This window comes from Mycobacterium sp. 1164966.3, assembly GCF_001665395.1.
GTDB lineage: Bacteria > Actinomycetota > Actinomycetes > Mycobacteriales > Mycobacteriaceae > Mycobacterium.
In genome coordinates, this window is the sequence record NZ_LZSG01000029.1 from 57,672 (window position 1) to 113,866 (window position 56,195).

The 56,195-nt window shown below is 66.3% G+C and carries 53 protein-coding genes, 1 tRNA gene and 2 pseudogenes (2 of these 56 cut by a window edge); 26 read left to right on the top strand and 30 right to left on the bottom strand.

Annotated elements, in window-relative coordinates:
• Positions 1-404, top strand: the 3' portion of a protein-coding gene (locus A9W99_RS10125; RefSeq protein ID WP_067376566.1) for a peptidylprolyl isomerase. The gene continues 145 nt to the left of window position 1, outside the view; only the last 404 of its 549 coding nucleotides appear in the window; its start codon lies beyond the left edge, outside the window; the stop codon is at positions 402-404.
• 91 nt (positions 405-495) lie between these two features.
• On the opposite strand, the gene A9W99_RS10130 is transcribed toward A9W99_RS10125, so the two are convergent.
• Positions 496-909, bottom strand: a complete 414-nt coding sequence (locus tag A9W99_RS10130; RefSeq protein WP_067376409.1) for a PH domain-containing protein — start codon at positions 907-909, stop codon at positions 496-498.
• Between the two features lie 155 nt (positions 910-1,064).
• A complete protein-coding gene (gene crgA / locus A9W99_RS10135) occupies positions 1,065-1,346 on the bottom strand; it encodes a cell division protein CrgA (RefSeq protein WP_067229704.1) in 282 nt (93 codons plus the stop codon).
• A gap of 126 nt (positions 1,347-1,472) precedes the next feature.
• On the opposite strand from crgA, the gene A9W99_RS10140 reads away from it, so the two are divergent.
• Together A9W99_RS10140 and A9W99_RS10145 are read left to right on the top strand one after the other, a co-directional pair.
• Positions 1,473-2,234, top strand: a complete 762-nt coding sequence (locus tag A9W99_RS10140) for a DUF881 domain-containing protein (RefSeq protein WP_067376412.1) — start codon at positions 1,473-1,475, stop codon at positions 2,232-2,234.
• A gap of 15 nt (positions 2,235-2,249) precedes the next feature.
• Positions 2,250-2,930 (top strand): aminodeoxychorismate/anthranilate synthase component II, encoded by a 681-nt coding sequence (locus A9W99_RS10145; RefSeq protein ID WP_067376414.1) that lies wholly within the window; start codon positions 2,250-2,252, stop codon positions 2,928-2,930.
• On the opposite strand, the gene pknB is transcribed toward A9W99_RS10145, so the two are convergent.
• The 7 genes from pknB to A9W99_RS10180 form a co-directional block, all read right to left on the bottom strand.
• The gene (pknB, locus tag A9W99_RS10150; protein ID WP_067376417.1) at positions 2,908-4,785 is read right to left on the bottom strand and encodes a Stk1 family PASTA domain-containing Ser/Thr kinase; all 1,878 of its coding nucleotides are present in this window, start codon (positions 4,783-4,785) and stop codon (positions 2,908-2,910) included. The genes A9W99_RS10145 and pknB overlap by 23 nt on opposite strands.
• Positions 4,782-6,083, bottom strand: coding sequence for a serine/threonine-protein kinase (locus A9W99_RS10155; RefSeq protein WP_067376419.1), 1,302 nt, complete (start codon positions 6,081-6,083; stop codon positions 4,782-4,784). Before A9W99_RS10155 ends, pknB begins: the two co-directional genes overlap by 4 nt.
• Positions 6,080-7,555 (bottom strand): D,D-transpeptidase PbpA, encoded by a 1,476-nt coding sequence (gene pbpA / locus A9W99_RS10160; protein ID WP_067376422.1) that lies wholly within the window; start codon positions 7,553-7,555, stop codon positions 6,080-6,082. Before pbpA ends, A9W99_RS10155 begins: the two co-directional genes overlap by 4 nt.
• Positions 7,552-8,967: an FtsW/RodA/SpoVE family cell cycle protein gene (locus A9W99_RS10165; protein ID WP_067376425.1), complete on the bottom strand. Its 1,416-nt coding sequence runs from the start codon at positions 8,965-8,967 to the stop codon at positions 7,552-7,554. Before A9W99_RS10165 ends, pbpA begins: the two co-directional genes overlap by 4 nt.
• Complete coding sequence (locus tag A9W99_RS10170) at positions 8,964-10,463, bottom strand: PP2C family serine/threonine-protein phosphatase (protein ID WP_067376429.1); 1,500 nt, start codon at positions 10,461-10,463, stop codon at positions 8,964-8,966. Before A9W99_RS10170 ends, A9W99_RS10165 begins: the two co-directional genes overlap by 4 nt.
• Positions 10,460-10,927, bottom strand: coding sequence for an FHA domain-containing protein (locus tag A9W99_RS10175; protein WP_067235225.1), 468 nt, complete (start codon positions 10,925-10,927; stop codon positions 10,460-10,462). Before A9W99_RS10175 ends, A9W99_RS10170 begins: the two co-directional genes overlap by 4 nt.
• Positions 10,928-11,050: 123 nt before the next feature.
• Positions 11,051-12,835, bottom strand: a complete 1,785-nt coding sequence (locus A9W99_RS10180) for a DUF3662 and FHA domain-containing protein (RefSeq protein WP_067376431.1) — start codon at positions 12,833-12,835, stop codon at positions 11,051-11,053.
• A gap of 238 nt (positions 12,836-13,073) precedes the next feature.
• On the opposite strand from A9W99_RS10180, the gene A9W99_RS10185 reads away from it, so the two are divergent.
• The 3 genes from A9W99_RS10185 to A9W99_RS10195 all read left to right on the top strand — a co-directional run bounded on the left by A9W99_RS10185 (position 13,074) and on the right by A9W99_RS10195 (position 14,057).
• Positions 13,074-13,156 (top strand) — tRNA-Leu (locus A9W99_RS10185).
• 317 nt (positions 13,157-13,473) lie between these two features.
• The gene (locus tag A9W99_RS10190; protein ID WP_067376434.1) at positions 13,474-13,674 is read left to right on the top strand and encodes a ribbon-helix-helix protein, CopG family; all 201 of its coding nucleotides are present in this window, start codon (positions 13,474-13,476) and stop codon (positions 13,672-13,674) included.
• Entirely contained in the window at positions 13,671-14,057 is a 387-nt protein-coding gene (locus A9W99_RS10195) for a type II toxin-antitoxin system death-on-curing family toxin (RefSeq protein WP_067376436.1), read from the top strand. The genes A9W99_RS10190 and A9W99_RS10195 overlap by 4 nt, the downstream gene beginning before the upstream one ends.
• Before the next feature lies 1 nt (position 14,058).
• Here A9W99_RS10195 and A9W99_RS10200 read toward each other — a convergent pair whose 3' ends face one another.
• Entirely contained in the window at positions 14,059-14,499 is a 441-nt protein-coding gene (locus A9W99_RS10200; RefSeq protein WP_067376439.1) for a nuclear transport factor 2 family protein, read from the bottom strand.
• A 117-nt stretch (positions 14,500-14,616) separates the two neighbouring features.
• On the opposite strand from A9W99_RS10200, the gene A9W99_RS10205 reads away from it, so the two are divergent.
• The 3 genes from A9W99_RS10205 to A9W99_RS10220 all read left to right on the top strand — a co-directional run bounded on the left by A9W99_RS10205 (position 14,617) and on the right by A9W99_RS10220 (position 17,842).
• Positions 14,617-14,988 (top strand): YciI family protein, encoded by a 372-nt coding sequence (locus A9W99_RS10205; protein WP_067376442.1) that lies wholly within the window; start codon positions 14,617-14,619, stop codon positions 14,986-14,988.
• Positions 14,976-16,193, top strand: a complete 1,218-nt coding sequence (locus A9W99_RS10210) for an RNA polymerase sigma factor (RefSeq protein WP_067376445.1) — start codon at positions 14,976-14,978, stop codon at positions 16,191-16,193. The genes A9W99_RS10205 and A9W99_RS10210 overlap by 13 nt, the downstream gene beginning before the upstream one ends.
• A gap of 341 nt (positions 16,194-16,534) precedes the next feature.
• Positions 16,535-17,842: an ammonium transporter gene (locus A9W99_RS10220; protein ID WP_067376569.1), complete on the top strand. Its 1,308-nt coding sequence runs from the start codon at positions 16,535-16,537 to the stop codon at positions 17,840-17,842.
• A 12-nt stretch (positions 17,843-17,854) separates the two neighbouring features.
• Here A9W99_RS10220 and A9W99_RS10225 read toward each other — a convergent pair whose 3' ends face one another.
• Genes A9W99_RS10225 through A9W99_RS10240 form a run of 4 tightly spaced genes read right to left on the bottom strand, consistent with a single transcriptional unit; the run spans position 17,855 to position 21,060 of the window.
• The gene (locus tag A9W99_RS10225; RefSeq protein ID WP_067376451.1) at positions 17,855-18,190 is read right to left on the bottom strand and encodes a GNAT family N-acetyltransferase; all 336 of its coding nucleotides are present in this window, start codon (positions 18,188-18,190) and stop codon (positions 17,855-17,857) included.
• A gap of 13 nt (positions 18,191-18,203) precedes the next feature.
• Positions 18,204-19,166, bottom strand: a complete 963-nt coding sequence (locus A9W99_RS10230) for a pirin family protein (RefSeq protein ID WP_067376454.1) — start codon at positions 19,164-19,166, stop codon at positions 18,204-18,206.
• 39 nt (positions 19,167-19,205) lie between these two features.
• Positions 19,206-20,588 carry an acyl-CoA dehydrogenase family protein gene (locus A9W99_RS10235; protein WP_067376457.1) on the bottom strand — a complete coding sequence of 461 codons (1,383 nt, stop codon included), beginning with the start codon at positions 20,586-20,588 and terminating at the stop codon, positions 19,206-19,208.
• Positions 20,589-20,643: 55 nt separating this feature from the next.
• Complete coding sequence (locus A9W99_RS10240) at positions 20,644-21,060, bottom strand: WhiB family transcriptional regulator (RefSeq protein ID WP_067376460.1); 417 nt, start codon at positions 21,058-21,060, stop codon at positions 20,644-20,646.
• Between the two features lie 143 nt (positions 21,061-21,203).
• Between A9W99_RS10240 and A9W99_RS10245 the strand changes: the two genes are divergently transcribed.
• Genes A9W99_RS10245 through A9W99_RS10255 form a run of 3 tightly spaced genes read left to right on the top strand, consistent with a single transcriptional unit; the run spans position 21,204 to position 23,151 of the window.
• Positions 21,204-21,968, top strand: coding sequence for a helix-turn-helix domain-containing protein (locus tag A9W99_RS10245; protein WP_067376462.1), 765 nt, complete (start codon positions 21,204-21,206; stop codon positions 21,966-21,968).
• Positions 21,955-22,779: a C40 family peptidase gene (locus A9W99_RS10250; protein ID WP_067376465.1), complete on the top strand. Its 825-nt coding sequence runs from the start codon at positions 21,955-21,957 to the stop codon at positions 22,777-22,779. The genes A9W99_RS10245 and A9W99_RS10250 overlap by 14 nt, the downstream gene beginning before the upstream one ends.
• Positions 22,780-22,791: 12 nt before the next feature.
• Positions 22,792-23,151 carry a DUF4226 domain-containing protein gene (locus A9W99_RS10255; RefSeq protein ID WP_067376469.1) on the top strand — a complete coding sequence of 120 codons (360 nt, stop codon included), beginning with the start codon at positions 22,792-22,794 and terminating at the stop codon, positions 23,149-23,151.
• A gap of 27 nt (positions 23,152-23,178) precedes the next feature.
• Here the strand turns inward: A9W99_RS10255 and A9W99_RS10260 are convergent, their stop codons facing one another.
• Positions 23,179-23,580: a hypothetical protein gene (locus A9W99_RS10260; RefSeq protein WP_067376471.1), complete on the bottom strand. Its 402-nt coding sequence runs from the start codon at positions 23,578-23,580 to the stop codon at positions 23,179-23,181.
• A 171-nt stretch (positions 23,581-23,751) separates the two neighbouring features.
• Here A9W99_RS10260 and A9W99_RS10265 point away from each other — a divergent pair, with 171 nt between their 5' ends.
• The 3 genes from A9W99_RS10265 to A9W99_RS10275 are packed head-to-tail and all read left to right on the top strand — an operon-like array spanning position 23,752 to position 25,850.
• Complete coding sequence (locus A9W99_RS10265; protein WP_067376474.1) at positions 23,752-25,185, top strand: DUF4226 domain-containing protein; 1,434 nt, start codon at positions 23,752-23,754, stop codon at positions 25,183-25,185.
• A 45-nt stretch (positions 25,186-25,230) separates the two neighbouring features.
• The gene (locus tag A9W99_RS10270; protein ID WP_067376477.1) at positions 25,231-25,548 is read left to right on the top strand and encodes an ESX-1 secretion-associated protein; all 318 of its coding nucleotides are present in this window, start codon (positions 25,231-25,233) and stop codon (positions 25,546-25,548) included.
• Positions 25,545-25,850 carry a DUF2694 family protein gene (locus tag A9W99_RS10275; protein ID WP_067376480.1) on the top strand — a complete coding sequence of 102 codons (306 nt, stop codon included), beginning with the start codon at positions 25,545-25,547 and terminating at the stop codon, positions 25,848-25,850. The genes A9W99_RS10270 and A9W99_RS10275 overlap by 4 nt, the downstream gene beginning before the upstream one ends.
• Before the next feature lie 3 nt (positions 25,851-25,853).
• Here A9W99_RS10275 and A9W99_RS26805 read toward each other — a convergent pair whose 3' ends face one another.
• The gene (locus A9W99_RS26805; RefSeq protein ID WP_172828844.1) at positions 25,854-25,997 is read right to left on the bottom strand and encodes a hypothetical protein; all 144 of its coding nucleotides are present in this window, start codon (positions 25,995-25,997) and stop codon (positions 25,854-25,856) included.
• 81 nt (positions 25,998-26,078) lie between these two features.
• On the opposite strand from A9W99_RS26805, the gene A9W99_RS10280 reads away from it, so the two are divergent.
• The 8 genes from A9W99_RS10280 (at position 26,079) to A9W99_RS10315 (ending at position 38,789) form a co-directional block, all read left to right on the top strand.
• A complete protein-coding gene (locus A9W99_RS10280; protein ID WP_067376482.1) occupies positions 26,079-27,359 on the top strand; it encodes a DUF5631 domain-containing protein in 1,281 nt (426 codons plus the stop codon).
• 59 nt (positions 27,360-27,418) lie between these two features.
• Positions 27,419-27,751 (top strand): DUF2710 family protein, encoded by a 333-nt coding sequence (locus tag A9W99_RS10285; protein WP_156623041.1) that lies wholly within the window; start codon positions 27,419-27,421, stop codon positions 27,749-27,751.
• 78 nt (positions 27,752-27,829) lie between these two features.
• Complete coding sequence (gene eccB / locus A9W99_RS10290; RefSeq protein WP_067376488.1) at positions 27,830-29,335, top strand: type VII secretion protein EccB; 1,506 nt, start codon at positions 27,830-27,832, stop codon at positions 29,333-29,335.
• Positions 29,336-29,337: 2 nt separating this feature from the next.
• Entirely contained in the window at positions 29,338-33,423 is a 4,086-nt protein-coding gene (gene eccCa, locus A9W99_RS10295) for a type VII secretion protein EccCa (RefSeq protein ID WP_067376491.1), read from the top strand.
• A 98-nt stretch (positions 33,424-33,521) separates the two neighbouring features.
• Positions 33,522-33,821, top strand: coding sequence for a PE domain-containing protein (locus A9W99_RS10300; protein WP_067376494.1), 300 nt, complete (start codon positions 33,522-33,524; stop codon positions 33,819-33,821).
• Positions 33,822-33,830: 9 nt separating this feature from the next.
• Positions 33,831-35,009, top strand: a complete 1,179-nt coding sequence (locus A9W99_RS10305; protein ID WP_067376497.1) for a PPE domain-containing protein — start codon at positions 33,831-33,833, stop codon at positions 35,007-35,009.
• 105 nt (positions 35,010-35,114) lie between these two features.
• Complete coding sequence (locus A9W99_RS26810) at positions 35,115-36,914, top strand: sensor domain-containing protein (protein WP_067376500.1); 1,800 nt, start codon at positions 35,115-35,117, stop codon at positions 36,912-36,914.
• A gap of 78 nt (positions 36,915-36,992) precedes the next feature.
• A complete protein-coding gene (locus tag A9W99_RS10315; RefSeq protein WP_156623042.1) occupies positions 36,993-38,789 on the top strand; it encodes a serine/threonine-protein kinase PknH/PknJ in 1,797 nt (598 codons plus the stop codon).
• A 147-nt stretch (positions 38,790-38,936) separates the two neighbouring features.
• On the opposite strand, the gene A9W99_RS10320 is transcribed toward A9W99_RS10315, so the two are convergent.
• Entirely contained in the window at positions 38,937-39,710 is a 774-nt protein-coding gene (locus A9W99_RS10320) for a TIGR03084 family metal-binding protein (protein WP_067376506.1), read from the bottom strand.
• Entirely contained in the window at positions 39,710-41,017 is a 1,308-nt protein-coding gene (locus tag A9W99_RS10325) for an MFS transporter (protein ID WP_067376572.1), read from the bottom strand. The genes A9W99_RS10320 and A9W99_RS10325 overlap by 1 nt, the downstream gene beginning before the upstream one ends.
• Before the next feature lie 140 nt (positions 41,018-41,157).
• Here A9W99_RS10325 and A9W99_RS10330 point away from each other — a divergent pair, with 140 nt between their 5' ends.
• Positions 41,158-41,766 (top strand): YqgE/AlgH family protein, encoded by a 609-nt coding sequence (locus A9W99_RS10330; RefSeq protein ID WP_156623043.1) that lies wholly within the window; start codon positions 41,158-41,160, stop codon positions 41,764-41,766.
• 52 nt (positions 41,767-41,818) lie between these two features.
• On the opposite strand, the gene A9W99_RS10335 is transcribed toward A9W99_RS10330, so the two are convergent.
• Positions 41,819-42,166 carry a hypothetical protein gene (locus tag A9W99_RS10335; protein ID WP_067376509.1) on the bottom strand — a complete coding sequence of 116 codons (348 nt, stop codon included), beginning with the start codon at positions 42,164-42,166 and terminating at the stop codon, positions 41,819-41,821.
• Positions 42,167-42,254: 88 nt separating this feature from the next.
• Positions 42,255-43,514 (bottom strand): LpqN/LpqT family lipoprotein, encoded by a 1,260-nt coding sequence (locus A9W99_RS10340; RefSeq protein ID WP_067376512.1) that lies wholly within the window; start codon positions 43,512-43,514, stop codon positions 42,255-42,257.
• Positions 43,515-43,693: 179 nt separating this feature from the next.
• On the opposite strand from A9W99_RS10340, the gene leuS reads away from it, so the two are divergent.
• On the top strand, positions 43,694-46,594 hold the full coding sequence (gene leuS / locus A9W99_RS10345) for a leucine--tRNA ligase (protein WP_067376516.1): 2,901 nt from the start codon (positions 43,694-43,696) through the stop codon (positions 46,592-46,594).
• A 5-nt stretch (positions 46,595-46,599) separates the two neighbouring features.
• On the opposite strand, the gene A9W99_RS10350 is transcribed toward leuS, so the two are convergent.
• The 7 genes and pseudogenes from A9W99_RS10350 to A9W99_RS10380 all read right to left on the bottom strand — a co-directional run bounded on the left by A9W99_RS10350 (position 46,600) and on the right by A9W99_RS10380 (position 53,352).
• On the bottom strand, positions 46,600-47,271 hold the full coding sequence (locus tag A9W99_RS10350; protein ID WP_067376519.1) for an SDR family oxidoreductase: 672 nt from the start codon (positions 47,269-47,271) through the stop codon (positions 46,600-46,602).
• Between the two features lie 61 nt (positions 47,272-47,332).
• Positions 47,333-47,827, bottom strand: coding sequence for a MarR family winged helix-turn-helix transcriptional regulator (locus tag A9W99_RS10355; protein WP_067376521.1), 495 nt, complete (start codon positions 47,825-47,827; stop codon positions 47,333-47,335).
• Positions 47,828-47,891: 64 nt separating this feature from the next.
• A complete protein-coding gene (locus tag A9W99_RS10360) occupies positions 47,892-48,641 on the bottom strand; it encodes an amino acid ABC transporter ATP-binding protein (protein WP_067376524.1) in 750 nt (249 codons plus the stop codon).
• Complete coding sequence (locus tag A9W99_RS10365) at positions 48,638-50,443, bottom strand: ABC transporter substrate-binding protein/permease (RefSeq protein WP_067376579.1); 1,806 nt, start codon at positions 50,441-50,443, stop codon at positions 48,638-48,640. The genes A9W99_RS10360 and A9W99_RS10365 overlap by 4 nt, the downstream gene beginning before the upstream one ends.
• 33 nt (positions 50,444-50,476) lie before the next feature.
• A complete protein-coding gene (locus A9W99_RS10370; RefSeq protein WP_067376527.1) occupies positions 50,477-51,214 on the bottom strand; it encodes a GntR family transcriptional regulator in 738 nt (245 codons plus the stop codon).
• A 102-nt stretch (positions 51,215-51,316) separates the two neighbouring features.
• Complete coding sequence (locus A9W99_RS10375) at positions 51,317-52,129, bottom strand: LLM class F420-dependent oxidoreductase (protein ID WP_067376530.1); 813 nt, start codon at positions 52,127-52,129, stop codon at positions 51,317-51,319.
• Positions 52,130-52,163: 34 nt separating this feature from the next.
• Positions 52,164-53,352: pseudogene (locus tag A9W99_RS10380) on the bottom strand (NADH:flavin oxidoreductase).
• 52 nt (positions 53,353-53,404) lie between these two features.
• Here A9W99_RS10380 and A9W99_RS10385 point away from each other — a divergent pair.
• Positions 53,405-54,414 (top strand): annotated as a pseudogene (locus tag A9W99_RS10385) (NAD-dependent epimerase/dehydratase family protein).
• On the opposite strand, the gene A9W99_RS10390 reads toward A9W99_RS10385, so the two are convergent.
• The 3 genes from A9W99_RS10390 to A9W99_RS10400 all read right to left on the bottom strand — a co-directional run.
• On the bottom strand, positions 54,358-54,954 hold the full coding sequence (locus A9W99_RS10390; RefSeq protein WP_067376533.1) for a TetR/AcrR family transcriptional regulator: 597 nt from the start codon (positions 54,952-54,954) through the stop codon (positions 54,358-54,360). The pseudogene A9W99_RS10385 and the gene A9W99_RS10390 overlap by 57 nt on opposite strands.
• Before the next feature lie 12 nt (positions 54,955-54,966).
• Entirely contained in the window at positions 54,967-55,866 is a 900-nt protein-coding gene (locus A9W99_RS10395; RefSeq protein WP_067376536.1) for an alpha/beta fold hydrolase, read from the bottom strand.
• Between the two features lie 90 nt (positions 55,867-55,956).
• Positions 55,957-56,195: the 3' portion of an inositol-3-phosphate synthase gene (locus tag A9W99_RS10400; protein ID WP_067376539.1), read on the bottom strand. It continues 874 nt past the right edge of the window; the window shows 239 of its 1,113 coding nt (coding positions 875-1,113); its start codon lies beyond the right edge, outside the window; it ends in the stop codon at positions 55,957-55,959.

The window sequence follows — 56,195 nt, forward strand, 5'->3', positions numbered from 1 at the left end:
CCAAGGAGTACTCGACCCAGAACGCATCGGGCGGGCCTTCCGGTCCGTTCTACGATGGCGCGGTCTTTCACCGGGTGATCAAGGGTTTCATGATCCAGGGCGGCGACCCGACCGGAACCGGCCGCGGCGGCCCGGGCTACAAGTTCGCCGACGAGTTCCACCCCGAGCTGCAATTCGACAAGCCCTATCTGCTGGCGATGGCCAACGCGGGTCCGGGCACCAACGGCTCACAGTTCTTCATCACCGTCGGGCAGACGCCTCACCTCAACCGGCGGCACACGATCTTCGGCGAAGTGACCGATCCCGAGTCGCAGCGGGTTGTCGACACCATTGCCACCACCCCCACCGACGGCAACGACCGGCCCACCGAGCCGGTTGTCATCGAGTCGATCACGATCTCGTAAGCGGCACGGCCCAGGCGCCGCGAGGGTGCGCAAAATGCCGTCCGCGACGGCGTGTCGGTGTACATACTGCGCACGCTCGCCGGGAAGCGCACTAACCGGCGTAGCCGGCGTCGGTGAGCGCGTCGAGCACGTCCACCGGATCGGTTCCGAGGTCCCAGCGGGACAGCACGGTCAGCCCGCCGTTGGCCGTTTCGATCTCGAGCAACCGCACTGTGCGGGCCCAGCGGCGGAACTCGGTGATCCGGATGATCTTGATGTCGGAGGGTTGCAATAGCTGCGTGCGGAACCACCCTCGCACGGCCAGGCGAGCGGAGGTAATTGCCAGCTTTGGACGCGCGCGCCACGAGAAGCCCGCAAACAAGATCAAACCCAGTGCGGCAATGCCCGCCATAACGCGCCCCGGCGCGTCTGTGACCACGGTCACACCGGCGATAGCCATCATGACACCCACAACGCCGCAACCTGCGATTCCAGCGGCGGGAGGCTCCCATTGAGTTTGCTGCATGCGGGTTCTACACCCTCCCACCACTGGCGATGCAGTTATCCACAAGCGCTATCAACAGTGGGGATAAATCACACGCGTGTGATTGAGGGGCGGGTAAGTTGCTGGCTCAGTAAAGAATTGCCACCAAAATGAATTCATCACATGTCTAAGGTTGCTCAGTGCCAGCGCATCGTGAGCAACAATCCAGTGATCATGAAAGCGAACGCGATGGCGTAGTTCCACGGCCCCAGTTCCGCCATCCAGTGCAGGGCGGCCGGGGCCTGGCTGCCCACCGCCGCCAACTGGAACACCATCAGCCAGACCAGGCCGATCAGCATCAGACCGACGAACAACGCGACGAACCACACGCTCGACGGTCCGACCTTGACTTTCACCGGTGTGCGGCTCACCGCGCTGACGGTGAAGTCGTTCTTCTTGCGGACCTTGGACTTGGGCATGATTTCCTCGGGCTACCTCGGGAACACACTGGGCGGGACGGATGCAACGATAACGAAGCATGCCCAGGCTATGGCTCGGCTACGAGACTAACCCACCTGGGACCGCGACCGAGGAACGGAACTCCGATGAAACGTGCGCAGGACGCGACGGATGCGCGCCGCTCATCGTGGCGTTTCGGTGTGCCGTTGGTGTGCCTGCTGGCCGGTCTGCTGCTGGCCGCGACGCACGGGGTATCCGGCGGCGCCGAAATCCGTCGCAGTGACGCACCACGGCTGGTCGACCTGGTCCGCGAGACACGGTCATCGGTGAGCCGTCTGGACGCCGAGCGCAACGAACTGGCCGGCAAGATCGACGCGGCGCACGGCAGGTCTTCGGACACCGCGCTCGCGGCGATGCTGCGGCGGTCCGCCGAGCTGGCCGGTGAGGCAGGCATGAACCCGGTCCACGGGCCGGGTTTGGTGGTCACCCTCGACGATGCGCAGCGCGACGCCAATGGCCGTTTTCCGCGCGACGCCTCCCCTGACGACCTGGTGGTGCATCAGCAAGATATCGAGGCCGTCCTCAACGCGTTGTGGAGCGCGGACGCCGAGGCGATCCAGATGCAGGACCAGCGAATCATTGCGACCTCGATGCCCCGCTGTGTGGGCAACACGTTGCTGCTCAACGGCCGCACCTACAGCCCGCCGTACACGATCACCGCGATCGGCAATGCCTCGGCCATGCAGGCCGCCCTCGCCGCCGCTCCCCTGGTGACCCTCTACAAGCAGTACGTGGTCCGATTCGGTCTGGGCTACCGCGAAGAGGTCAAGCCGGACGTGCAGATCGTCGGGCGCACCGAGCCGGTCCGGATGCACTTCGCCCAGCCCGCCGGGCCTATCGGCTACTGAAGGTAGCCTGGCACGATGCGGATCCTGGTCGTCGACAACTACGACAGCTTCGTCTTCAACCTGGTGCAATACCTCGGACAGCTCGGTGTCGAGGCCCAGGTGTGGCGCAACGACGACGCCCGGTTGTCCGACAAGACCGTTGAGCAGTTCGACGGCGTGCTGCTGAGCCCGGGTCCGGGCACCCCGGAACGGGCCGGCGCGTCGATCAATCTGGTGCGTGCGTGCGCTGCGGCGCGGACCCCGCTGCTGGGGGTCTGCCTGGGACACCAAGCCATCGGCGTCGCGTTCGGGGCCACCGTCGACCGCGCCCCAGAGCTGCTGCACGGCAAGACCAGCCACGTATTCCATACGAATTCCGGTGTGCTGCAAGGCCTTCCGGATCCATTTACGGCAACCCGGTACCATTCGCTGACCATCCTGCCGGAGTCGCTGCCGACGGTGCTCGAGGTCACGGCGCGCACCCGCAGCGGCGTGATCATGGGTGTGCGACACACCGAACTACCGATCCACGGCGTCCAGTTCCATCCCGAGTCGATCCTGACCGAGGGCGGCCACCGGATGCTGGCCAACTGGCTCGAGTTCTGTGGGTGGACGCGAGACGACACACTGGTTCGCCGGCTGGAGAATGAGGTACTCGCCGCGGTGCGGCCACACCTGCCGGCTGAAAGCGAGGCTACTGGCCGAACGTCAGCGTGATGATTCCGCTGTAGTTGACCGGCGTCCCAGCCGACGGGCTTTGCGAGATGACTTTGTTGTGTCCGGCCCCGCCGGCGTCCACGTCGGGGCCCCGGTCCAGCGCGCCTGTCCATCCCAGGTTGCGAAGTCGCGGTTCGGCGTCGACCCAGAACATGCCGCGCACGTCGGGCATCACGAACTGGTTGCCCTTGGAGACCTGCAATTCGATCACCGAGTCGACGGCGGCGGGCTGGCCCGGGGGCGGACTGGTGCCGATCACCTCGCCTTTCGGACGGGGGCTGTCCACGTCGGCCTGACTGAACTTGCTGAAGCCGTAAACGGTCAGGTTCTTCTGCGCCAATTCAACGGTTTGTCCCTTGACGTCGGGGACCTGTTTGGTCTCCGGCCCGGAGCCGATGATGACGGTGATCACGTTGGTGATCGCATACGACTGGGTGGCCGGGGGGTTGGTCCCGATGACCTTGCCCGCCTGCTCGGGGGTCGACGCCGAGGTCGTCTGCTTGAACTTGCTGAACCCGGCCCGCTTCAGCCGGTCGACCGCCTCGGTGTAGGTCATCGAGGTGACGTCGGGTATTTCGCGTTGCTCGGGACCGGTCGAGACGTTGATGGTGATCACGTCGCCCGCACCCACCGAGGTATTGGCGCCGGGCTCGGTGCCGATGACATGGTCGGGCGGGATCGTCGAGTCGGGCTTCTGCTGGGTGCGTGTCTTGAAGCCCTTGTTCTGCAGCGAGGCAATGGCATCGGCCGACACTTGACCGCGCACGTCGGGCACCTGAACGTCTCGGGGGTTTCCGCCGAACGCGTTGAAGCCGATGACGACGACGATCGTCAGCACCGCCAGCACGGCGACCACGGCGGCCCAGCGGCCGATCGAACCGCCGCCGCGGTCGCCGTCGTCGTCGAAGTTCTGCCTGGGCAACGGATCGGTGCGCGGTCCGCCGTACCCCCCACCGCCGGACGACAGCAGCGAGCTCCGGTCGGCGTCGGTCAGCACCTTGGGCGCCTCGGGTGTCTCACCGTTGTGCACCCGAACCAGGTCGGCACGCATCTCGGCCGCGGTCTGGTAGCGGTTGTCGGGGTTCTTGGCCAGCGCTTTGAGAACGACGGCGTCGAGGTCGGCGGAGATCCCCTCGTGTCGTTCCGACGGCGGAACGGGGTCCTCGCGGACATGCTGATAGGCCACCGCGACGGGCGAGTCGCCGGTGAAAGGTGGTTCGCCGGTGACGATTTCGTAAAGCACGCAGCCCAGTGAATAGACGTCGGACCGGGCGTCGACGGAGTCGCCGCGGGCCTGTTCGGGCGAAAGGTATTGCGCGGTCCCGATCACCGCCGCCGTCTGGGTGACGCTGTTGCCGCCGTCGGCGATGGCGCGGGCGATGCCGAAGTCCATCACCTTGACCGCGTTGGTGGTGCTGATCATGATGTTCGCCGGCTTGACGTCGCGGTGAATGATGCCGTTCTGGTGGCTGAAGTTCAGCGCCTGGCAGGCGTCGGCGATGATCTCGATGGCTCGCCGGGGCGGCATCGGACCGTCGGTGTGCACGATGTCGCGCAGCGTGACGCCGTCGACGTACTCCATCACGATGTACGGCAGCGGGCCCGACGGCGTTTCCGCCTCGCCGGTGTCATACACCGCGACTATCGACGGGTGGTTCAGCGCCGCCGCGTTTTGCGCCTCGCGCCGGAAGCGCAGGTAGAAGCTGGGGTCGCGGGCCAGATCCGCGCGCAGCACCTTTACCGCGACCTCGCGGTGCAAGCGGAGGTCGCGGGCCAGATGAACCTCGGACATACCCCCGAAACCGAGGATGTCGCCCAGTTCATAGCGGTCGGACAGGTGCTGGGGGGTCGTCATTCCGGTGTCTCATGTCGGGCCGGCGAGTGACCGGGTTGCGGCATCAACCTGACAACCCAGCCGAGTTCGGCCGGTTGACGTCCAGAATTACCCGTTTCCGCGCGATCCGTCCAATTCAGTCCGGGCCGGTCGGACGCCATCCCGCTGGGGGTGTTGCTGGCCGGGGTTCCGGTGTCGGTGAACGTCGGTGTGGGCGACTCGTTTCCGCCGCGATTCATCACAATGAGCACGGCGATGATGATCGCCAGGGCTCCGAGCACCCCGGCGGCCCACAGCAGCGCGCGCTGCCCGGAGGAAAAGGTGCGCCGGGCCGGCGGGCGGCGACCCCCGGTCGACGGTCGGGACCGCGCCGCAGCGGCGGTTCGGCCGCTCGGCGTGGCAGCGACCCTGGCCGGCGTGGCCGACGGGATGGCGGCCGGGGACGCCCGGCCCGGCGGCGGTGACTGGCTGGGCCGCGGCGGCCGCCGGCCGGCCCGCACCGCGGCGACGGCGTCGGCGAACGGTCCCCCGCTGCGGTAGCGCATCTGCGGGTTCTTGACCAGAGTGATCTCGATGAGCTCCCGCACATTGGCCGGCAGCTCGGTGGGCAATGGCGGCGGCGGCTCCTTGATGTGCTTCATCGCCACCGTCAGCGCACCGTCGCCGATGAACGGCCGCTTACCCGAAACCGCTTCGTAGCCAACGACTCCCAGGGCATAGACATCACTGGCCGGGGTGGCTTCGTGGCCCAGCGCCTGTTCGGGTGCGATGTATTGAGCGGTGCCCATCACCATGCCGGTCTGGGTCACCGGCGCCGCGTCGACGGCCTTGGCGATACCGAAGTCGGTGATCTTCACCTGACCGGTGGGCGTGATCATGATGTTGCCCGGTTTCACGTCGCGGTGGACCAGACCGGCGGCGTGCGCGACTTGAAGTGCCCGGCCGGTCTGCTCGAGCATGTCCAGCGCGTGCCGCAACGACAGCCGGCCGGTCCGCTTGAGCACCGAGTTCAGCGGCTCGCCGTTGACCAGCTCCATGACCAGATAGGCGGTCCGGCCCTCTCCGTTCATCTGGCTCTCGCCGTAATCGTGGACCTGGGCGATCCCGGGATGGTTGAGCATCGCCGTGGTCCGCGCCTCAGCGCGGAACCGTTCGATGAATTCGGGATCCTGGGAGAACTCCGCTTTGAGCACCTTGACAGCGACGCGTCGGCCCAGCCGGCTGTCGACCGCCTCCCAGACTTGCCCCATGCCGCCGGTGGCGATGAGGCGCTGCAGGCGGTACCTGCCGGACAGGGTCACACCAACTCGTGGGCTCATGGTCCCCCCTGCAGTGCGGCCGCGATCACGGCCCGCCCGATGGGCGCCGCAAGCGCACCGCCGGTCGCGGACAGGCGATCGCCGCCGTCCTCCACCAGCACCGCTACCGCAACCTTCGCCTGCTGCGCGGGCGCGAAGGCGATGTACCACGCATGCGGTGGAGTATGACGGGGATCGGTGCCGTGCTCTGCGGTACCGGTCTTGGAAGCGATCTGCACGCCGGGAATGGCCCCTTTCTGTTGTGCGGCCTTCTCGGCGCCGACCATCAGCTCTGTCAGCTTAGCGGCGACCTGCGGCGACACCGCTTGGCGCTGCCGGTATGCGGCGGTCGTGCTGATATTGGCCAGGTCCGGCCCCTTGAGGCTATCGACCAGGAATGGCTGCATCATCACCCCGGCATTCGCGATGGCCGCGGCGATTTCCGCGTTCTCCAGCGGGGTCAGTGCGACGTCCTTCTGCCCGATGCTCGACATCGCCAGCGCCGCGCGATCACCGACCGGTCCGGTGGTCGACTGGACGACTTGCAGCGGAATCACACTCGGGATGCTGTCCATGCCGAACGAACGCGCCATGCTGCGCAGTGCGTCGACGCCGATGCTCAGACCGAGATCGACGAACGCGGTGTTGCAGGACATGGCGAATGCTTGGCTCAACGAGACGGTCTCGCCGCTGCCGCAGGGGGTGCCGCCGTAGTTCTCCAGCCAGGCCTTGCTGTCGGGCAGCTGGATCTTGGCCGCCGCGGTCAACTGCTGGTCCTCTTTGATGCCGGCCTGCAGCGCAGCCGCGGTCGTGATCACCTTGAACGTGGAGCCCGGCGGATACGTCTCGGAGATGGCGCGGTTGGTCATCGGAGAGTCCGGGTTGTCCCGAAACTGCTGCCACGCCCGCGACTGTTCGCCGGGATCATGCGAGGCCAGCTGGTTGGGGTCATAGGACGGCGACGACACCAGCGCCAGAATCTTTCCGGTCGCCGGTTCCAGGGCGACGACGGCTCCCTTGCACGGACCGCCGCAGCCCTGCTGCATCGCGTCCCAGGCGGCCTGCTGGACCCGCGGGTTGAGTGTGGTTTCGACGTTGCCGCCGCGCGGATCGCGGCCGGTGAAGAAGTCGGCGAGACGGCGTCCGAACAGCCGCTGGTCGGAGCCGTTCAACAGCGCGTCCTCGGCTCGCTCCAGGCCCGAGCTCGAGTAGCGCAGCGAGTAGAAGCCGGTGACCGGCGCGTACACCTCCGGGTTGGGATATTTCCGCAAGAACCGGTAGCGGTTGTCGGTGGCCGCCGAAAACGCCAGCAGCTGACCGCCCGCGGTGATCTGACCGCGCTGCCGCGAATACTCGTCGAGCAGGACACGCTGATTGCGCGGGTCGGCACGCAGTCCTTCGGCGCTGAACACCTGGGTATACGTTGCGTTGAGCAACAACAGGACGATCAACGCCATCACGGTCACCGAGATCCGGCGAAGAGAGGTGTTCATACCTTCTGAATCACCTCGGTGGTGGCCTTGGCGATCGGCGCCGTCGTCTTGCTGCGTGGCCGGGTGCGCAACGGACGCCGGGCACCATGCGAAATGCGGGCCAGGATGGCCAGCAGCACGTAGTTGGCCAGCAACGACGACCCGCCGTATGACAGCCATGGGGTGGTCAGCCCGGTCAGCGGAATGAGCTGGGTGACCCCACCGACCACGATGAACAGCTGAATGGCCAGCGTCGAGGCCAGCCCCGCGGCCAGTAGCTTGCCGAAGCTGTCGCGGGTGGCGATCGCCGTACGCAGGCCCCGGAGGATGACGATGGTGTACAGCATCAACAGGCTGGCCAATCCGACCACGCCGAGTTCTTCGCCGAACGCGGCGATGATGAAATCGGTGGATGCGGCCGGCACCGTGTCGGGTTGACCGTTGCCCAGCCCGGTGCCGAAAATGCCGCCGGTAGCAAAGCTAAAAAGCGACTGCACGATCTGATAGCCGCTGCCGTCGGGATCGGAGAAGGGGTCCAACCACATCTGCACGCGAACCCGGACGTGGCCGAAAATGTAGTACGCCGCAACGCTTCCCACGGTGAACAGCACCAGCCCGATGACGACCCAGCTGAAGCGTTGGGTGGCCAGATACACCACCACCAGAAAAGACGCGTAGAGCAACAGCGAAGTGCCGAGGTCCTTTTCGAAGACCATCACGCCGATCGAGATCACCCACGCCGCCAGCAGCGGCGCGAGGTCACGCGGGCGCGGCACGGTCATCCCCATCACGTGCTTGCCGGCACTGGTGAACAACCCGCGCTTGGCCACCAGCACTGCCGAGAAAAAGATCAGCAGCAGAATCTTGGAGAACTCGGCGGGCTGAAAAGAGAAGCCCGGAAACTGAATCCAGATCTTCGCGCCGTTCTGTTCCGACAGCGACCTGGGCAGCAGCGCGGGGATCGCCAACAACACCAGACCGGTCAGGCCGTACAGGTAGCCGTACCGCGCGAGCTGCCGGTGGTCTTTCAGCAAGGTCACCACCAGCGCGAAGGCGCCCACGCCGAGGACGGTCCACAGCATTTGCTGAGTGGCATCGGGATGACGGTGAGCGTGGGACGACTTGTCGGCCAGGTCGAGCCGGTGGATCATCACCAGGCCGAGCCCGTTGAGCAGCGCGACCGTCGGGAGCAGAAGTGGGTCGGTGTAGGGGGCCGACCGCCGGATGGCCAGATGCGCGCACCCGAAGACAGTCAGAAACGCCAACCCGTAGCCGGCCAGGTCCCACCGCAGGCCGCGCTCCTGATTGGCCTCCACGATGAGCAGCGCAGCGACGGTGATCACCGCGGCGAAGCACAGCAGCAGCAATTCGGCGTTGCGCCGAGTCGGCAACGGAGGCGTTACCGTCACCGGCGGCTGGACTTGCGTCGTCATCCGGATTCCCGGCAGTCGACGCCCGGCTTAGGCGGCGGTCCCGGGGTTGTGTTCACCGGTGACGGGGCAGTGCTGGGCGGGGTCGTCGTTGTTGTGTTTGTGCCCGAGTTATGGGTGCTGGTCGAAGTGGGCGGCGGGCCGGCGGTTGACGTAGCAGAAGAGGTGGCGGCTGTCGTCGTCTCCGAACCGCTCGGCTGCGGCTCCGACGGCTCGGGTGACAGGCCGTGCCGCTGGCAGAGCGGCAGCAGGTTGGCCGCCAGCAACTCCTTCAGCTGCCTTTCGGTGTCTCCCAGGTTGCCGCCCGGAAGCTTTTTGTTCTGCACCTGCTCCTGGCCCGGACGGCGCAGATCTTTGAGGGCCACCACCTGGCAGTCGGACCGGCTCTTGGAGCCGTAGGGGATGAAGGAGGGCTGGTTGCTGCCGTTCGCACACACTACCGAGTAGGGGTCGTTGGAGGAAATGCCCAAGAACCCGCCCTGAATACCGCGCATGATCGTCACATTGCCGTTGTGTTCGGCGACGTAGTAGTTCTGCTGGATGAACATCCATCCGACGAACAGACCGGCGACCAGCATCAGCGTGACGAGCGCGACGATGATCGGCAGTCGCCACCTCGTCCACCGCGTCCGACGCGGTGGTTCGGCCGGCGGGGTTACGCGCTTGGCGACCTCTTTACGCGGGCCGATGGCCGAGGCGCGCCCGGCGGCCGTGTTGGGCAGCGTCGCGTGCTCGTCTTCGCCGGATACGGCTCCGGCGAGAATCGGCTGAGTCTGGCCGTATTCGTAGTCGACGACGTCGGCTACCACCACGGTCACGTTGTCCGGGCCACCGCCGCGCAGCGCCAATTCGATGAGACGATAAGCACTTTCGGCGACGTCGGGGATTTGCAGCGCTTCGAGGATGGTCTCGTCGCTCACCGGGTCGGACAGGCCGTCAGAGCACAGCAGGTAACGATCACCGGCGCGCGCTTCTCGCATGGTGAGGGTGGGCTCGACCTCGTGACCGGTCAGGGCGCGCATGATCAGCGAGCGCTGCGGGTGGCTGTGCGCTTCCTCGGCAGTGATCCGGCCCTCGTCCACCAGGGTTTGGACGAAGGTGTCGTCCTTGGTGATCTGGGTCAGCTCGCCGTCGCGCAACAGATAGCCGCGCGAGTCGCCGATGTGCACCAGCCCAAGCCGGTTGCCGGCGAACAGGATTGCGGTGAGCGTGGTGCCCATGCCTTCGAGATCGGGTTCCATCTCGACCTGCGCGGCGATGGCCGAGTTGCCGGCGCGTACCGCCGCATCGAGCTTGCCCAGCAGGTCGCCGCCCGGCTCGTCGTCGTCGAGGTGCGCCAGAGCGGCGATCACCAACTGGGAGGCGACTTCACCGGCCGCGTGGCCGCCCATGCCGTCGGCCAGGGCCAGGAGTCGTGCGCCGGCATAGACGGAGTCTTCGTTGTTGGCGCGTACCAGGCCGCGATCACTGCGGGCGGCGTATCGCAGGACCAGTGTCACGGGCGCAACTCGATTGCTGTCTTGCCGATCCGAACCGGCGTTCCGATTGGGACTCGTACCGCAGTCGTCACCTTCGCCCTATCGAGGTAGGTGCCGTTCGTCGATCCTAGATCCTCGACATACCATTCCGAACCGCGTTGAGAAAGCCGGGCGTGCCGTGTGGAGGCGTAGTCGTCTGTCAGCACCAGGGTGGAGTCGTCAGCGCGCCCGATCAACACCGGCTGCCCACTCAGCGTGATGCGCGCGCCGGCCAGCGCCCCCTCGGTGACCACCAGATAGCGCGCGGCGTGCCGGTGCTGGCGCGACGGCAGCAGCGTGCTGCGCAAGGTCAGGCCGCGGCGCACCATGACAGCGCCGGTCGGCGCATAGATGTCGGTCTTCAAGATCCGCAGGACGGACCAGATGAACACCCATAACAACATTAAAAATCCGGCGCGCGTCAGCTGCAGTACTAATCCCTGCATCTGGCGTCCTTTCCGTCCTGGCGCCGTATCCCCCGCATCCGTGGCACCGAGCACTTCGGCAACGTCACGATACTTGGACAGTGGTCGACGCGGGGCGAAGCCCGGCGGCTGTGCCTCGATGAGTCAGTGAATGCGGACGATGATCTCGGAGTGGCCCAAACGGATCACATCGCCGTCGGCCAACTGCCACTCCTGTACCGGTGCGTTGTTGACGGTGGTGCCATTAGTGGAGTTGAGGTCGGACAGCAATGCGACCTGCCCGTCCCACCGGATTTCCAGATGCCTGCGCGACACGCCCGTGTCGGGCAGTCGGAACTGCGCGTCCTGTCCGCGACCCACGATGTTGGAACCCTCGCGCAACTGGTATGTCCGCCCGCTGCCGTCATCCAGCTGCAGGGTGACCGACGCGGCCGGAGCCCCGTAGCCGCCCTGACCGTAGCCACCGCCGTACCCTCCGGCGGGCTGGCCGTAGTCGCCGGCCCCGGCTGACTGGCCGTAGTCGTAGTCGCTGCGAGCGGGCTCGCCGTAGTCGCCGGCGGGAGGGGCATACCCCCCGGCGCCGGGAGGAGCATCGGCGTAGCGGGTGAACGCGTCCTGACCGTAGTCCTGCTGGGCATAATCTTGGTGGCCATAGTCCTGTTGGCCATAGTCCTGTTGGGCGTAGTCGTGCTGGCCATAGCTCTGCTGGCCGTAATCCTGTTGGCCGTAGTCCTGTTGGCCGTAGTCCTGGTGGCCATAGTCCTGCTGACCGTAATCCTGCTGACCGTAGCCGGCGCCGCCCTGCTGGTAACCCTGGTCGTATCCGCCGCCACCCCCGTCGGGGTAAGCGGACCGTTGCTCGGCCGGGGCCGAAGACGCCGAAGGGTAGCCGCCCTCGTCCTGCCGGCGTCCGTAGTCGCCGTAACCGCCGCCTTGTGATGGGCCGTAACCGGGCTGCCCCCCGCCTTGTGGCGGGGCATAGCCGCCCGCGTCCTGACGGTAGCCCTGGTCATAGCCCTGCCCGCCCTGTCCGCCGCCATAGCCGGTGGGAGGCTGTTGCTCATACGACGGCGGCGCGGATTGGTAGCCGCCCTGGTCTTGATAGCCGCCCTGGCCGCCTTGACCGCCGTAGCCGCCCTGGTCCGGGTAGCTGCCGTAGCCGCCCTGGTCTGGATAGCCGCCTTGATCCGGGTAGCCACCCTGGCCGGAGTAGCCGCCCTGTTGTCCGTAGCCGCCCTGCTGGCCGTACCCGCCTTGGCCGGGGTAGCCGCCCTGCTCGTGGCGGGGCGGCGGATATCCGTGCTGGGGCGGGTAGCCACCTTGTTCCGGCGGATATCCGCCGCGCGGGTCATGTCCACCCTGGGGATCGGGGCCGTCTTGCGGACGGCCGTAGCGGTCGTCGTAGTACTCGTCGCCGGGTCGCCCCTGCGCCTGACCCCCGCGGTAGCTCGAATTGTCGGTCATTGGTGGTACTCCTGGTTCTGCGCCAAACGCTTGATCTGATTGTGGTCGGGCGGAATCGGTGACCGTCGGGCGGGGCTCGACGTCGGGGTTGACAGCACCGCGGGCGCGGAACTGGCCGGTATGCAGGTTCGACGACGGCTCGAACCGGACGACCACATCACCATACGTTTGCCACCCCTGTTCATGGATATAGTCCGCCAAGTACCTAGCGAAAGCGCGCGTCGTGAGATCCGGATCGCCGCTCACCTTCTCAAAGTCGTGCACACCGAGGGTAATGATGTATTCGTTGGGCGCCAACGGGCGATTCCCCTGAAGGGGGCGGACGCCATCGGCCGCTTCACGGCGCAACAGGGCTTCGACCTCTTGCGGGACGATCGATCCACCGAACATCCGGGCAAACGCGTCTCCTACGGTCGCCTCGAGTTTGCGCTCGATGCGCTGAACAAGCCCTCTTTGGCTACCCATCTTTCAGCGCTCACACCCATTTATCCGGGCATATCGCAACCGCAAGGCAAACGACTCGCCCGCGTGCTGGATCACCCAAGCATGGTATCGGGACAGGGCGACCGTTCGGCACCGTGAGAATCCTGAGAATCGCGTCGCGGGCGTTCACAGTCTCTTTAAGAAGCAGGGAGTGGGTCACCAGCCCGTGAGCGGCTGGGCGCGCGTTGCCACTAGAGTGATATGGTCCTGCGGTTGTTTCGGGCGAGTGGCGGAATGGCAGACGCGCTGGCTTCAGGTGCCAGTGTCCTTCGGGACGTGGGGGTTCAAGTCCCCCTTCGCCCACCGGTATAACCGCATTTCAGGGACGGTTTTTACGCTTACGACTCACCCCACACTCGCCCATTAGTGGGTGATGTGCTGTCGCGGTGTTTTCGGTCGGGGCCGCTAATCACCCGGGCAAACAATGTATTCAACGTGACCCTGCAAGTCCGTCCCGCGAGGGGGAAGTGTGACTCAATGCGGAAGCAGCCATTGATGCCGACGGCCAGAGCGCATTGATCGTGAGCGCTTGCGCCGTCTTGCGACCGAGGTTGACCACATGTATGGGCCGACGGATGAGCAGTGGTATCTGCAGGTATCACCCGATACCATTGCTTCCCATGGCGATGACATTGCGACTGACCGAAAGCCAGGCTGCGCGACTGCGCGAAGCTGCGGCTCGGGAGGGTCTGTCAATGCAGGCCGTTGCCCTCAAAGCTGTTGATCAATACCTCGACAATCGCGAGGCACGCCGTGCCGCGCTACTGGCCCAGATCCTTGAGGAGGACGCCGGGCTGCTCGAGCGCCTAGCCGATGCATGAGCAGCGAGTATCTCGATCTTGATGACCTGCTGGCCGCGGCTGGCGCCTATCTTGGACAGCCACCACAGGTCCGCGACTACGGCCTGCTCGAATCCGCACTCGCCCGCCCGCCGACCTCGGTGTTCGGACAGGATGCCTATCCGACGATCCACAAGAAGGCCGCCGCGCTACTCGAGTCGTTGGTCAAGAACCGCGCCCTTATCGACGGCAACAAGCGGCTGGGCTGGGTCGCGATGCGGCTGTTTTACGGCTGCAACGGCTACACAATCGCTGCGTCCGAGGACGAGAAGTTCGATCTGGTGATCGCGGTGGCTACCGGGGAGCTGGACACCGTCGCCAAGGTCGCCCACCGATTGGTCGGGATGGCCCGGCGGACCGCGTAACTCAGGGTTGCAGATCGGTGGCCGCGCGATACGAACCGTCCATGTAGAACGGTGTCGAGTCGTGGCGGTGCGTGATGCGCCAGCACCCGTCGACTCGGCGCAGGCCGAATGTCGAGCGGTACCAGGTCGAGAACGGTTCGCCTGCACGCGTCGCGGCCATCTGGGTGAGGGTGTAGGCAATCGCGAGGTCGCCATCCTGATGCACGACGGGGTCGTGGTGGGTGATCTGCATCGGGCCGTCGAATCCCGCGAACCAGGCTCGGATGCCGTCGACCGTGCCGTAAGGCGTGTGCGGACCTTGCTGCAGCGGCGGCGCAAGCGAATACGCCACGATGTCGTCGGAGTAGAGCCCGAAGAGCGCCTCCGCGTCTCGGGCGGCGTGCGCGGCTGCGAATTCGTCGAGGACGGCGTGCACGTCGGTTCCGGCATGGCTGATCTTCATCGATTGATCCCTTCGTCGGGGCTCCATGGCAGCGGAGCCTGCAACGGGGTGTCGAAGCCGGCTCGCCAGTTTCGACAACGGAGCGTAAGAATTCGTCGAAGCTGAGCGGAGGCCGCAATGAAATACATGATCTTGATCCAGAGCAATCCGCAGTTCCTCGAGCGGTGGCAAGCCCTGCCGGAGGAGCAGCGCGAGCGGTTCGGCCGCGACCACCGCGCGCTCAGCGCCGAGCTCGCCGAGGCCGGTGAGTTGGTGGCTTCCGAGGGCCTTGCGGATCCGGCACTGGCTAAGCGGGTCACCGTCGCGGCCGGCCAGACGATGATCAGCGACGGTCCTTTCGCCGAGTCGAAAGAGCACCTGGCCGGCTTCCTGCTTGTCGACTGCGAAAGCGAGGACCGTGCGTTGGCGATCGCGGCGCGCGTGCCCGACGCCGTCTGGGGTCTGGTAGAGGTGCGGCCGGTGCTCGATCTGAGCGCATGGGACATGTGAACAGCGGCGAACCGGCCGATCTGCTGCGCGAGCTCGCTCCACGCGTGCTCGGGGTGCTCGTGCGCCGCCACGGCACCTTCTATGACTGCGAGGATGCCGTCCAGGAAGCGATGCTGGCCGCCTCGGTCAGCTGGCCGGTCGACGGCCTACCTGAGAACCCGACGGGCTGGCTGATCACGACGGCATCGCGGCGCCTGGTCGAAATCTGGCGCAAGGAGACCGCGCGCCGGCGCCGTGAAGACGCGTACGCGCTCGAGCCCACGCGGTCGCCGGGTGCGGTGTCGGAGGTGGACGACACGCTGACGTTGCTGTTCTTGTGCTGTCGCCCCGAGCTGACCGTGCCGTCGCAGATTGGGCTGACGCTGCGCGCGCTGGGCGGCCTGACCACCGCCGAGATCGCGGGTGCCCTACTGCTGCCGGAGGCGACGGTCGGCCAGCGCATCAGCCGGGCGAAGGCCCGCATCCGCGACCAGGGCGTGCAGTTTCGGATGCCAACCGCACGCGAACGCGACGAACGGCTGCCTGCGGTGCTGCACGTGCTGTACCTCATCTTCAATGAGGGCTACACCGCAACGGCGGGCGAGGTCCTCAACCGCGTCGAGCTGACCTCCGAAGCGATTCGGTTGACCCGCCAGCTGCGCGAGAGCCTGCCCGGCGACGGCGAGGTCGCGGGGTTGCTCGCGCTGATGCTGCTGACCGATGCCCGTCGCGAGGCCCGCGCCGGCCCCGACGGCGCGCTGATCCCGCTTGCCGAGCAGGACCGCCACAAATGGGACCGCGCTGCCATCGCCGAAGGCGTCGCGATCGTTGAGGCCGCCCTGCCGGTCGCGAAGCCGGGGCCCTACCAGCTGCAGGCGGCGATCGCCGCCGTTCACGACGAGGCCGCCGACGCCGCCGCGACCGACTGGCCGCAGATCCTCGCCCTATATGACGTTCTCGCCGCACTCGCCCCCGGGCCGATGGTCGCCCTCAACCGGACCGTCGCGGTCGCGATGGTGCATGGTCCGGCAGCCGCTCTCGTCGAACTCGACGACGCTGCGGCAGCCCCCGCGCTCAGCTGGCATCACCGGGTCGACGCGGTCAGGGCCCACCTGCTCGACGAGCTCGGCGACCGGGAAGCCGCCCGCGAGTACTACCTGCGCGCGGCCCAGCGCACTCGGAGCCTGCCCGAGCGGCGCTATCTGCTGGCACGCGCGATGCGCTGAAACGCGTCCTACCTCGGTCTCCACCGCTTCGGCGGCGGATAGACAACTCTGGCGATGGTTGCCGACAGCCATCCGATCACCCAACCGGCGAACACGACCGTGAAGGTATGGCGAGTGGCATCGCTCGCCAGTACCCATACGACCGCCAGGATGCCGGCCCACACGATGGCGCAACCGATGCTGTAGCCGGTGTAGCTTCTCCGCAGATTCCCCAATTGGCGGACCCTTTCAATCTCGTGGGTGCCTCGTGGCTGGCGCCCGACGCCTTATCGCCCCGTCTGCCGCTCACGTGCGGAACCGCGCCGATATTCTCATCGACGATTATCGAGAGAGGCGCAACGTTGAACATTGATCCCGCCGCCACCGCGTGGCTGTTGGCCAGTACCGCGTTGGTGCTGCTGATGACGCCCGGGTTGGCGATCTTCTACGGGGGCATGGTGCGCACCAGCGGCGTGCTCAACATGATCATGATGAGCTTCATCTCCATACCGCTGGTCACAGTGGCGTGGCTGCTGGTCGGATACAGCCTGGCGTTCTCCGGTGGCGGCGCGGGCGGATTCCTCGGCGGTCTTGCGCACGCCGGGATGCGGGGCATCGGCCCGGAGACCTTGCACGGCCAGGTTCCCGAACTGCTCTACGCCACTTTTCAGTTGACGTTCGCGATCATCACTGTCGCCCTGGTCAGCGGCGCGATCGCCGACCGCGCCAAGTTCGCGGCCTGGATGGTTTTCGTGCCCATCTGGGCGGTGGTGGTGTATTCCGTTGTGGCGCATTGGGTTTGGGCGCCTACCGGCTGGCTGTCCAAGATGGGGGTGCTCGACTACGCGGGTGGGCTGGTCGTCGAGATCGTCTCGGGTTCCTCCGCCCTCGCGTTGGCGCTGGTGCTCGGCCCGCGGATCGGCTTCAAGGTGGAGGCCATGCGCCCGCACAACCTGCCGTTCGTGCTGCTCGGCGTGGGATTGCTGTGGTTCGGCTGGTTCGGGTTCAACGCCGGTTCGGCATTGGCCGCCAGCGGGTTGGCATCCGCGATCTTCCTCAACACCTTGGTCGCCGGCTGCCTGGGCATGTTGGGATGGCTTGCGGTGGAACGGATCCGGGACGGCAAGCCGACCACCTTCGGCGCGGCCTCCGGAGTGGTCGCCGGCCTGGTGGCGATCACGCCGTCGTGCGGCACGGTGAACACGTTGGGCGCCACCGTCGTCGGGCTGATGGCCGGAATCGTCTGCTCGTTCGCGGTTGCGGTGAAGTTCAGACTCAATTACGACGACTCACTTGACGTGGTGGGCGTGCACTTCGTCGGCGGGGTCGTCGGCGTGCTGTTGATCGGGCTGCTCGCCACCGCGGTGATGACCCACGGCGCGAACGGCCTGTTCTACGGCGGCGGCCTGGGCCAACTCGGCAAGCAGGCGCTGGCGATGGTGGTGGTCGGCTTCTACGCCTTCGCGGTGAGCTACGTGCTGGCAATGTTGATCGAGCGCTTCATGGGATTCCGGGTCAGCAATGAAGACGAGGTCAGCGGAGTCGACCTCACCCAGCACGCCGAAACCGCCTATGCCGAAGGCGTTTACGGGCACCAGCAGGTGCGCCGGCCGCTGTTCGGGGGTACGGACGCGTCGCGCCCGCGTCCGAGTGAAGACGAAGAGGGCTGACCCAAGCTGCTACTAGGGCAGAGTCTGTGCCCACTGCTGGATGTCGACGGTGACGGGATCGGTGATGTCGTCGTATTCGGGATGCTTTTTCAGCACCGTGACGACCATGGAGCACAGCGGGACGATGCGCTTGCCCGCCTCACGCGTGGCTTTCAGCGCATGCTCGACAAGAATCGTCGCCAATCCTCGTCCCCCGTACGCAGGATCGGTCTCGGTGTGGTGGAAGACGCGCTGATTGCCACGATCGGCATATTCGGCGAGGCCGACGGTCTTGCCCTCCACGGCAATGGCGTAGCGCCCGTCCTCGTCGCTCACAGTGGTTTCGGCGCCGGTCTTGTCGGCAGTCATATGGGATTCCCTTCTATTTCGGTATCGATCTGGGCCGCAACCTGGTGGTCGGCATCGGCGGGGCGGGCAGCCGAGTGACCGCAGCCTGGTACCCGGAAACGGCGCCGAAGCGCTCGTCGGCGTCCTGCCACAATTGGCGATAGCTGACGATGTCGTCGTGGCTGCGACCCACGAAGTTCCACCACATCACCAGCTCCTCGGTGAACGGTGTGCCGCCGAGCAGCAGCACCCGCGCGGGCCGATCCCCGGCGTTGCGCAGGGCAAGAACAGAGTGACCCGTTCCCTGGTACCCAAGGTCGGCGACCGCCAGGGCAGTTCCGCCCATCTCTACCTCACCTACGTCGCACAGCACACCGTGTTCAAATGCGGGGTCGACGTCGATGTCCAACCGAGCGCGCGGGTCAAGGTCGATCTGGGCGCCCAGCAGCGGAGTGAACGTCGGCACCGGCGAACGACTGCCCGCCAGCTCCCCGAGGAATACCCGCGCCACCGCATTCGGCAACGAAATCGGCGCGGGCACATGGTGAGCGAAGTCGCGTCCGGTATCGCGAGCGGAATCCGGCAGCGCCACCCACAGCTGCGCACCGTGCAGCACCGTCCCGGGATCCGATCCGGCCGAGACTTCGGAGTGGCAGATGCCGGCTCCCGCCGTCATCAGGTTCAGCTCGCCGGACCGGACCATCGCATGGACACCGCCACTGTCGCGGTGCTCCACTTCCCCACTGAACAACCAACTGACGGTTTGCAGCCCCGTATGGGGATGAGGCGGAACGTCCATTCTCGCGGCGACCGGACCATAGTGGTCGACGAAGCACCAGGCGCCGACGAGCGAGCGCTGACGTTGCGGAAGGGTGCGTTGCACCCGGATCGCCCGCGGGCCGCCCAGTGGAACCTCACGGGGCTGCAGCACCTCGATACCTGCGGCCCCGGACGCGGCGCAGGCGACTTCGAGTGGCGCGGCCTCGAGGTTGCTCACCAGGCCGACGCTACGCCTTATCGGGCTTTCTACGGGGTCCTACCGCCCCGGCGGCCGCAGCACCTTCATCGCCAACCGCATGACGGGTTCGGGAACCCGGTCCTGCATCGAGAGCGCGGCATCGGCAGCGCGTGATCGCAACGGGGTGCCCCGACCGAACATCCGATTCAGTGGTCCGCCGGAGGGCTCGAGCACCACATGCAGCGGCGGCGTGTCCACCGCTGCGCCCAGCGCGTTGGAGATGACCATTCGCTGGATCTCGCTGGTGCCCTCAAAGATGGTGTACAGCTTGGCATCCCGGTACCACTTCTCCACCGGGTGGTCGGTGATGTAGCCCCAGCCGCCCATGGTCTGGATGGCACGCTCGGTGGCCTTGACGGCGACCTCGCTGGCAGCGAGCTTGGACATCGAGCCCTCCCCTCGCTCGAACGGCACTCCGTTGGCCGCCATCCAAGAGGCGCGCCAGGTCAGCAACCGGGCGGCATCAATCTGGGTGGCCAGCTCCGCCAAGGGAAATGCGATGCCCTGGTTGTCGATGATCGGACCGCCGAACGCCTCCCGCTCGGTCGCGTAGGCCGTCGCGTATTCCAGTGCGGCGCGGGCGATCCCGATGGCCTGGGCGGCGACCATCGGGCGCGTCTGTTCGAAGGTGCCCAGGGTCGCCGAGCCGGATCGTTGGCCGCCGGCTACCACTTCGCGAGCTTTCGCGAGTTTGGCCTCGAGCTTCTCCTGTCCGCCAAGCAGATTCCCGGCCGGAACCCGAACGCCGTCGAACCGCAACTCGGCAGTGTGGGACGCGCGGCAGCCCAGCTTGTTCAGTTTGCGCACCAGTTCCAGCCCGGGTGTGCCGCCCGCCACCACGAACAGCGCCTGACCGCGGTGGCCGAGTTCCTGGTCGACGACCGCGTTGACGACGTGTACGTTCGCGATTCCGCCGTTGCCGATCCACATCTTGTGTCCGTCGATGATCCAGTCGTCACCGTCGCGGCGGGCCGTGGTGCGCAGGTTGCGCACGTCGCTGCCCCCTTCCGGTTCCGAGATGGCCAGCGCCGCGAGCTTGAGATCGCCTGGCGTTCCGAAACATTCGGGCGCCCACTCCAGCATCTGCTCAGGTGACGCGGCCTGTCCGATCGCCGACAGCGCCAAGGCCGGCATCACAATCGCCAAACCGATGCCGGCGCAACCCCAAAACAGCTCTTCCATGAACATCGGCAACGAAATGCCAGTCGGGTCACCAATCAAGTCACGGTAGAACAGCGGGCTGTAGAACCCGCGCTGAGCGGCCTCCTCCAGCACGGGCCACGGAAACTCCTGCCGCTGGTCGTAGTCGAGCGCGACCGGGCGGATGCACTCTTCGGAGAATTCGTGCGTGCGCCGGGCGAGGTCGTGTTGCGCTGCCGTCGGCGTCAGGTCGAACGTCATGCATGCGCGGCTACCCCGTCGGATGGGTCAGCAAACTGGCGCGGCTACCAGTTCGTCAGGCCGCGGGACGCGGGCCCACCCGTACCGCCGCAAGGTGCACCACCACCGCGGCGGCCGGCGCGGCATCGCGTTCGCGGCGGGCCAGCAGCGCCGCGTTCTCGGGCAGCTCTCTGGCGTTGATCTCGCCGGCGGCGATGCGCCGCAAAACGTCGTGCGCACGGGCCAACTGCTCGCGTTTACGGTATTGCCCGCCGGGAAGTTTGACGCCGGCCCATACTCCGTACTCCTCGCGATGCTTGATCGCACGCTGGGCGCAGAGCCGCTGCTGGGCCAGCGGGCAGCGGCGCAGGCATTGGATCCGTGCCTCGGTGGCCGAGCGCTCGTACGCGCGAGCCTTCGCGGCCCCGTCCCCACAGTCGTCATCTGGATAGCCGAACCATAGTTCCGGGTTGACCGCGCAGGGATGTCCCATGTTGATCTCCTTGTCAGAGGCGAAACGTAGGCGAAATCGTATACACGAATCGGTGGGCGCTGCAAGAGAAACGTGATAGAAACGTATATCCGATGTGGAAGCGGCTGGGTTGTGTAATATCCGGTCCGTGGCCGGAGCGTGCGATGGGCCGTGAATCGGCCGGCGCGGCGCTACGAGCGTTGCGGGAGTCGCGCGACTTGTCGCTGGCGGATCTGGCGGCCGCGACCGGCGTCAGCATTATGGGCCTCAGCTATCTGGAGCGTGGCGCCCGCAAGCCGCACAAAAGCACTGTTCAAAAGGTTGAAAACGGGCTCGGGTTGCCGCCGGGCACCTACTCGCGGCTGCTGGTGGCCGCCGATCCCGACGCCGAGCTGGCGCGGATGATCGCCGCACAGCCACCGGAGCTACTTGCCACAAGAGTTCCGAACACGGTCGTCGTGGACCGCAAGAGCGACACAGAAGTGCTCGAAGGTTACGCCGAAGCCCAGCTCGATGCCATTAGATCGGTGATCGCTCGACTACCGGCGACGACGTCAAACGAATATGAGACGTATATTCTCTCTGTGATCGCCCAGTGTGTGAAGGCCGAACTGCTGGCGGCCAGCTCCTGGCGGGTGGCGGTGAATGCCGGAGCCGACTCCACCGGTCGGCTGATGGAACACCTGCAGCAGCTCGAGTCGACGCGCAGCGCGCTCTTGGAACGGATGCCCGCCAGCTTGAGCGCGCGGTTCGATCGCGCGTGCGCGCGGTCGGCATTGCCGGAGACGATCATCGCCGCACTGTTGGGCGTCGGCAGTGACGAAGTCTGGGACATCCGAAACCGGGGAGCCATCCCGCCCGGTGCACTCCCCCGCGTTCGGGCGTTCACCGATGCCATCGAGGCCGGGGGCTCCAATGGTTCAGAGTGAGATCGACGCGTTGAGCCGGGCCCACCAACTGTTTGCCGGCGGCACGGGGCACGTCGCGGCGGATGCCGGCACGGCACACTACCCGGACCTGCTGCAACGAGTCGCCGGGGTGAATGCCGATGTGGCACAAGGCCGCTACCGACAGGCGGCGCATCGTAGCCGGGAGGCTGTGCTATCGGCGGCACGAACAGACGGCGCGATCACCGCCGTGCTGGCCGGGGCCCACCGGGACCGACTGCGGGCATACCAGCTCACCAAGAGTGTGCTCGACGAGGCTCGCGCCGATGCCGGCTCGCCCGCCACGCCGCTGGCCCAGCGGGAGGCGATACGACGTCGCGTTGCGCGGTTGCGAGCTCAGCGCGCACATGTGTTGGCGGCGCGGGGGCGGGCGCGGCGGCATGCGGCGGCATTGCGGGCGTTGCGGTACCGGCTGTCGCACCATCGCGGCTCCGGGTTGCGGCTGCCGTCAGCGAGCGGCAGGGCAGCAGTGGCGGTGCGCGCGGCGCTGTCGCGGCTGGGCCGCCCTTATGTGTGGGGCGCGACCGGGCCCAACCAGTTCGACTGCTCGGGCTTGGTGCAATGGGCCTACGCACAAGCCGGCATCCGCCTGGACCGCACCACGTATCAACAGATCAACGACGGAATTGCGGTGCCGCGCACGCAAGTACGGCCCGGCGATCTCGTCTTTCCCCACGCGGGACACGTGCAGATGGCCATCGGCAACAATCTGGTCGTCGAAGCCCCCTACTCGGGTGCATCGGTGCGGATCAGCCGGTTGGGCAATCACGTGCAGATTCGCCGGCCGGTTTGAGGAGGTTGAACCATGGCGGAGCAGACTGAACCTTCGATAGCCGCGATACAGGCAAAACAGGCCGGGCTGGCGAGCCGGCACAATGCCATCGCCGACGCCGACCGGGTGCTGACGGAGGCACTTGGCAGCGCTCATGCCGAGATGCGTGAGAGCATGCATCGACTCGATGCGATCGCAGCCGAAATCGAGCGTGTTGTGTCAGACCAGTCCGCTGTCGACACCCCATTGGGCGCCCGCGAGTTGCAACGGTTCCTGCTCGTCAAAGAACGGGAGATCGCTGCGGTCGTCACGCACGCCTGCGAGCTGGCTCAGGCGAAAAGCGCTGTGCTGCAGGAGTTGCGAGAACAATACGCAGCCGGGGCGCCTCAGTAGAGGGGCGCATGGCGAACACGTACGGCTTCATCCACGCGGGCAGAAATTTCCGAGGATGAACCGGCAGTTGTCTTTGTTGATGAGACCCGGGGGCGGTGGCGGAGGAGGCGGCGGCGGAACTTCTCCCTCAAAGATGTTCTGCGCAACATTGCCCTGCCCGAAGTACACGTACCAGTAGGTGTGGCAGACGTTGTTATCCCAAATCACCGGGTTCACCCGAAGGTTGCCGGTCTGGACCGGAGGATCACCCGGGCACCAGTGACATGGCCCTGCCGGATGGTCTTCCGGACAGCCGGGCCAGGCACCCAGCGGTACCGGACCAGGTCTGGCGTCGGCTGTTCCCCCGGTCAACCCAAAGCCCAACAGCACCAGGCCGACTGACAGCAGTGCTTTCTCGAGAATCGGTTTGATGGTGCGGATGGTGTGCATGGTGGTTCCTCGCTGGCGTCGGCCGTAGGTTACTGCCGATCCCTTGCGAAATTCTTGCGCGCCGAACCGCGGAAGGTGAATTGTCGCCGTGCGGCGGCCTGCGTACCGTCACCCCGCATGAAGGGCTCGCGACGGCAGCCACAACCGGCGACAACGCGCTCGGTGTAGCCGATGTCCACGTGGGAAGATCTTGTCGCAGCGCTGGCGCGCGTCCGCGCGACCACCGGCGACCCCGAGGCATGGAAGACCGGCTTGACGCCGGACGAGGTGAAGGCTGTCGTCATGCCCTTCGCCAGTCAGCAACAACTCGAAGCGATCCTGGCCAAGGTCCGGCGCCAGCATCCGGAGCTGTTCAATGTCGGACCGGGTGCGCCTGCGGGCGGACCACCGTCGGATCGAGCTGACGGTGACGCCGCCGAAGCCATAGCCCGGGCCGAAGCTGCTCTGGCACACCAGAATTCGGCCAGCTCCCAACTCGACCTGCAAGTGATTTCGGCAATCCTGAACGCCCACCTCAAGGCTGTCGACGGCGGGGCGGAGCTGACCAAGTTGCAGCAAGAGGTCGAGTCAGCGCTGCGCGCACGATCGGATCTGGACACTCCCGCGGGGGCGCGCGACTTTCAGCGGTTCCTCATCGGCAAGCTGCGCGATATCCGGGCCGTGGTCGCCGATGCGAGCCTTGACGACACGTCGAAGTCCGCCCTGATGGCTGCGTGGACATCGCTGTACAACGCGTCCAAAACTGGACCCAGCGGTGCGGGCGAGGGGCGACCGCCCGTCACCGCACCTGTTCCCGCAAGTGGGGTCACCGACGACGGATCCGATCCGTACCTGGATGCGCTGCTGGCCGACGATCCCGGCTCGCTGACCGGGGAGTCGCTGGGGCCGGCTGCCACGGCGGCCCCAGCAGCAGCCGGGATGCCGATGACTCCCGCCTTACCCGGCATGCCGAACCTTGGCGGAGCAGCGATACCCGGCGGCGGCGTCCCGACGTCCCTTCCCGGTTTGGGGCTGCCGCTCTCCGGGGCGACGAGGGGCGGCGCAATCGATCCGGCGTTCCGAGACTGGGAAGACGAATCGCACGGACCGTCCGAAGAGCCGACGGACCATGACGGCCCCGACGAGCCCCACGTTAAGGACGGCGTCCCCGCGGACCCGCCGCCGGCGGACCCCGAACCACAGCCGGCGGGTCCGACGTCGGTGACGCTGCCCGACGGTGAAACGATCACGGCCGCCAGTCCGCAGTTGGCGGCGGCGATCAGAGCGGCGGCCGGCGGTGTTCCCATCGCAGACGCCTTTCGCCAACAGGGAATTACGATTCCCCAACCCGGGACGCCGGTTGCCCAGCCCATCGAGCCGTCGCGGGTCACACCGGGAGACATCGGCATATTCACCGATCGGCACGCGCTTGCGCTTGGCGACAGCAAGGCGATCATGGACGGCCAGATTCAGCACATCTCCACGGTGAGCGGGCCGAGCTTTCTAGGCTGGGAGCATCCGCCGGCGCCGGTCACTCAGGCACCGGGCACCGCGCCGGCGCAGACTGAACCACCGACACCAACCCGCCCGGCGGCTACGCCGGTGGGGCTGGCCAGGGCACAATAGTGAGCCCGCCGGTCTCACCACCGGCGCTTGAGTAGGAGACAACGGATGGCAGATCAAGTCCACGTGGAGCCCGCGCATTTGCGTGAAGCAGCGGCGCATCACGAGCAGATCTCCGACTATCTGCGGACCGTGCCGTCGTCGCACCCTGCGATCCAGGAGAGCCTGGACTCACTCGGGCCGATCTTCGGCGAGCTTCGCGACGCCGGACGCGAACTGCTCGAGCTGAGACGGCAGTGCTACGAGCAACAGGCCGATGACCACGCCGACATGGCGCGCAACCTGAGGATCACGGCGACGGCATGGGACCAGCATGAACACCAAGCGGCACGCAACCTCGGCGGAGTCGCCGACGGCGGTCGATGACGGACGCCAACCCCGCCTTCGACACCGTTCACCCGAGCGGACACATCCTGGTCCGTTCGTGCCGCGGGGGATACCTGCACAGCGTCGCCCTGAGCGCCGAGGCGATGGACACCGAGGCGTCAAACCTGGCCCAAGGCATCCTGCTCACGGCGGACGTGTCCTGCCTCAAGGCGTTGCTGGAAGTGCGGGACGAGATCGTGGCGGCCGGACATACCCCGTCTCCGGAGGTTCCGACCCCGCACGATCTCGACGCGGCGATCGAGAAACTACTGGCGCATCGGTTGCGCCGGCGCGGCAGCTGAAGTTCAAACCAACCAGGTCTTGGCGGCGTCAGGATCGGGAGCGATATCTTCGGGTGGCTGAATCGGGTTGGCGCCGAACAACTCTCGGGCGCGGCCGAGCAGCGCACGCACCTCGTCGAGTTGCTGCTGCAGCGCAGAATCAGCCATGTCCCCACGCTACCCATGCCGTGATGGCCGCACAATTCAGCGTCTGCGCACGTCGCGGGAGGATGCCGGTACGCTTGCCCGGTGGCAATGTTCGGTCGGATGTCAGCGCGCCAGCGTCTCCGGAGAGCGGCGGAGGAATCCCTGACGATTCCGGCATTCAGCTCTCCCATCGATTGCACCCCGTGGGTGATAGGTGGGCTCTGGCCGGCCGAACTGTCGACGATCACCCCCGAAAACGCTACGCTCGCAGATCATCTCAGGGACGACCTGCAGCGGATCGCCCTGCGCGCCAACGATCAGCTCAAGCTGATGAGACGAGCCGGGATGGCCGATCCAGTTCGGCAGGCACAAGAGGCCAGGGTGGTCGAGCAGGCCCGTGCCCGCGCTGTGCGACGGGTCGAGTCGGTACTTCGCCAGCTGCAGCCGATGACGGCTCGGCCGTCGGCCCGGCACGCCAGAGCGCCGGCCAGACGGGACCTGGTCGCGATAGACCCGAGAGATATGGACAAGACGCAGGTCATACCCGCTGTAAGGGACGCGGCACCGCCCGGCGCGGCGGCGGCAGACACCGTTAGTCCTGATGTGGTGCGGGTGGACGGCCAGCACCATGACGCAACGGTCGGCGCACCGATGCGGGAACCTGTCGTCGAAACCCCGGCGGTAGCGCCCGCGCCGCAGCCGGAACCGCCATTGCAAGCCCCAGTGCCCACGGCTCCCACCGAAACCGATAGCGAACGATTGCAGCGGCTGCTTGCGTTCGTGGTCCGTCAGGAACCCAAGCTGAACTGGACCGTCGGCGACTGCGCGGATGGCACAACGGTGCTGGTCACCGACCTTGCGCACGGCTGGATACCCGCGCGCATCGGCATTCCCGAAGAGGTGCGCTTGCTGATGCCTGAACGGCGCACTGGCAAAGCCTCGACAATGCTGGGCGACACATTGCGCCTGGTGACGTATGCACCCGGCGATTCGTTGGACTGGTCGGCCGAATTCGCCGAGACGCCGACGTCGGTGCAACCCCGCGAACTGCCCGCCATCGATGACCTGGGATGGGACTTGAGCCAAGCCACCCACTGGCGCGATGGCGTGCCCCGGATGGTGCATACCTTGGCGAGAGCCGCTGCGGCGGGAACCGGCGTCGTCGACGACGAAGTCGACCTGCTGCGAGTGCATCTCGACACCGCGCATCAGCAACTGCTGAACCAATATCCGGATGTCGAGACCGCGCATTTGCAGAATTGTCTGCTGCTGGCCGCCACCGAGGGATTCGTCACCGGCGACCGGATATCCGCCAACTATCACCTGTCCTGGTTCCAGAAACTCAATGCCCCGCCGGCCAGCCGGTGGGAGACCACGTCGTGAGCCTTGCGGCGAGACCCGAACCTTGAATTGACGCTGGTGGGAGGGGTCGACATACTGTCATCGTGTCGGGGTCGGACAGTCGCAGCAGCGAGCTGAGTGACCTGAAGGACAAAGATCTCGTCGAATCGGTTCTGCGTGAGCTGAGCGAAGCGGCGGACAAGTGGGAAGCCCTTGTCGCGCAGGCCGAAACCGTCACATACAGCGTTGATCTAGGCGATATTCATGCCGTCGCGAATTCTGACGGCCGATTGCTCAAATTGACGCTGCATCCGGACGTGATGACCGGATACGCACATGGAGAACTGACCGACAGGCTGAACCTCGCGATCGCAGCGTTGCGCGACGAGGCAGAAGCCGAGAACCAAGCCAGGTACGGCGGCCAGTTGCGCTGACGCCGGTGGCGATGCGGCACGGAAGTGTGCCTGGGCTGCCGGACGAATGATCCTGCCGAAAGGGAAAGGGGAATTTTAGTGCCACTAAATCTGTCCAACCGGGACCAGAATTCGGGGCACCTGTTCTACAACCGGCGGTTGCGCGCTGCGATCACAAGGTTCTCAGTGCGCATGAAGCACGACGACCGCAAACAGCAAGCGGCAGTGGCACTCTCAATCGTGCTCGTGGTCATCGGCGTCGGCTGGATGGCGCTACTGCATATCATGAAGCCCGCTGGTTTGATCGCCGAATCGGCGATCATCGGTGATCGCGACACCGGCGCGGTGTACGCGAAGATAAACGGGCGCCTCTACCCCGCGCTGAACCTGACCTCCGCACGGTTGGCGGTGGGCAATACGGCCACCCCAGCCTGGGTCAAGGCGGGCGAGATCGCCAAATACCCCACCGGACCGACGATCGGCATTCCCGGGGCGCCGGACAGCCTGCCGATCACGTCGAGCGCCGTGTCGGCGTGGTCGGTGTGCGACACCGCGGCCAACCGCGGCGCCACCCAGGCCGGCGGGACGGCTGCGGTGGTGACAGCGATCGCGGGCCAGCTCTCGCCGTTCGGACGGGCCGCAGCCATGAGCCCCACCCAGGCGATCCTGGCCACCCATCGGGGTGCGACCTACGTGATCTGGCGTGGCCAGCGATCCCGGGTCGACCCGACCGAGCGGGCGGTGACTTTCAATCTCGGTCTCGATCCCGGGGTTACCTATCCGATCGAAATCTCCAACGCCCTCTTCGACGCGATGCCGGCAACGGAACCTCTTGTATTACCGGCTATTCCGGATGCCGGCGCACAATCGCAATGGCTAACCGGGACGTCGGTGGGCAGCGTTCTGGAGACCCGCGACGCGAACGGGGCCGTGAACGGCTTCTACGTGCTGCTGCCCGGCGGCGTGCAGAAGATCAGCAGCTTCGTCGCGGACCTGTTGCGCGCCGGGGATTCGCATGGCTCGACGACGCCGACGCTGGTCGCGCCGGACAAGCTGATACACATTCCGGTAGTCGATGTCCTCAACGTCGATTACTACCCGTCCGGAAAGCTGGATTTCATTGATACGTCGGCGAATCCGGTGACATGCGTAGGGTGGGAGAAACAAGCCGGCGACCCTCAGGCGCGGATCGCTGTCTTCAGCGGGCGCGGTCTGCCGGTACCGATGAGCATGGATTCGCACTTGGTGCAGCTGGTTCGTGACGACCGCCATCCCGATTCCGTGGAGGCCAACCAGACGCTGGTGTTGCCGGGGGCGGCGAACTTCGTCGCGACGACGAGCGGTGTGGTCGCGACCGGCAGTCGGGAGAGCTTGTATTGGCTTTCGCCGCAAGGGGTTCGGTATGGCATTCAACAGGATCAACGCACGCTGCAGGCGCTGGGGATAAATCCACACTCTGCCGTGCAAGCGCCGTGGCCCATAGTCCGCACGTTTGCGACGGGACCGGCGATCAGCCGTGACGCCGCGCTGGTAGCCCGCGACGCCCTTCCCGGTGGTGGTGTGGTGGCACCCATTTCCGGGTCCAACGAGAACATCGGGGGTTAGGCATGTCCAAACAAGGGTTCGTCCGGGCTGCCCGCAAGCCGGCGCCGACCATTCCGCCGGTGCGAATCGCGATCGGCGCGCCGATGGCGCTGCCCGAACGCGAGCCACGAAACATTCTGTTGATGATCGCGCTGCCGGCGCTGCTGGTCGGCATCATCGGCACGCTGGTGGTGATGTACGCGTCGGGGATCCGATCCCTGCAGTCCGGGTTCTTCCCGATGATCGGCCTGGTGGGGTTCGGCACGCTCATGTTCAGCGGACGCTTCGGACGGGCACGCCGGATCAGTTGGGGCGAACAAGAAAAGCAACGCCGCAGCTACCTGCGCCAACTCGACGAGGACCGCGACGAGGTGCAGCGCGCCGCCCAAGAGCAGCGCGATGGCCAGCTGTTCGTCCACGCTGATCCGCAGCGATTGGACACCGTCATCGGCGGACCGCGGATGTGGGAACGGCGGCCCAGCGACCCCGACTTCCTCGACGTCCGCCTCGGGATCGGCGTGCAGCAGGCCAACGAGTCGGCGGTTTCGCTGCAATGGCCGGACGTTCCCGTCGGCGAAGAACTTGAGCCGGTAACCGGCGGCGCGCTAAGGGATTTCATTCTGGAGCAGAGCAAGATTCGCGGTATTGGCAAGGTACTGAGCCTGCGGTCAAGCCCGGGCTTCAGCTTCATCGGCGCAGAGCCCGGTGAGCTGCACAGCCTGATGCGGTCCGTACTGTCTTCGCTTGCCGTCTACCACAGCCCCAACGACCTCAAGGTGATGGTGGTCACCCGCCATCCCGAATTCTGGTCGTGGTTGGTATGGCTGCCACACAATCAGCACGACGAGATGTTCGACGCATGTGGACTGCGACGGTTGGTGTTTGCGTCTCCGGCGGAGCTGGAAGAAGCACTCGACGCCGAGTTGCATCGCAAGGGCCGCGGACCGTGGACGCCACCGGTCGGGGCCAGCCCGACGTCGATGCCGTCGCCCGTGGAATCGCTCGGCGGCCCAGCGCTAGGCCCGCATTGGGTGATCGTGGACGACAATGTCGGCACGCCCGAGCAATGGGAGGGCGTCACCGGGCAGAAGGGCATGGCCGGAATCACGGTGTTGCGGTTGGCGACTCGGGAGGGCATCGGCGTCGGGTTCGACGACAAGCAGCGGTTTGCGCTGCGCGAGGGCCGGCTCACGCATCGCGAAACGTTCTACGCCGTGGCGGATATGCTCGCCGAGAGCACCGCCAACAGGTATGCGCGGGCGCTTGCCCGCTGGTCCCCGATGAGCGCTGCGGATCTGTCCGAAACCGACAGCCAGGGCGGTGAGCTACTGCGCGCGCTGGGTATCGCCGACCCTCGAGAACTCGACGTCGACAGGCTCTGGTCCGACAGCCGTGGCCGCGGCGACCACAAGTGGGCGATGGTGCCGGTCGGTGTCAAGCAAGGTGGTGAACTGCAGCATGTGATTCTGCGCGCCAAGGACTTTGGTGGTTACGGCTTTCACTCCGTGGTGATCGGCACATCTGGCTCGGGTAAGTCGGAATACTTCTTGTCATTGTGCAGCGGGATCGCGCTGACGCACTCACCGGAGACCGTCATCGTGATCTTCGTCGACATGAAGTTCGAGTCGGCGGCCCAAGACTTGCAGGGATTTCCGCACGTCGCCGGTTCACTGTCCAACCTGGGCAAGGACGACCGTCATCTGGCCGAGCGGATGCGAAAGGCGATCAACGGCGAGATAGCCAGGCGCTATCGGCTTTTCAAGGATGCCGGAGCGCGAGACGCCAACGAGTACGAGGAGATGCGGCTCGCCGGACGGGATCTGGAGCCGGTGCCGATTCTGCTGGTCATCATCGACGAGTACCTCGAACTGTTCATTCACCACCCGGAGTGGATCGATCTCGTGATTCACATCGGACAAGAGGGCCGAGGCTGCAACGTTTTCTTCACACTGGGCGGCCAGCGACTGGATCTCTCGTCGCTCAGCAAAGTCAAGAGCAACATTGCTTTTCGGGTTGCGCTACGTGCGGAAACCGCAGAGGACTCGCGGGACGTCATCGGTAGTGACTCGGCGTTGCATCTGCCATCCAAAGAGAACGGCTACGCGTTGCTCAAAGTCGGTCCGCGCGACCTCGAGCAATTCCGGTGCTTCTACGTGTCGGCTCCCTTCGTGGTGCCGAAGCGCGCCGCCAACGTGAACAAGACTGTGGCGGTGAGCTTTTCCCAACCACGCTCGTACACCTGGGCATACCAGCCGCTGAGCGAATCCGACAGCGCCGCTCTGGCGGTGGCGGATCAACCCGAGGAACCCGATGAGTTTCTCTTCCATCCTGACGGGTTCCGGAAGAAGAAGCTGGTCGACGTGATTCGCGAGTCGCTGGTCTCGCACCCGGCACGGCCGCCTCATCAGATATGGCTGCCGCCTTTGGAAGTCAGCGAGCCGGTGGACGCGCTGGTGGCGCGGTGGCGCGACAAGCCCTGGAATGTCGACTACGGCGAGAACCCGGGCCTGGTGTTCCCTGTTGGAATTGTGGACATTCCTGACGAGCACGCCCAGCGAGTGCACGCAATCGACGCGGAGATGGACAACGTCATGGTGGTGGCCACCGCTCAGCGCGGCAAGTCCACCACGTTGATGACGTTGATGACTTCGGCGGCGTTGATGTATCGCCCCGAGCGGGTGACGTTCTTCTGCATCGGGGCCTCGCTGTACCCGGTCGAAGAGTTGCCGCATGTGGCGTCCGTGGTGAGCCAGACCGACCGCGAGGGGGTGTCGCGGACGATCGCTTCGATGGAGGGATTGGTTCTCGCGCGGGAGGCGTCGTTCAAGCGGTATCAGATCGACATTTCCGAATTCCGCGATCGCCGCTTCGGCACGGGCGGTGCCGGCCCGACCGATCCCGACGACAAATTCGGCGACGTATTCCTTGTCGTCGACAATTTCACCGACCTCTACGAGAAGGACGTTGCGACCGGAGACCGTCTGATCGCGATCGCCCGCCAGGGCCTGTCCTACGGGGTGCACATCATGACCAGCGCCACGGCGTGGCTGGTGGGCCAGAAGCAGCAGCTGGTCAACGTGTCGAATGCACGCATTCAGCTGCGGCTGAGCAACCCGGACGAAACGCAGATGGGCGAAGGATTCGAACGCCGAAAAGCGGCCCGAAACACGTTGGACAGGCCCGGGTTCGGGGTCACCCGCGACGGCTATGAGCTGCTGGTGGGGGTGCCCGAGATCACCGCGAGCAACGGTGCGCGCGTGACCACCCGGGAGCTCGGCCCTCTGATCGGCGGTCTGACCGGCGCCGGCCGGGTGGAGCGGCTGGCACGGTTGCCCGAGCGGATCGAGCTCAGCCAGGTGATTGCCGAATTCGCAGATACCGCAGACGCCACTGCCGCCGCCGATCCGCTGAACATCCCGTTCGCGATCGGCGAAAGTGCGTTGCAGCCGGTGGCTTTGCCCGCCCGGATGGTGCCCAACCTGCTGGTGCTGGGCCGCCAGCTGTGCGGGAAGACAACGGCGTTGGCCGCCCTCGGGCAGGCGATCGTCAGTCGCTTCACCCCCGAGCAGGCACAAATCAGCATCATCGACCCCAAGACATCGCTCATCGGCAAGATCCAGGCTCCGCATGTGCGTGCGTACGCCTATACCGAAGACGACATCGACGGGGTGATCGAAGGGTTGGCGCAGATCATGCGAGACCGCCTGCCACCGTCGGGCTTGAGTCAGGAAGAACTGCTGAGCCGGGGCACCTGGCAGGGCCCGCACCATTTCCTGCTGATCGACGACGAGCAGGAGCTGCGACCGCACGGCGTGATCGGCAAGAACGCTGCCACGGCGCCGTTGTGGGGACTGATCGAACGCAGTCGGGAGATCGGTCTGCACGTGATCGTCTCGCGGCTGCCAGGGAACTGGGCGGGGGTGTCGGTGACGAACCCGTTCCTGCAGAAGATGACCAGTTCGCGCGCCCCCACGTTGTTCATGGACAACGATCCCGCAGCGGTGAAGGTCTTCGGCCGGATAAGCGCGCAGCAACTGCCGCCCGGCCGCGGCCTGCTGGTCACCACCGACGGCGCGATCGAAGGAGTGCTGGTCGGAGTGCCGGAATAGGACACCAGCCGACGTCACTCACCCTGACTCGACAGCTTGTGTCACCCTTCTTAGACTCAGACAGCTCCAGCGGCCTACAAACAAAGGGAGATCGATATATGGGTGGCTTATTCAGCATGATTCCGGACGGCGTCGACTTGTCGGCAGCGGCCGAGGCCGGGATCAGCGAGGGGATGGCAGCCACCACCGCGGCCGGAGCGGCAGCCCTCACCGGGGTGCTGCCGATGGCGGCGGACGCCGACTCCGTCCAGTTCGCAGCCGCCCTGAACGCCGCCGGAACGGCCTACTTGGCTTCGACGGCCGAGCACGTCGGCCAGCGGGCGGCTTTCTCGGGTGCGCAAGGGATGGCTGTCGGCACCACGACCGCCGTCGAGTCGATCAACGCGGGCCTGCTCTAAGAGGACACCATGGCCGACCCGAGGTGGTCAGGTCCGCCCGAGCTGGTGGCGGCGATTTTCGAGGCGGGCAGTGCAGCCTCGGTGATCGCCAACAACCTGGTATGGGTCACCGAGACAGCGACCAAGGAACTGTCGATGGGACTTTCGGCGGTCAACACCCTTGTCACTGCCGCGCAATGGCAGGGTTTCGGGGCCACCGCTTCGATGGCCGCCGCGACCGGGCTGAACGCGGGACTGCAGACACTGGTCGGCTGGACCGCGCACAAGATCAGCGTCACCCAAGCCGCCGTCGAGGCCTTCACCATTGCGCAGTCCACGGTCATCCCGTCGGTGGTCTCGCAGACCAACCGAGACGAATGGGCCGTGCTGAACGCCACCAACTTCTTCGGTCAGAACACCCCGGCGATCGTCGAACGCGACACGGAATACTTCGGCGAGCATTGGCCGCATAATTCGATCCGCGGCTGGACGTATTCCGGCGTCATGAGCACGCTGACTGCCATGCTGGGCGTGCCGCCGCCCATCGCCCCGCTCGGAGCGTCACCGGGCGCCCCGGCGGCCGCCGCCGAAGCCGTCGGGCAGGCCGCGGCACACACCGGGATAAACGACGCGATGCAGGCATCGACGCAGGCCGCCCAGACTGCGGGGCACACAGCGGGCACTCCCGCTGATGCGAGTAGCCAACTGAGTTCGCTTATGCAGCAACCTATGTCGATGGTGTCCAGCGCCACCGAGCCGCTCAAGCAGCTGGTCCAGGCTCCGATACAGGCGTTTCAGGGAATCGCCGGTCTGCCGCAAACCATGCTGCAATCGATGGCCGGGATGTTTCCCGCGACCGCCGCGCCCACTGCGGCCGCGGCCGTCGAACCGGTGCTGGCCGGCGGTGGTATCGGTGGTGCGTCCGCCGGCGGCGCCGGCGCATCAGGGTCCTTTCCCGGAGCCGGACTGACCAGCTATACCCGGCCGACCAGTAGTTTCGAGCCGGAAACCGGCGGCAAGCCCGTGGGCCTGCGGGCCGGGGTGCTCAACGCCGCCGAGATACGAAGTCCCACAACGACAACCGGAATGGGTGGTGCTCCCATGCCGTTGACATCGGCGGGCATGTCGGCGCGTGGTGGCGGCGGTGAGGCCGAGAAGGACGTCGCCCGCGCCCGCGTTGTCGTCCCCAGCGACCAAACGGAGCCGTGATCTTCGCCGGCGCTGGAAGAGCGCCCGCATACTGAACGAATGATTGCCATGTCAGCTCGTCCCAGCGGCGGTACGCCGCGTGATGCATTTGGAGCCGGATAGGGCATGCTCAGCGCCGGGTCGGTGGTGGCGGGTTACCGGATCGAACGGGTATTGGGATCGGGCGGCATGGGTGAGGTTTATCTGGCTGCGCACCCCAGTCTCCCCCGCTACGACGCGCTCAAGGTGCTCAATGCCGAGTTGTCCGGGGACCCGGACTTTCGCGCTCGGTTCATCCGGGAAGCCGATGTCGCGGCTCGGCTGGACCACCCCAACATCGTGTCGATCTACAACCGCGGGCAAACCGATGAGGGTCAGTTGTGGATCGCGATGCAATTCGTCGACGGCACCGATTCCGACAAGGTGTTGCGTGCGGGCACGATGACCCCGGCACGCACCGCGTACATCATTGGCGAGGTCGCCAAGGCGCTGGACTACGCCGACCAGCGTGGCGTCGTGCACCGCGATGTCAAGCCGGCGAACTTTCTGCTGTCCGGGCCCGTCGGACCCGAAGAACGAGTGCTCTTGGGAGACTTCGGCATTGCGCGCGCACTCGGTGATGTGGGTCTGACCGTCACTGGGTCGGTGCTGGCGACGGTGTCGTATGCGTCGCCGGAGGTCCTCAGCGGCCTTCCGTTCGACGGGCGCGCCGACCAGTATTCGTTGGGCTGCACGCTGTTTCGGCTGCTGACGGGCAAGGCGCCGTTCGCGTGGGTCGACGGCATGGCCGCCGTGGTCGCTGCCCACCTGCAGGCCCCGCCGCCACGGGTCAGCGATTGGGCCCAAGGATTGTCGCCGCGAATGGACGCAGTGATCGCGACCGCGATGGCGAAAGACCCCGCGCACCGGTTTTCCTCGAGTCGTGAGCTCGCGTCGGCCGCCATCGCAGCGCTCAATGATGCGACGGGCTCCATTACTGCTCCGTGGCAACCGATTTCGAGCGCCGAGGTCAGCTCGCAGTCGGTGCCGACGCAGTCAACCGGTTCGCAGTGGTGGCAGCCCGGGGTCGCCCGCACGATGGCGGGGCCACCCGTGCCGCCTCACTACCCCGGCGCACCCCAACCGGCCGTCTTCATGGGACCTCCGCCAGCACACCGGCGGCCACGTGAACGCCGGATCGCGGTCATGGCCACGATTCTCATCGCAGCCGTCGCCGCGACCGTCATGGCGCTGACGTTCACCGTGCGATCGCAGCCGGTACACCCGGCATCCCCATCGGCGTCGGCACCGCCGACGTCGGGCCGGCAGGCGAGCGGTCAGCCAACCACCACCGCACCAGGGCCTCTGGGGGCCCCGGTGCCCGCGTCGGCGCTGAGCGGATTCTTGCTGCCCGCCGAGCAGATCACCGCGATAATGGGGGCGCCCACCATGCAGGTCGCCGAATCATCGACCGACTCATTTGTTGACGGCTCTCCCTACATTTCCGAAAAGGACTGCAGCGGACCCTATGAGCCGGCTGACCAGGGGGCTTACACGAACACCGGATCGACCGGGTCGCAGTGGCAATTCGTGCGAAATCCCACCGGCCACGAAGTCGTCCAGCAAGCCGTTATCGCCTACCCGACCGCGGATGCTGCCCAGAAGGTTCTCGCCGACCAACACCAGAAATGGTCGGCGTGCGCGGGGCGGACCTTCACGGTGACGCTTCCCAGCGAGGCACCGCACCGCTGGGCCTTCAGCCAGCTGACCACACCCGACGGCACCCTAGTGCTGACCACCGCGAGGGAAGGCAAAAGCTATTTCGGATGTCAGCGCGCCCTGGCGGCGCGCAACAACGTCATCGTCGACGTCGGCTCCTGCAAACTCAGCCTCGACAAGAAGGGCGTCGAGATCCTCAACGCCATCGCCGCGAAAATCCCGGTGTAGCCGCGGACATGCGGTACCGGAAAGAGGCATTAACCGGGCTCCCGTAGGCCTGCCCGACGGCGGTTAATGTGAATCACGATGGGCATGTTCAGCGTCGGATCGGTGGTGTCGGGCTACCGGATTGAGCGGCTGCTGGGGTCGGGCGGCATGGGCGCGGTTTATCTGGCCGCCAACCCGTATCTTCCGCGTTATGACGCGCTGAAGGTGCTCAGCGCGCAGCTATCCGCCAATCCCGACTTCCGGGCCCGCTTCATTCGAGAAGCGGATCTGGCCGCTGGGCTGGATCACCCCAACATCGTGTCGATCTATGACCGCGGCGAAACCGCCGACGGCCAGCTGTGGATTGCGATGCAATTCGTCGACGGCACGGACGCCGACAAAGCGGTGCGCTCGGGCATCATGGCTCCGGCGCGCGCCGCGCATGTCGTGGGCGAAGCCGCCAGAGCACTCGACTATGCCCACCAGCGCGGCGTGGTGCACCGCGACATCAAGCCGGCGAACCTGCTGTTATCAGGACCGGTCGGGCCCGACGAGCGCGTCTTGCTGGGAGACTTCGGCATCGCCCGCGCGCTCGGCGATGCCGGACTGACAACCACTGGCTCGCTGATTGCCACACTGCCCTACGCGGCGCCCGAGGTGCTTGCCGGAGGCATGGCTGACGCACGGGCCGACCTGTATTCCCTGGGTTGCACGCTCTTTCGGATGCTCACGGGTCAAGAGCCGTTCGCGACAGCTGGCGGCCTGGCCGCGCTGGTAGCCGCGCATTTGCACGCCCCACCCCCAAGAGTGACCGATCAGCTACCCGGGATATCACCGCGGATGGACGGGGTGATCGCGACCGCGATGGCCAAACATCCCGCCCAGCGGTTCTCCTCGGCGCGCCAGCTGGCCGCAGCCGCCGCCGAGGCCCTCACCGATCCCGCGGCATCGACAACCGCTGCGTGGCAACCGGTTCGGGGCGGCCCGGGATCTCACCCGCCGCCCACGCAACCCAGCGGTCCGCACTGGGCCCGCGCCGGTGCGGCACCCACGACGATGCACCCAGCCCCGACTGCCTACTATCTCCCGCCGGGGCCGGGCTTTGTGCCACCCCGCGGGCCGCCGGCCACGCGACCACGTCGTCGCAGGATCGCCGCGCTGGTCGCGGCCGCTCTGGTGACCGCCGCCACCGCGGTTACCGCGGTAACCGTCACCGCGCGATCCCATTCACCGCCCGCCGCATCCCCGCCGGTATCAATCTCGCCGGCGTCCAGCAGTCTCCCTCCCAGCTCGTCAGCCACCTCCACCGCGACCGGCGCAGCGCCGCTGCCTGCGTCCGCGGTTTCTCGACTACTGCTGTCCACACAAGAGATGGCTGGGGTCTTCGGCGTCCCCTCGATGGTCGTGCAAAGCGCCTCCAGCAATGGATTCACCGACGACACCCCCAGCGTCTCAGACAAGGACTGCACCGGCCCATATGCGCCCGCTGACCGGGGCGCCTACGGCAATACCGCATCGATCGGTTCGCAAGTTCAGATCCTGACCAGCCCCACCAGCCCGGACATGGCCACGCAAGCGGTTATCGCTTATGTCTCCGCCGATGCCGCCCGCAAGGTCTTCGACGACCAACGCCGGCAGTGGTCCAGCTGTGCTGGGCGGAGCTTCACGCTGACAGTCCCAAACGAAACCCCAAGTCGGTGGACATTCGGCCCGCTGACGACCCCTGATGACAGCCTGGTGATGACATTCACTGCCCAAGCCCGTAGCTCGGTCGGAGTTCAGCGCGTGTTGACGGCCCGGAACAACTTCATCATCGACGTGGCGGTCAATGGACTGAACGTCGGCGATCGCGGAGTAGACGTCAAAAACGCGATCGCCGCGAAGATCCCGCAATAGGTGCGCCCCGGCCCGGCTCTCTTCGCGCGCGACGCGCTCATCGACCGGGGCTTGGCCTGATGGGCCCCGGCTCTCTTCGCGCGCGACGCGCTCATCGACCGGGGCTTGGCCTGATGGGCCCCGGCTCTCTTCGCGCGCTACACGCGCTCATCGACCGGGGCCGGGAGGCCCGGCGAAAGCTTGAGCTATCTTCAGCCAGCGCTGCGCATCCGGCCCCTCCGCCGCGATATCCAGCGTGCTCAACGCTCGGCGCTGCGTGACCAGGAAGCAGAAGTCCTGCGCGGACCCGGTGACGCGCTGGACCGCATCGGGCGGTCCCCAGGACCAGGTGTCGCCGCCGGGCCCCCGCAATTCGACCCGGAACGGCTCAGTCGGCGGCGTCAGTTCGTTCACCAAGAAGGCATAGTCGCGGGTTCGCACCCCGAGGTGCGCGATTGAGCGCAACCGCTCGGTGGCGGGTCGCTCGACGCCGAGAGCATCGGCGACGTCGAGCCCGTGCGCCCAGGTCTCCATCAACCGCGCCGTGGCCATCGACGCAGCGCTCATCGGCGGCCCGAACCACGGCAGCTTGCGGCCGTCGGCAACGCTCAGCAGCGCCTCGTGCAAGCGCGCGCGAGTGCCCCGCCAGTCGCCGAGCAGCTCCGGGGGCGCCAGAGCGGCCAGTTCCTCGGCGCCCGCGTCGACGAACCCCGCGGGATCGGCGCTCGCCGCCGTTAGCACGTCACCGAACGCCGCCTCGTCTGTGATGGCGGTCAGCGACACCCGGTCGGTCCACAACAAATGCGCGATCTGGTGCGCGATCGTCCAACCCGGGGAAGGCGTCGGATCGGCCCATCGCCCCGGCGGCAGAGGCGCCACCAACGCGTCGAGCTCGTCGCTTTCGGCCCCCAGGTCGGCCACGATCGATACGGCACCCGCCATCAGCGTCTCCTGAACGGACTGTCGATTACAGGCGCCGGCTGTCGACGGCGTCCGATGATGCCGTGAGCAACCAGCCCGACGACATAGAGTCCCGCCGCGAAAAGCGCAAACCCCGGCGCGCGCCCGTCGTCGGGAACCATCGTCGCAGCAATGGTTATCGAGACGAGGAACGCGACCCAGAACAGCGCATCCTGCACAGCGAACACGTGTCCGCGAAGCGCGTCGTCGACGTCGATCTGCATCGCGGAGTCGGCGCAGAGCTTGATCGTCTGACCGGCCACCCCGAGCAGAAAGCCGCAGACCACCATGATCGGAATCACCAGCCCGGCGCCGGCGATCTGGACGATCATGGCAGCCACCAGTGCGCCGTTGGCGGTGGCGTAGCGCCCCCAGCGCCGGATCATGGGCGGGGTGAGTGCGGTGGCGAGGAAAGCCCCGAGGCCCGACGCTGCCAGGAAGATCAGCGCGATTTTCAATCCACCCTCCGCCGGAGATTTCGGGTGGTGGACCAGCAATAGCAGCAGCAGCGAGTTGATCCCGACCACCATTCGGTGTACGGCCAAGCCGGACAGGGTGGCAGCGACCGTCGGGACCTGCACCACAGTGCGTGCGCCGTGTACCCATCCGGTGATCACCGCGTAGAAGGCCGATCCGTGAATCGCGCGTTGGGTGTCGTCCGGGCCGAGGACGCCGGGCGCGAACCGCCACGACAACAGCAACGCAATCGCCAGTGGGATCGTGACGATGAAGACGACGACCGCCGAGCCCTTATCCCCCCCGCCGGCCAACCAGCGAGGCAGCTGCATGAAGTTGAAGCCGAGAAACGCCGCGACCGCGCCCGACGCGGTGGCCACCGAGTTCATCGTGACGACCTGTTCGCGCGGCACGACATGAGGCAGCGACGCCGAGAGGCCGGACAGGACGAACCGGGTAAAGCCGTTGGCGACCAGTGCCAAACACAGCAACGGCCACTCCCCCGCCTTGGTGGCCAAGATCGTGCCGATGGCCGCGACCAGCACCAGCCTGCCCAGGTTGGCGCCCACCAGTACTAGCCGTCGATCCCACCGGTCCACCAGCGCGCCGGCGAATGGTCCCAGCAGTGAGTAAGGCAGAAACAGCACGATGAAGGCGCGCGCGATCGCCATCGGGTCGGTGGCCCGGTCCGGATTGAATAACAGCGCTACGGCCATTCCTGCCTGAAATAGGCCATCACCGAACTGGCTTACCATGCGCACCTGCAGCAGCCGCCAGAAGTCGGGCAAATCGCGCACCGACCGCCACAGGGCGATGGGCGCGCTCCCGTGCATCCGGGGTTGATCCACAGAACCCACTTCCAACGATCGGGGCAGCAAGTTCACCTTCGCTCGAGGCCGATCCAACAACAGTACAAATATCCGCGAGCCGCCCACGTTTGGCCCGGCGATGCCGTCGGGAGTGCGATGATGGAGTGGTGCCGCAGCCCGAGGACCCCGAGGACTATGTCGCACCTGCCGCGCAACGGGTACGTGCAGGTACGTTGCTGCTAGCCAACACCGATCTGCTGGAGCCGACGTTTCGCCGCAGCGTGATCTACATCGTCGAGCACAATGACGGCGGTACTTTGGGCGTGGTTCTCAACCGCTCCAGCGAGACGGCGGTGTACAACGTGTTGCCACAGTGGGCCAAGCTTGCCGCCAAGCCAAAGACGATGTTCATCGGCGGGCCGGTGAAGCGGGATGCGGCGCTGTGTCTGGCGGTGCTGCGCATAGGCGCCGATCCGGAGGATGTGCCGGGCCTTCGGCATGTCGCCGGCCGGATGGTGATGGTGGATCTGGATGCCGACCCCGATCAGATCGCACCGCTGGTGGAGGGCGTGCGAATCTACGCGGGGTACTCCGGCTGGACCATCGGTCAGCTCGAAGGGGAAATCGAGCGCGACGACTGGATCGTGTTGTCTGCGTTGCCCTCTGACGTTCTGGTAGGGCCTCGGTCCGATCTGTGGGGTCAGGTGCTGCGCCGTCAGCCGTTGCCGCTTTCGCTGTTGGCCACCCATCCCATCGACGTCAGCCGCAACTAACCGCGAGTCTCCCTTAGTTCGACGCTTCTCCAAAGCCGTCATCCGCACATGTTCAGTGGCAGGAGAAGGTGCAGACCCCGCAATCGCCCGCGCATGCGGCCGGCTCAGAAGATGCCTCGCGGCGCAGCACGAAGCGTGCGCTCTGCCAGGATCCGGCGGCCAGCGTGCCGAAAGCGCCTGCGACACAGACGATCACCAGCACCAAAGCGGTGGGCGGTGATGCCACCAAGGCCACTACCCCGCCGGCCGCCAGCATCACCGCGACCGCCAACTGCGTGGGGGCGATGGCACGCAGGGCCGCCTGGGTCGCGTCGGCGGAGGGGGCGTGCGAAAGCGACCAGGTTCCAAATCCGGCGGAGGCCACCGCCGCACACACGCATAGCACGCCCGCGATCAGCATGGGCTCACAATACGAGGACGACCGGCGATCCGCTCGTCGGGTTCCCTGCGCGGGGGATGCCCCAGCGCCCGGCTGCCGTCGCGCTCGGCTAACGCGGTTGGGTTCCCAGCAGGTTCAGGTGCAGGTTCGGTAGTGGCGGCAGTCCGGGAAGCAGGGCCAGCAGATTGGGTGTTGGCTGCGGGGTGAGCGACTGGCCGGGTGCGGGCGCCGTGGCCGGAATTCCCGCGGTTGCCGGAAGGCTCGTCGTGCCGGGCGCCACCGCGGGCGCCTGCGCAGGTACGGCGATTGGCGCCGCCGCCGATACCTGGGTGGGAGCCGGAACGGGTGCCTGGGTGGGAGCCGCGACGGGCGCTCGTGGGGGAGCGGCGACGGCTGCCTGCGGGGGAGCGGCGACGGCTGCCTGCGGGGGAGCGGCGACCGGAAGCTGCGCGGGCGCTTGGCCAGGGGCCGCGGGTGCCGCCGACGCCGCCGGCGCGGGAGCCGCCGGGGCGGCCGGAGCGGGAGCCGCTGGTGCCACCGGTGCCGCCGGACCGGACGGAGCCGTCACGCGGAATCCGTTGATGATGGCGTCGGTCGCGGGTCCGTCGGCAACCGCTTGCGACTGCGCGGTGGTCACCGCCAGCGACACCAGATACTTGTCCTTTCCGGAGGTGGCGATGACGTGCCGCCGGGAGGTGTTGAGCACCATGTCGTTCTGGCGGTAGGTGCCCTCGATGATTGACGACGGGAAGCCCATGAAATCTGCCTGCGAGGCGTTCGTGGTCTGCCACGCGGACAATTGCTGGCTGTCGACGAAGCCATGCGCGATGGCCTCCCTGGCATCGAAGTCGCCGATCAGCTTGTAGACCACGACCTGCGCGTTCGAGGTGTACAGGCTGCTGCCGAGCCGGTCGGCGATCACCGCGAAGGCGTCGGGCACATTGGGGTCGGGTACCTGAGTCCAGCGGGTGGGTACCGGCAGGGTGATGTCGAGTGCATTGAAGCCCTGAGGTTTCTGCGCTTCCAGCTTGACGCCCTTCGACTGCAGGTAGTCGCGTATCGTTCCGGTGACCGGTGCGATCGCGGTGGCCGGCAGGGGCGTCCCGGCGGCGGGTGCCGGGGCAGCCGGGGCAACGGGGGGGGGGGCGGGGTTGGCCCCCGGCGCGGCTGGCGCGAACCTGTTGGTACCGCCCGGCAGGCCCGTGGCGTTCTGCGGGGCCGGTGCCGGCGCTGTGACACCAGGGGTGGGTGGGGGGAGTGGCTGCAAAGGCGCCGCGGATGCGGTGCCACCGGCGAAGGCGGTGACACCGATCGCGCCGGCGGCCAGACCTCCAGAGACGGCCAGCCACGTCCGTGCGACCTGAAACATTTGCGTCGATCCCTCCTGAGCCCGGGCACGGGCCCGTATTGAGGCCGACTGTAACCAGAGGTCAAAGGGGGTGAACAGGCCTGAAATCGAGCTGGGATGAACCTCTGATCGGTGTGCTACGCAACCGATACCAACCTGTGGCCGGCGGGTCGACCGGCCCCGCCCTCTACCCTGTTCACGTGAGCGAATCCCCGACCGCTGCGCCCGCGGGCAACGCAGGCGCTGTTGCACCGGATCCCGATGCGCCGCGATTCCGTTACACCGCGGAGCTGGCGGGCCGTATCGAAAGCGACTGGCAGCAGAAATGGGCTGAGCTCGGGACATTCAACGTGCCAAATCCGGTGGGCTCGCTGGCCCCGGCCGATGGTAGCGCCGTACCGGCGGACAAGCTGTTCGTCCAGGATATGTTTCCCTACCCGTCCGGCGACGGATTGCACGTCGGACACCCGCTGGGATACATCGCCACCGACGTCTACGCGCGCTACTTCCGGATGCTTGGCCGTAACGTGCTGCACGCCTTGGGGTTTGACTCGTTCGGCCTGCCCGCCGAGCAGTACGCGGTGCAAACCGGCACGCATCCGCGCACCAGGACCGAGGCCAACATCGTCAACTTCCGGCGCCAGCTAGGCCGGCTGGGTTTCGGTCACGACAGCCGACGCAGTTTTTCAACCACCGATGTCGAGTTCTACAAGTGGACCCAGTGGATCTTCCTGCAGATCTACAACGCCTGGTTCGACGTCGCGGCCAATAAGGCCCGGCCGATATCGGAGTTGATCGCCGAATTCGATTCCGGTGCACGCAGCCTCGATGACGGGAGGGACTGGGCCAAGCTGTCGCTGAAAGACCGGGCCGACGTCGTCGACAACTGCCGGCTGGTCTACCGGGCGGACTCAATGGTGAACTGGTGTCCCGGTTTGGGCACCGTGCTGGCCAACGAAGAGGTCACCGCCGACGGCCGCAGTGAACGCGGAAACTTCCCGGTATTCCGGAAGCGGTTGCGGCAGTGGATGATGCGTATCACCGCCTATGCCGACCGGCTGCTCGACGACTTGGACGTGCTGGACTGGCCGGACCAGATAAAAACCATGCAGCGCAACTGGATTGGCCGCTCAACCGGCGCCATGGCGCTGTTTTCGGCTACCAGCGGCAGCGGCCAGGCGCGCGACATCGAGGTGTTCACCACCCGGCCAGACACGCTGTTCGGAGCCACGTACCTGGTTTTGGCACCCGAACACGAGCTGGTGGACGACCTGGTGGCCGGCGCCTGGCCGGACGGGACCGACCCGCGTTGGACGTACGGTGCCGCAACACCGGGTGAGGCGGTGACCGCCTACCGCCGCGCAATCGGTACGAAATCGGATCTGGAGCGCCAGGAGAGCCGAGAGAAGACCGGCGTCTTTCTGGGCACACAGGCGATCAACCCGGCCAACGGCAAGCCGGTGCCGATCTTCATTGCCGACTATGTGCTGGCCGGCTACGGCACCGGCGCGATCATGGCAGTACCCGGCCACGACCAGCGGGACTGGGATTTCGCCCGTGAAGTCGGACTGCCGATCGTCGAAGTTATTGCCGGTGGCGACATTTCGGAAGCTGCATACACGGGCGACGGCACGCTGGTGAACTCCGGCTACCTCGACGGTATGAACGTGGCGCCAGCCAAGGAGGCCATCACCGCCCGCCTCGAAGCCGAAGGGCGCGGCCAGGCCCGCGTCGAATACAAGCTGCGCGACTGGCTGTTTGCCAGGCAACGGTATTGGGGCGAGCCGTTTCCCATCGTCTATGACAGCGACGGCCGCCCCCATGCCCTCGACGATGCGGCACTTCCGGTCGAACTGCCCGATGTGCCGGACTATTCGCCGGTACTCTTCGATCCCGAGGACGCCGACAGCGAACCTTCGCCGCCGCTGGCCAAGGCAACCGAATGGGTTCACGTCGAGCTGGACCTGGGCGACGGCCTGAAACCCTACACGCGCGACACCAACGTCATGCCGAATTGGGCCGGCAGCTCTTGGTATGAACTGCGCTACACCGATCCGCATAACTCAGAGCGCTTCTGCGCCAAGGAAAACGAAGCCTACTGGATGGGGCCGCGGCCCGCGGAGCGCGGCCCCGACGACCCGGGCGGCGTCGACTTGTACGTCGGGGGCGCCGAGCACGGAGTGCTGCACCTGCTGTATTCGCGGTTCTGGCACAAGGTCCTCTACGACCTGGGTCACGTCACTTCCCGGGAGCCCTACCGAAGGCTGGTCAACCAGGGCTACATCCAGGCGTTCGCCTACACCGACGCACGTGGGTCCTATGTACCCGCGGAGCAGGTGATCGAGCGCGACGGCAAATTCGTCTATCCGGGGCCCGACGACGAATTCGAAGTGTTCCAAGAATTCGGGAAAATCGGTAAGAGCCTGAAGAATTCGATCTCGCCCGACGAGATCTGCGATGGGTACGGCGCTGACACGCTGCGGGTGTACGAGATGTCGATGGGCCCGCTGGAGGCCTCGCGTCCGTGGGCCACCAAGGATGTCGTCGGCGCGCATCGCTTTCTGCAGCGGGTTTGGCGATTGGTGGTCGACGAGAACACCGGCGAAGCCCGGGTGGTCGATGGCGAGTTGGCCACCGACACCTTGCGAGCATTGCATCGTACTGTCGCGGGCGTATCGGAAGACTATGCCGCACTGCGTAATAACACTGCGGTCGCCAAATTGATCGAGTACACCAACCACCTCACCAAGGAGCACCGTGACTCGGTGCCCCGCGCGGCGGTCGAGCCGCTGGTGCTGATGCTCGCACCGCTGGCCCCCCACCTGGCGGAGGAGCTGTGGCTGCGGCTGGGGCACACCACCTCCTTGGCGCACGGCCCGTTCCCGCAGTTCGATCCGGCCCACCTGGTCGACGACACCGTCGAATATCCGGTGCAGGTGAACGGCAAGGTGCGCGGCCGGGTGGTAGTCGCGGCCGACGCCGACGAGGAAACGTTGACGGCTGCCGCGCTGTCCGACGACAAGGTGCAGACGTTCTTGGCCGGCGCCACGCCGCGCAAGGTGATCGTCGTCCCGGGCCGGCTGGTCAACCTGGTCGTGTAAAGCGGCTAAGCGCGCCCCGGCCGGATCACCACCTCGTCGAGTTGGCCGTCGCGTGGGGTATTCACCGCGGTGGCAACGGCCGCCGCGACGGTTTCGGGCCGCATGAACTTGGAAGGGTCGTACTCGCCGCCGGTGAATTCCCTGATCTCGCGCTGCATTTCGGTGTCGGTGCGGCCCGGGTAAACGGTGGTCACGCGCAAGTCGGGCTCGTCCTGGCGCAGCGAGTCGGCGAACGCGCGCAGCGCGAACTTGCTCGCCGAATATGCCGCCAGGCCCGACGAAACCCGAAGTCCCGCACCGGAGTTGATCAACACCACCTGCCCCCGAGCCTGCCGCAGCGCCGGTAACAGCGCCAGCGTAAGGGCAACTGGCCCAATGATATTGACATCAAAGACAGTGCGCCACTCGTCGACTGTCGAGTCGGCGAACCGGGCGGGGACAGACACCGCGGCGTTGTGCACCAGCACGTCGAGCATGTCGATTATTTCGCAGCTGGCCGCGATCTCGTCGGTGTCGGTCAGGTCCAGCGGGAATGTCGTGGCGTCGAGTCGGGTCGCGACCGCGTCAAGCCGGTCGGAGGGGCGACCGGCCAACAGCAGGGTGTGCGTCGGCGCCAGCGCTTCGGCGATGGCGGAGCCTATCCCGCCACCGGCGCCCGTGATAAGTGCAGTGGGCATCGTTCCAGCTTAGGGGCGGCCATCGAAACTGCTATCCAATGCAATTGATATTCATATGTTTTCAAGCCTGCTTGCGTGCGGGCGCGTCACCTGCCGCGGGTTCGCCGGAGGCCAGGCGCTCCAGCGGCTTGAGCGCCTTCATGAGGGTGTTCAGATCGGAGGCGGGGAGCTGGCCGAGCATCGCGGCCAGAGCGGCGCGGCGGTTGGCCAGCGATTCGCCGTGCACGGCTCGCCCGCGCGGCGTGATGTCGACCAGCACGGCGCGCAGGTCAGACGGATCGCGCGAGCGCTTTACCAGCCCGATCTTCTCCAGCCGTCGGATTGCCACGGTGGTGGTGGGCGTCCGCACCCGTTCGTGCGCGGCCAGGTCCGTCATCCGGATGGGTCCCTGATCCAGCAACGTGACCAGGATCGACAACTGCGCCAGGGTCAAATCCCCCGCCGCCGCCCCATTGGGATCCCCGCGGCGCAGGATTGAAAACAGCTTGGACAGTGCACGGTGCAAACCTTCTGCCAGCTCCGCCAACTCGGGCTCGGTGGGTTCGCTGTCCGCCATAAGTCGGGAGTCTAACGCGCTGTGCCGCACGTAGACGGCAGTTACCTGGAAAAGGCTTAGATCGTCAAAGTACCTGGGAAAGGAACTTCTGTAGGCGCTCGGTTTGCGCAGCTTCGAATATTTGCTCTGGCGGGCCGGATTCGACCACTTTGCCGTGATCCATGAAAACGACGGTGTCTGAGGCCGACCGGGCAAAGCCCATCTCGTGGGTGACGACGATCATCGTCATGCCCTCGTCGCCCAAGTCACTGATGAGCTGCAGGATTCCCTTGACCAGCTCGGGATCCAGCGCCGAGGTGGCCTCGTCGAAGAACATCACCTGCGGGGCCATGGCCAATGCCCGAGCGATCGCGACCCGTTGTTGTTGTCCGCCCGAGAGCGTGCCGGGACGGACACCTGCCTTGTGTTTCAAGCCGACGCGGTCCAGCTGCGTCAAGGCCAGTTCGCGTGCGGCCTCGGCAGACAACCGGCGCAACTTTCGCGGCGCCAATGCGACGTTATCCAGCACGCTGCGATGCGGAAACAGGTTGAAGTGCTGGAACACCATCCCGATACGCTGACGCAATTCGTCGGGGTCGTCGCGCAATACCGACCGGCCGTCGAGCAGGATGTCCCCGCTGTCGGGCTCGTGCAGGCGGTTCAGGGTGCGCAGCAGGGTGGACTTGCCTGAACCCGATGGTCCGACGACGGCGACCGTACTGCCCGCCGGAGCCTCGACGTCGACACCGCGCAGCACCACCGTTCCGTTCAGCGTTTGGTGAATATCCTTGGCCGCCAAGGACACTGACTGCCGGCCCACTTGGCCTTGGGTCATGTCATCTCCTGGCCGAAAGTGGACTTCAGCATGTCGGGAGTCGCTTCAGGCTCAACCGCCGCGCGCCCCCGGCGCAGTCGGGCGTCGATGTAGTTCACCAAGTGCGTCAACGGAACGGTCAGCATCAGGTAGAAGACCCCGGCAGCCACCAGCGGCGACAAGTTGCCGGTCTGCGCGTTCAGGTCGCGGCCTACTTGGAACAGTTCGCGCTGTTGGGCGACCAATCCCAGGAAGTACACCAGCGCCGACGCCTTCAGCAGTGCGATGAACTGGTTGACCAGTGCCGGCAGCACCCGGCGAATTCCCTGCGGTATCACCACCAGCCGCATCGCCGCCGGGTAACTGAAGCCGAGCGCGCGGGAGGCCTCCAGCTGGCCGGGGTCCACGCTCTGGATCCCGGACCGCAGAATCTCACCGATATAGGCAGCGGCCATCAAACCCAGCGCGGCGATTCCCAGCGGGTAGGGGGCGTTGTTGGTCAGGCCGCCGACTATCGGTCCGATACCCAGCCCGATGATCAGGATGATCACCACTTCGGGAAGGCCGCGGAAGATATCGGTGTACACCCGCGCCGGCCAGCGCAGCCAGCTGGAACCGGAGATTCCGGCGATCGCCAGGACCATGCCCACCACCAGCCCGATGACGCCGGCACTGACGGTCAGTATCAACGTATTGGGCAGCCCGGTCCGAAACAGCGTGGGAATGGCCTGCCGGTACATGTCCCAGTCGAGGAAGGAGTCGCGCAGTTGGGCCAGGGTGGACTTCGGGGCGGCCGGACCGACCGGCTTGTGGTGGTGGCCGGCGGCGATCGCGGCGAAGTCCGGCAGGATCGGCCCGGGAGCGGCCCGCGACCCGGGCTTCCAGCCCGGCGGCAGGGACCGCGGAACCCATTCGTTGTACAGCTTCATCCAGGTCCCATCCCGGATCACCTCGTCCAGCGCGGAGTTCAGAGCGTCGAGCAGCGGCTGGTTGTCCTTGGCGACCGCATAGGCCACGAAGGAACCGGGGCTGAACGTGTTCGCGACGACCACCGCCGGATCACCCGACCGCATCACCGTCTGCGCCTGCAACGACGGGGCCACCCACGCGTCCAGCTGGCGAGCCTTGAGGGCGGCGTACACCGTGACGAAGTCGGGGTACTTCACCGGTTGCAGTTGCAAGGTGTCGACGACGTACGACTCCTCGACCGTGCCCTGCACAACGCCGATGCGCTGCCCTGCGGCGAGGTCGCTGAACTTCTTGATCGCGGACCCTGGTGGCACCACCAGCGCGTAGTAGCCGAAGTCGTAGCCGTTGGTGAACGCGACGGTGCGACGGCGCGCGTCAGTGGCCTTGATGGACGCCGAGCCGACATCGAAGCGCCGCGACGCCACCTGGGCGAGCAGCCCCGCGAAGTTCGTACCGACGAATCGGACCTGCAGATTCAGCTTCTTGGCCAGGGCACGCAACAGCTGGTTGTCGAACCCGCTGAATCGCCCGGTCGGGTTGATGCAGGCGTTGGGCGGGGCGTCGGACAGCGTGCCGACGGTGAGGACGCCCGGGGTGCCGAGTCCCAGCTCACCGATGTCCACCGAGCTCAGCGGCTCGACCGTCGGCGTCGTGTTGGGGTCGTCCTGTGCCACCGCGGGGTTCTCGGTGAGGTCTTTCGGCAACGTAGTCGCGCTGTCCAATCCGGGTGGCGCGCACTGGTTTCGGTCCGCCCTCGCGGGCGCGGCCAGCGTCGTCGACGTCAGGCCGCACACCATCACGATTGAGGCGGCCATCAAAGCGAGCTTCGAAACCAGGCTCACATGCACATTCATCAACGCCACCGTATCGACCGACGGCCGAAGCGGTTAGAGCACAATCGATGGTTCCGTGCGGGCCGCGCCGGCTCCTGCCAGTACCCGAAGGTTTGCGGGGACGGTGTCGGGAGTGTCAGGCGCGGAGAACACCCGCCGCCGGCACAGTTCGGTCAACATCGTCTGAGCCATCAAATAGGACCGGTCCACGCAGGCAGCGCGCGCGGCTACCGGGTCACGCCGATGAATTGCTGCGTTCTCGTCTTCGTAGAACGGCAACATGTCGTCGCGGTTGACTTGGTAAGTCATCCAGAAGACCCGGGGAATGAGGTTTTGCGAGGCGCGGATCGTGGCATGCAGCCGCGGTCCGGCGTACTCGTCGTTGATGGTGTGCCGGTACTCCCTAGCGACCTCGATGAAGGCCCGCGACTCCTTGGCCGAGCGCAGCGCGCGCATGAGGGCGTCGAGCTGGCCGAGGATCCGCGGCGTGGGGTTGGTGGCCGCGCGGGCCGAGGCGATGCCGTTCAGCAGGCCGTCGAGTTCGTGATGCTCGAGGACGGTGGCTTCGTCGAATCGCTCGACGAAAGCGCCCCGGTGGTAGCGGGTCGACACGATGCCGTCGTGCTCGAGTTGGACCAGCGCCTCTTGAATCGGGACACGACTGACTCCGAGGCCATGCGCGATCTCATTGCGGTCGACCCGGTCGCCGCTGCGCAGTTTGCCGGTAAGCACCAGGTTGAGGATGTGCGAGACAACCTGGTCCTTTTCTTTGACCCCGTATTTCTTCGGCATGGGTTTCTGGTGGCCTCTTTCAAAACCCGTAGATCAGCGCGGCAAGTTTCTCACGACTTGGCGCGGATTTTTAGGTGTTCGTCAGATGAAGGCCAAGCACGTTCAGCGGCGGTCCCGCCACCGGCACAGCGCTTCTGCGGCGGTGAGGTCGTAATCCGGGCCGTTGCAGCCGGTGGTCAGCAGCGTCACGCCCAGTCCGGCAAGTCCCTCGGCGTTGGCGATCAGCGCCTCGGTGCCTTCACCGCGGGCGACGCCAGTGTCGTTCTCCACCCCGGCCGACCGTTCGATGGCGGCCGGGTCTCGTCCGACGGCCGCGCAGTGCTCGTCCAGCACGGCCGCGGCCGCCGGGTAGGTCTCCACCGTGGTGAAGCCGTGCCAAATGTCTGCGTATTCGGCGACCAGGCGCAGCGTCTTGCGTGGGCCTTTGCCGCCGATCAGCACCGGGATCTCGCGTGTCGGCGGCGGGTTGAGTTTGGCGAGCCGCGACTTGATCCGGGGCAGCGCGGCCGCCAGGTCGTCGAGGCGGCTGCCGGCCGTGCCGAAGTCGTAGCCGTACTCGTCGTAGTCCTTGTCTTTCCAGCCCGATCCGATCCCCAGGATCAGGCGTCCGTCGGAGATGTGATCGACGGTGCGCGCCATGTCGGCCAGCAGTTCCGGGTTGCGGTAGGAGTTGCATGTCACCAACGCGCCGATCTCGATGCGCGACGTCTGCTCGGCCCAAGCCGCCAGCACGGTCCAGCATTCGAAGTGCGGACCGTCGGGGTCCCCGTAGAGCGGGAAGAAATGGTCCCAGGTGAACGCGATGTCGACGCCGAGGTCTTCGCAGCGGCGGACGGCGTCACGGATGTTGCGGTAGTGCGGGGCGTGCTGCGGTTGCAGTTGCACGCCGATACGAACGGGACGATCGGAAGTCATGTCACCACCGTATGCCGCGGTTCGCCGCAGCGGTTCAACCCCTGGGCAGCGCGTGTGCGGATTCCCGGACCACGCAATGCGTTCCGCTGTACACGGTCGGCATGCACTTCATGCAGTGGACGCACAGGCCTTCGGCGGTCGCGTCGCGGAAAGTCGTTGACAAGATTCGGGTCTCGCAGCAGTGCGCGAGCCATGGCGACGAACTCGAAACCCTCGGCGATGGTGTTCTCGGCCGTATCGAGCCGGTTGATCCCGCCGAGCAGGATCAGCGGCATCGACAGCGCGGCCCGGAACTGGCGGGCAAGCGGCAGGAAGAAAGCCTCTTCGAAGGGGTAGGTTCGGAACAATCGCCGCCCGATGACCCGCAGTCCCAGGCCGACGGCCCGCGGCTGCGAGGCGATGAACTCGTCGAGCGGGACGTCCCCGCGGAAGTAATACATCGGGTTTTGCAATGAGCTTCCGCCGGTGAGCTGCAATGCATCGAGGTGGCCGTCGGCTTCGAGAAGTCGAGCCGTGGGCAGGCTGTCGGTCAGCCAGAACCCGTGGCGTACGCCGTCGTCCATGTTGAACTTCGCGGTGACCGCGACCGATGTGCCGACGGCCTGCCGGACCCGTTCGGCGACCCGGCGGGCCAACTCGGCACGGCGAACGGTGTCGCCGCCATAGCGGTCTTGCCGCTTGTTCAGCCCAGGGCTGAAGAACGAGCTGAGCAAATAACCATGCCCCATATGGATTTCGATCGCATCGAAGCCGGCTTCAACCGCGCGGCGGGCAGCTGCAGCGAAGTCGTCGACGACCTCGTCGAGTTGTTCGGTGGTGGCGGCCCGCACCAATCCCATTGCGGGAGCGCTGAATCGAGTCGATGGCGCCAGCGTCGGGGTCCGATTCGAGATGGTGTTGGCGACCAGACCGGCGTGCCCGATCTACGCACAGACCAGGGCGCCGGCGGCGTGCACGGCGTCAGTCAACCGTCGCAGCTGCGCCGCCCGATCGCGGTCCAGTACGACTGTGTCGCGGTGGACGCGGCCGCCGGGAGAGATCGCACAGTAGGCGACGGTCGTCATCGCCGCTCCGCCGCGGGCGACCTCGGTGTGGAAGTCGACGAGTGCCTCGGTGACCTGACCGCGCGGCATCACGCCCTCGAAGGTCGCGGCCTTGACGAACCGGTTCTTCAGGGTCAGGGGACCCAGCGGCATTGACGTGAAAGCTTGTTTCGATACCATTGGCATCGAAATATATCACGGCGGTGATTTCACCGAAGCGAGGAGGTTCATGGTGCAGATTGCCGTCACCGGCGGAACCGGCTATCTGGGCGCGCACACGGTGCGCGCACTGCTGCAGGCCGGTCATCAGATCAGGCTTCTTGTGGCACCGAATGACCCCGCCACCGTCGTGGACAGGTTCCGAACGCTCGGCGAAGTGACCGTCGTCGCCGGGGACGTGAGGGCGGCCTCGATCATCGAGGAACTGCTGGGAGGCGCGGACGCGGTCTTGCACGCCGCCGGGATTGTCGGCACCGATGAACGCCGGGCGGCCGCGATGTGGGACATCAACGCCTATGCAACGGAGCTAATCCTGACCCGCGCGGTCGAGCTCGGGCTCGACCCGGTGGTGTCGGTGAGCAGCTACAGCGCGCTGTTCCCGCCGCCGAACGGAATCATCTCGCCGGATTCGCCCACCGCATCCGGTCGCAGCGCGTACGCCAAGACCAAGGGCTACGCCGACCGCGTGGCCCGCCGTTGCAGGACGCCGCCGCGCCGGTGGTGGTGACGTATCCGTCGAGTGTGGTGGGTCCAACCTTCGGCACGGCACCCGGTGTCACCGAGCGCGGTTGGGCGCCGATCGTGCGCTGGGCGATCGCGCCCAGGGTACGCGGCGGCATGCAGATGATCGACGTGCGGGACGTCGCCGATGTCCATGTGCGCGTGATGGAATCGGGCCGCGGTCCCCGCCGATATGTCTGCGGTGGGCAGCTACTCACTTTCGGTGAGATGATCGACGCCCTCGAACAGGGCTTGGGCCGGCGAGTGCGACGAGTGCCGCTCTCGCCGAAAGCGTTGCGCGCCATGGGACGTCTGGCCGACGTCGCCGGTCGGTACGTCTCGCTGGCGGACGGACTCAGTTACGAGGCGGCCACCTTGCTGACTGCCGCCACCCCGACCGACGACAGCAAGACGCTGCGGGAACTCGGGATCACCTGGCGTTGCCCCAAAGAGGCGATCATCGAGTCATTGCGAGCGGGACCCGAGAGCAGTCGTCAACAACTGCGCGATTCGCTTGCGTAGCGCATCGGAGTCATCCTCGACGGCGATCGTGGTCACGAACAACGCCGCACCGGCCGCCATCGCCAGCGTGGCCCGGGCGTCGAGATCGGCCTGCTCTCGTTCGCCACGCGTCGTCGCATTCACGTCTTCGGCGAAAAGCTGCACGGCCGGCCCGCTGAACTCGGACCACAGCGTCTTGCGCAGCTCGTCGTTCTCGCGCAGGGCAAGCAGCAGCCCCGGCACCGCCGCGCGCACGTCAGCCCTGCTGAAAAGCTCGTGACTGCCCTGGACGACCCACTGGATCCATCCGGTCACGTCGGTGCCGGAAAACGGTGACAGATCCGGACTTTCACCCAAGATGGCGCGTAACACCAACTCCGCCTTGGACGCCCAGCGCCGGTTCAGGCTCGAGCGGCCCACCCCGGCCCGCGCCGCGACCAAGCGCACGCTTAGCTCGTCCCAGCCGACTTCCATCAGCAATTCGCGCGTCGCCGACAACACCCGCTCATCGATGGTCGTATCACGCGGACGCCCGACAGACCTGCGGTCGTCATCGTTCATGTGACTGCCGGCTCAGCGCCCGTCAAGGATCCCGCGCAAGAGATCGATGAGCGCGCGCGGCTGGTCGCTTTGCACCGAGTGCCCGGAGTTCTCAACGATGTGCGCTGCCCGGAAATGCGTTGCACGACGGGCGAGTTCTTCCGCGTCCTGATCGCTGACGAACCCCGACGAGCCGCCGCGGATCAGGGTGACGGGCGCCGCCAAGGCATCGACGTCCTCCCACAGCGCGCCGAAGTCCGGGAATTTACGGATGGCGTCGTAGCGCCACGTCCAGTTGCCGTTGTCCAGTCGGCGGGAGTTGTGGAAGACGCCGCGGCGCAACGCCTTGACCTCGCGGTGCGGTGCGGCGGCGACGGTGAGGTCCAGCATGGCCTGGAAGCTGGGAAATTCTCGCTCGCCGTGCATCAGCGCCACCGTGCCCTGCTGCTCCTTGGTCAGCTCGGCATGCCGCTGCAACGCCGACGGGGTGACGTCGATCAGAACGAGTTCGTTGACCAGGTCGGGTGCTTGAGCGGCCAGCCGGATCGCCGTGAGCCCGCCCAGCGACATGCCCACGACGAGTTCGGCGTCCGGTGCGAGCTCGTGCAGTACGGGCTCCAGCGCGGCGGCGTTGTGCTGTGGGGAGTAGTCGCCGTCTTCCCGCCACGCCGAGTGGCCGTGGCCGGGAAGATCCACTGCCAGCGCGGGCTCACCGAGGCCGATGATCACGGTGTCCCAGGTGTGCGCGTTCTGCCCGCCGCCGTGCAGGAAGATGATCCGCGGGCGCTGACCCCACCGCAGTGCGCTGATGGTTCCCGTGTCGACCCGCTTGACTTCGGGCGGCGGCCCCGAAACGCCGGCCTGCTCTGCGTTCTCGGCCAACAGCGAGAACTCGGACAGTCCGGCCAGTTCGTCTTCGGAGATCTCGGTCACGTCAATGACTCTACGATCTGCGCCCGAGTGTGACAGTGGCGTCACGCTCGGCAACCAACGTGACGCTGGCGTCACGCCCGGTGAACCGAACTAGGCGTCGATGATGAACTCTTCGAGCTGGGCGCGCGCCACATCGTCGGGCAGCTGCTCGGGCGGGCTCTTCATCAGGTAGGCCGACGCCGGGATCACCGGGCCGCCGATCCCGCGGTCCTTGGCGATCTTGGCCGCGCGCACCGCGTCGATGATGACGCCGGCTGAGTTCGGCGAGTCCCACACCTCGAGCTTGTACTCCAGGTTCAGCGGCACGTCGCCGAAGGCTCGGCCTTCCA

What these genes read in the sequence shown, in the direction of transcription:
- A9W99_RS10180 (WP_067376431.1), bottom strand. Translation starts at nt 12,835, where the DNA reads ATGGGTAGCCAAAGAGGGCTTGTTCAGCGCATCGAGCGCAAACTCGAG.
- A9W99_RS10270 (WP_067376477.1), top strand. Translation starts at nt 25,231, where the DNA reads ATGGCAGATCAAGTCCACGTGGAGCCCGCGCATTTGCGTGAAGCAGCG.
- A9W99_RS10265 (WP_067376474.1), top strand. Translation starts at nt 23,752, where the DNA reads ATGTCCACGTGGGAAGATCTTGTCGCAGCGCTGGCGCGCGTCCGCGCG.
- A9W99_RS10225 (WP_067376451.1), bottom strand. Translation starts at nt 18,190, where the DNA reads ATGACTGCCGACAAGACCGGCGCCGAAACCACTGTGAGCGACGAGGAC.
- A9W99_RS10355 (WP_067376521.1), bottom strand. Translation starts at nt 47,827, where the DNA reads ATGGCGGACAGCGAACCCACCGAGCCCGAGTTGGCGGAGCTGGCAGAA.
- A9W99_RS10305 (WP_067376497.1), top strand. Translation starts at nt 33,831, where the DNA reads ATGGCCGACCCGAGGTGGTCAGGTCCGCCCGAGCTGGTGGCGGCGATT.
- A9W99_RS10325 (WP_067376572.1), bottom strand. Translation starts at nt 41,017, where the DNA reads ATGCACGGGAGCGCGCCCATCGCCCTGTGGCGGTCGGTGCGCGATTTG.
- A9W99_RS10250 (WP_067376465.1), top strand. Translation starts at nt 21,955, where the DNA reads ATGGTTCAGAGTGAGATCGACGCGTTGAGCCGGGCCCACCAACTGTTT.
- A9W99_RS10140 (WP_067376412.1), top strand. Translation starts at nt 1,473, where the DNA reads ATGAAACGTGCGCAGGACGCGACGGATGCGCGCCGCTCATCGTGGCGT.
- A9W99_RS10365 (WP_067376579.1), bottom strand. Translation starts at nt 50,443, where the DNA reads ATGAATGTGCATGTGAGCCTGGTTTCGAAGCTCGCTTTGATGGCCGCC.
- A9W99_RS10200 (WP_067376439.1), bottom strand. Translation starts at nt 14,499, where the DNA reads ATGAAGATCAGCCATGCCGGAACCGACGTGCACGCCGTCCTCGACGAA.
- A9W99_RS26810 (WP_067376500.1), top strand. Translation starts at nt 35,115, where the DNA reads ATGCTCAGCGCCGGGTCGGTGGTGGCGGGTTACCGGATCGAACGGGTA.
- A9W99_RS10205 (WP_067376442.1), top strand. Translation starts at nt 14,617, where the DNA reads ATGAAATACATGATCTTGATCCAGAGCAATCCGCAGTTCCTCGAGCGG.
- A9W99_RS10255 (WP_067376469.1), top strand. Translation starts at nt 22,792, where the DNA reads ATGGCGGAGCAGACTGAACCTTCGATAGCCGCGATACAGGCAAAACAG.
- eccCa (WP_067376491.1), top strand. Translation starts at nt 29,338, where the DNA reads ATGTCCAAACAAGGGTTCGTCCGGGCTGCCCGCAAGCCGGCGCCGACC.
- A9W99_RS10210 (WP_067376445.1), top strand. Translation starts at nt 14,976, where the DNA reads ATGGGACATGTGAACAGCGGCGAACCGGCCGATCTGCTGCGCGAGCTC.
- A9W99_RS10235 (WP_067376457.1), bottom strand. Translation starts at nt 20,588, where the DNA reads ATGACGTTCGACCTGACGCCGACGGCAGCGCAACACGACCTCGCCCGG.
- A9W99_RS10260 (WP_067376471.1), bottom strand. Translation starts at nt 23,580, where the DNA reads ATGCACACCATCCGCACCATCAAACCGATTCTCGAGAAAGCACTGCTG.
- A9W99_RS10245 (WP_067376462.1), top strand. Translation starts at nt 21,204, where the DNA reads ATGGGCCGTGAATCGGCCGGCGCGGCGCTACGAGCGTTGCGGGAGTCG.
- A9W99_RS10375 (WP_067376530.1), bottom strand. Translation starts at nt 52,129, where the DNA reads ATGACTTCCGATCGTCCCGTTCGTATCGGCGTGCAACTGCAACCGCAG.
- A9W99_RS10370 (WP_067376527.1), bottom strand. Translation starts at nt 51,214, where the DNA reads ATGCCGAAGAAATACGGGGTCAAAGAAAAGGACCAGGTTGTCTCGCAC.
- A9W99_RS10165 (WP_067376425.1), bottom strand. Translation starts at nt 8,967, where the DNA reads ATGACGACGCAAGTCCAGCCGCCGGTGACGGTAACGCCTCCGTTGCCG.
- A9W99_RS10145 (WP_067376414.1), top strand. Translation starts at nt 2,250, where the DNA reads ATGCGGATCCTGGTCGTCGACAACTACGACAGCTTCGTCTTCAACCTG.
- crgA (WP_067229704.1), bottom strand. Translation starts at nt 1,346, where the DNA reads ATGCCCAAGTCCAAGGTCCGCAAGAAGAACGACTTCACCGTCAGCGCG.
- A9W99_RS10190 (WP_067376434.1), top strand. Translation starts at nt 13,474, where the DNA reads ATGGCGATGACATTGCGACTGACCGAAAGCCAGGCTGCGCGACTGCGC.
- A9W99_RS10320 (WP_067376506.1), bottom strand. Translation starts at nt 39,710, where the DNA reads ATGGCGGGTGCCGTATCGATCGTGGCCGACCTGGGGGCCGAAAGCGAC.
- A9W99_RS10130 (WP_067376409.1), bottom strand. Translation starts at nt 909, where the DNA reads ATGCAGCAAACTCAATGGGAGCCTCCCGCCGCTGGAATCGCAGGTTGC.
- A9W99_RS10240 (WP_067376460.1), bottom strand. Translation starts at nt 21,060, where the DNA reads ATGGGACATCCCTGCGCGGTCAACCCGGAACTATGGTTCGGCTATCCA.
- A9W99_RS10275 (WP_067376480.1), top strand. Translation starts at nt 25,545, where the DNA reads ATGACGGACGCCAACCCCGCCTTCGACACCGTTCACCCGAGCGGACAC.
- A9W99_RS10300 (WP_067376494.1), top strand. Translation starts at nt 33,522, where the DNA reads ATGGGTGGCTTATTCAGCATGATTCCGGACGGCGTCGACTTGTCGGCA.
- A9W99_RS10335 (WP_067376509.1), bottom strand. Translation starts at nt 42,166, where the DNA reads ATGCTGATCGCGGGCGTGCTATGCGTGTGTGCGGCGGTGGCCTCCGCC.
- A9W99_RS10350 (WP_067376519.1), bottom strand. Translation starts at nt 47,271, where the DNA reads ATGCCCACTGCACTTATCACGGGCGCCGGTGGCGGGATAGGCTCCGCC.
- A9W99_RS10195 (WP_067376436.1), top strand. Translation starts at nt 13,671, where the DNA reads ATGAGCAGCGAGTATCTCGATCTTGATGACCTGCTGGCCGCGGCTGGC.
- A9W99_RS10155 (WP_067376419.1), bottom strand. Translation starts at nt 6,083, where the DNA reads ATGAGCCCACGAGTTGGTGTGACCCTGTCCGGCAGGTACCGCCTGCAG.
- A9W99_RS10390 (WP_067376533.1), bottom strand. Translation starts at nt 54,954, where the DNA reads ATGAACGATGACGACCGCAGGTCTGTCGGGCGTCCGCGTGATACGACC.
- A9W99_RS26805 (WP_172828844.1), bottom strand. Translation starts at nt 25,997, where the DNA reads ATGGCTGATTCTGCGCTGCAGCAGCAACTCGACGAGGTGCGTGCGCTG.
- pbpA (WP_067376422.1), bottom strand. Translation starts at nt 7,555, where the DNA reads ATGAACACCTCTCTTCGCCGGATCTCGGTGACCGTGATGGCGTTGATC.
- A9W99_RS10360 (WP_067376524.1), bottom strand. Translation starts at nt 48,641, where the DNA reads ATGACCCAAGGCCAAGTGGGCCGGCAGTCAGTGTCCTTGGCGGCCAAG.
- pknB (WP_067376417.1), bottom strand. Translation starts at nt 4,785, where the DNA reads ATGACGACCCCCCAGCACCTGTCCGACCGCTATGAACTGGGCGACATC.
- A9W99_RS10175 (WP_067235225.1), bottom strand. Translation starts at nt 10,927, where the DNA reads ATGCAGGGATTAGTACTGCAGCTGACGCGCGCCGGATTTTTAATGTTG.
- A9W99_RS10340 (WP_067376512.1), bottom strand. Translation starts at nt 43,514, where the DNA reads ATGTTTCAGGTCGCACGGACGTGGCTGGCCGTCTCTGGAGGTCTGGCC.
- A9W99_RS10315 (WP_156623042.1), top strand. Translation starts at nt 36,993, where the DNA reads ATGGGCATGTTCAGCGTCGGATCGGTGGTGTCGGGCTACCGGATTGAG.